37 protein-coding genes (1 of these 37 cut by a window edge) are annotated in these 44,948 nt (G+C 58.5%); 31 read left to right on the top strand and 6 right to left on the bottom strand.

The window, feature by feature from the left end; genetic code table 11:
- The first annotated feature begins 109 nt into the window (after window positions 1-109).
- Window positions 110-316 (top strand): phage minor head protein, encoded by a 207-nt coding sequence (locus tag N6L24_RS15585; protein ID WP_442872598.1) that lies wholly within the window; start codon window positions 110-112, stop codon window positions 314-316.
- A gap of 661 nt (window positions 317-977) precedes the next feature.
- Here the strand turns inward: N6L24_RS15585 and N6L24_RS11585 are convergent.
- Window positions 978-2,135, bottom strand: a complete 1,158-nt coding sequence (locus N6L24_RS11585) for a mandelate racemase/muconate lactonizing enzyme family protein (protein WP_271844837.1) — start codon at window positions 2,133-2,135, stop codon at window positions 978-980.
- Window positions 2,136-2,340: 205 nt separating this feature from the next.
- Here N6L24_RS11585 and N6L24_RS11580 point away from each other — a divergent pair, with 205 nt between their 5' ends.
- Window positions 2,341-3,792, top strand: a complete 1,452-nt coding sequence (locus N6L24_RS11580) for a sulfatase-like hydrolase/transferase (protein ID WP_271844836.1) — start codon at window positions 2,341-2,343, stop codon at window positions 3,790-3,792.
- On the opposite strand, the gene N6L24_RS11575 is transcribed toward N6L24_RS11580, so the two are convergent.
- Both N6L24_RS11575 and N6L24_RS11570 read right to left on the bottom strand, forming a co-directional pair.
- Window positions 3,789-4,709 (bottom strand): LysR family transcriptional regulator, encoded by a 921-nt coding sequence (locus tag N6L24_RS11575; protein WP_271844835.1) that lies wholly within the window; start codon window positions 4,707-4,709, stop codon window positions 3,789-3,791. The genes N6L24_RS11580 and N6L24_RS11575 overlap by 4 nt on opposite strands.
- Entirely contained in the window at window positions 4,706-5,632 is a 927-nt protein-coding gene (locus tag N6L24_RS11570; protein ID WP_271844834.1) for a LysR family transcriptional regulator, read from the bottom strand. The genes N6L24_RS11575 and N6L24_RS11570 overlap by 4 nt, the downstream gene beginning before the upstream one ends.
- Before the next feature lie 240 nt (window positions 5,633-5,872).
- On the opposite strand from N6L24_RS11570, the gene N6L24_RS11565 reads away from it, so the two are divergent.
- From N6L24_RS11565 to N6L24_RS11505, 13 genes are all read left to right on the top strand, one after another.
- Window positions 5,873-6,817, top strand: coding sequence for a tripartite tricarboxylate transporter substrate binding protein (locus N6L24_RS11565; protein WP_271844833.1), 945 nt, complete (start codon window positions 5,873-5,875; stop codon window positions 6,815-6,817).
- Between the two features lie 64 nt (window positions 6,818-6,881).
- Window positions 6,882-7,313: a tripartite tricarboxylate transporter TctB family protein gene (locus N6L24_RS11560; protein ID WP_271844832.1), complete on the top strand. Its 432-nt coding sequence runs from the start codon at window positions 6,882-6,884 to the stop codon at window positions 7,311-7,313.
- Window positions 7,314-7,326: 13 nt separating this feature from the next.
- Window positions 7,327-8,838 (top strand): tripartite tricarboxylate transporter permease, encoded by a 1,512-nt coding sequence (locus tag N6L24_RS11555; protein ID WP_271844831.1) that lies wholly within the window; start codon window positions 7,327-7,329, stop codon window positions 8,836-8,838.
- Window positions 8,839-9,047: 209 nt separating this feature from the next.
- The gene (locus tag N6L24_RS11550) at window positions 9,048-9,851 is read left to right on the top strand and encodes an HpcH/HpaI aldolase/citrate lyase family protein (RefSeq protein WP_271844830.1); all 804 of its coding nucleotides are present in this window, start codon (window positions 9,048-9,050) and stop codon (window positions 9,849-9,851) included.
- A 32-nt stretch (window positions 9,852-9,883) separates the two neighbouring features.
- Entirely contained in the window at window positions 9,884-11,344 is a 1,461-nt protein-coding gene (locus tag N6L24_RS11545) for a flavin-containing monooxygenase (RefSeq protein WP_271844829.1), read from the top strand.
- 9 nt (window positions 11,345-11,353) lie between these two features.
- A complete protein-coding gene (locus N6L24_RS11540; protein WP_271844828.1) occupies window positions 11,354-13,300 on the top strand; it encodes an acetoacetate--CoA ligase in 1,947 nt (648 codons plus the stop codon).
- Window positions 13,301-13,377: 77 nt separating this feature from the next.
- The gene (locus tag N6L24_RS11535; protein WP_271844827.1) at window positions 13,378-14,460 is read left to right on the top strand and encodes a thiolase family protein; all 1,083 of its coding nucleotides are present in this window, start codon (window positions 13,378-13,380) and stop codon (window positions 14,458-14,460) included.
- Window positions 14,457-14,879, top strand: coding sequence for a Zn-ribbon domain-containing OB-fold protein (locus tag N6L24_RS11530; RefSeq protein ID WP_271844826.1), 423 nt, complete (start codon window positions 14,457-14,459; stop codon window positions 14,877-14,879). Before N6L24_RS11535 ends, N6L24_RS11530 begins: the two co-directional genes overlap by 4 nt.
- On the top strand, window positions 14,876-15,328 hold the full coding sequence (locus tag N6L24_RS11525) for a MaoC family dehydratase (protein ID WP_271844825.1): 453 nt from the start codon (window positions 14,876-14,878) through the stop codon (window positions 15,326-15,328). Before N6L24_RS11530 ends, N6L24_RS11525 begins: the two co-directional genes overlap by 4 nt.
- A complete protein-coding gene (locus tag N6L24_RS11520; protein WP_271844824.1) occupies window positions 15,325-16,536 on the top strand; it encodes an MFS transporter in 1,212 nt (403 codons plus the stop codon). Before N6L24_RS11525 ends, N6L24_RS11520 begins: the two co-directional genes overlap by 4 nt.
- 37 nt (window positions 16,537-16,573) lie before the next feature.
- Window positions 16,574-17,998 carry an aldehyde dehydrogenase family protein gene (locus N6L24_RS11515; RefSeq protein WP_271844851.1) on the top strand — a complete coding sequence of 475 codons (1,425 nt, stop codon included), beginning with the start codon at window positions 16,574-16,576 and terminating at the stop codon, window positions 17,996-17,998.
- Window positions 17,999-18,016: 18 nt separating this feature from the next.
- Complete coding sequence (locus N6L24_RS11510) at window positions 18,017-19,192, top strand: acetyl-CoA C-acetyltransferase (protein WP_271844823.1); 1,176 nt, start codon at window positions 18,017-18,019, stop codon at window positions 19,190-19,192.
- 399 nt (window positions 19,193-19,591) lie between these two features.
- Window positions 19,592-21,034 carry a hypothetical protein gene (locus N6L24_RS11505; protein ID WP_271844822.1) on the top strand — a complete coding sequence of 481 codons (1,443 nt, stop codon included), beginning with the start codon at window positions 19,592-19,594 and terminating at the stop codon, window positions 21,032-21,034.
- A gap of 107 nt (window positions 21,035-21,141) precedes the next feature.
- On the opposite strand, the gene N6L24_RS11500 is transcribed toward N6L24_RS11505, so the two are convergent.
- A complete protein-coding gene (locus tag N6L24_RS11500; protein ID WP_271844821.1) occupies window positions 21,142-21,675 on the bottom strand; it encodes a winged helix DNA-binding protein in 534 nt (177 codons plus the stop codon).
- A gap of 239 nt (window positions 21,676-21,914) precedes the next feature.
- On the opposite strand from N6L24_RS11500, the gene N6L24_RS11495 reads away from it, so the two are divergent.
- The 6 genes from N6L24_RS11495 to N6L24_RS11470 are packed head-to-tail and all read left to right on the top strand — an operon-like array spanning window position 21,915 to window position 27,322.
- The gene (locus N6L24_RS11495) at window positions 21,915-22,886 is read left to right on the top strand and encodes a TRAP transporter substrate-binding protein (RefSeq protein ID WP_271844820.1); all 972 of its coding nucleotides are present in this window, start codon (window positions 21,915-21,917) and stop codon (window positions 22,884-22,886) included.
- Between the two features lie 57 nt (window positions 22,887-22,943).
- The gene (locus N6L24_RS11490) at window positions 22,944-23,492 is read left to right on the top strand and encodes a TRAP transporter small permease (protein ID WP_271844819.1); all 549 of its coding nucleotides are present in this window, start codon (window positions 22,944-22,946) and stop codon (window positions 23,490-23,492) included.
- Window positions 23,493-23,500: 8 nt separating this feature from the next.
- Window positions 23,501-24,796, top strand: coding sequence for a TRAP transporter large permease (locus tag N6L24_RS11485; protein ID WP_271844818.1), 1,296 nt, complete (start codon window positions 23,501-23,503; stop codon window positions 24,794-24,796).
- A gap of 4 nt (window positions 24,797-24,800) precedes the next feature.
- Window positions 24,801-25,544, top strand: coding sequence for a 5-oxoprolinase subunit B family protein (locus N6L24_RS11480; protein WP_271844817.1), 744 nt, complete (start codon window positions 24,801-24,803; stop codon window positions 25,542-25,544).
- Window positions 25,541-26,551, top strand: coding sequence for a biotin-dependent carboxyltransferase family protein (locus N6L24_RS11475; protein ID WP_271844816.1), 1,011 nt, complete (start codon window positions 25,541-25,543; stop codon window positions 26,549-26,551). Before N6L24_RS11480 ends, N6L24_RS11475 begins: the two co-directional genes overlap by 4 nt.
- Before the next feature lie 12 nt (window positions 26,552-26,563).
- Window positions 26,564-27,322, top strand: coding sequence for a LamB/YcsF family protein (locus tag N6L24_RS11470; protein ID WP_271844815.1), 759 nt, complete (start codon window positions 26,564-26,566; stop codon window positions 27,320-27,322).
- Window positions 27,323-27,334: 12 nt separating this feature from the next.
- Here N6L24_RS11470 and N6L24_RS11465 read toward each other — a convergent pair whose 3' ends face one another.
- Entirely contained in the window at window positions 27,335-28,354 is a 1,020-nt protein-coding gene (locus N6L24_RS11465) for a LacI family DNA-binding transcriptional regulator (RefSeq protein WP_271844814.1), read from the bottom strand.
- A 105-nt stretch (window positions 28,355-28,459) separates the two neighbouring features.
- Here N6L24_RS11465 and N6L24_RS11460 point away from each other — a divergent pair, with 105 nt between their 5' ends.
- The 4 genes from N6L24_RS11460 to N6L24_RS11445 all read left to right on the top strand — a co-directional run bounded on the left by N6L24_RS11460 (window position 28,460) and on the right by N6L24_RS11445 (window position 34,437).
- Complete coding sequence (locus N6L24_RS11460; RefSeq protein ID WP_271844813.1) at window positions 28,460-30,775, top strand: DUF1989 domain-containing protein; 2,316 nt, start codon at window positions 28,460-28,462, stop codon at window positions 30,773-30,775.
- Between the two features lie 27 nt (window positions 30,776-30,802).
- A complete protein-coding gene (locus N6L24_RS11455) occupies window positions 30,803-31,768 on the top strand; it encodes an ABC transporter substrate-binding protein (protein WP_271844812.1) in 966 nt (321 codons plus the stop codon).
- Window positions 31,769-31,872: 104 nt separating this feature from the next.
- Window positions 31,873-32,922, top strand: a complete 1,050-nt coding sequence (locus N6L24_RS11450; RefSeq protein WP_271844811.1) for a quaternary amine ABC transporter ATP-binding protein — start codon at window positions 31,873-31,875, stop codon at window positions 32,920-32,922.
- 9 nt (window positions 32,923-32,931) lie between these two features.
- On the top strand, window positions 32,932-34,437 hold the full coding sequence (locus N6L24_RS11445) for an ABC transporter permease (protein WP_271844810.1): 1,506 nt from the start codon (window positions 32,932-32,934) through the stop codon (window positions 34,435-34,437).
- Window positions 34,438-34,513: 76 nt separating this feature from the next.
- On the opposite strand, the gene N6L24_RS11440 is transcribed toward N6L24_RS11445, so the two are convergent.
- The gene (locus N6L24_RS11440; RefSeq protein WP_271844809.1) at window positions 34,514-35,287 is read right to left on the bottom strand and encodes a FadR/GntR family transcriptional regulator; all 774 of its coding nucleotides are present in this window, start codon (window positions 35,285-35,287) and stop codon (window positions 34,514-34,516) included.
- A gap of 375 nt (window positions 35,288-35,662) precedes the next feature.
- Between N6L24_RS11440 and N6L24_RS11435 the strand changes: the two genes are divergently transcribed.
- The 6 genes from N6L24_RS11435 to N6L24_RS11410 all read left to right on the top strand — a co-directional run.
- Complete coding sequence (locus tag N6L24_RS11435) at window positions 35,663-36,817, top strand: alpha-hydroxy acid oxidase (RefSeq protein WP_271844808.1); 1,155 nt, start codon at window positions 35,663-35,665, stop codon at window positions 36,815-36,817.
- The gene (dld, locus tag N6L24_RS11430; RefSeq protein ID WP_271844807.1) at window positions 36,814-38,496 is read left to right on the top strand and encodes a D-lactate dehydrogenase; all 1,683 of its coding nucleotides are present in this window, start codon (window positions 36,814-36,816) and stop codon (window positions 38,494-38,496) included. Before N6L24_RS11435 ends, dld begins: the two co-directional genes overlap by 4 nt.
- Before the next feature lie 616 nt (window positions 38,497-39,112).
- On the top strand, window positions 39,113-40,207 hold the full coding sequence (locus tag N6L24_RS11425; protein WP_271844806.1) for a TRAP transporter substrate-binding protein: 1,095 nt from the start codon (window positions 39,113-39,115) through the stop codon (window positions 40,205-40,207).
- A 76-nt stretch (window positions 40,208-40,283) separates the two neighbouring features.
- The gene (locus tag N6L24_RS11420) at window positions 40,284-41,297 is read left to right on the top strand and encodes a TRAP transporter small permease subunit (RefSeq protein WP_271844805.1); all 1,014 of its coding nucleotides are present in this window, start codon (window positions 40,284-40,286) and stop codon (window positions 41,295-41,297) included.
- Between the two features lie 12 nt (window positions 41,298-41,309).
- The gene (locus N6L24_RS11415; RefSeq protein ID WP_271844804.1) at window positions 41,310-43,961 is read left to right on the top strand and encodes a TRAP transporter large permease subunit; all 2,652 of its coding nucleotides are present in this window, start codon (window positions 41,310-41,312) and stop codon (window positions 43,959-43,961) included.
- Between the two features lie 171 nt (window positions 43,962-44,132).
- A protein-coding gene (locus N6L24_RS11410; RefSeq protein WP_271844803.1) for a glutathionylspermidine synthase family protein crosses the window boundary here: on the top strand, window positions 44,133-44,948 show its 5' portion. The gene runs 354 nt beyond the window's last position; 816 of the gene's 1,170 nt are visible here — the first part of the coding sequence; it begins with the start codon at window positions 44,133-44,135; its stop codon lies beyond the right edge, outside the window.

The raw sequence follows: 44,948 nt of genomic DNA, 5'->3' as shown, positions 1-44,948 counted from the left end.
AAATGGCTCTGGACTTACAACAACGAAAGACCAAACATGGGCATCGGCGGGATGACCCCGATACAGAAACTGACAGCAGCTTAAATTCTACTGATACGCCCCTCTAAAAATGGGGGGATTACCTGGGCACCGCCGTTTTTCTGGAGTCCTTGGTATCGCATCGAGGATGTATGGGCGCACACGACGCGATAGCCGCGTCAGACCCAGTCATGCGGAAAACGACGGCCGCGTTTTCGAATGGAATGACCCACCCGCCACGGGTCACCCGGGTGACGACTATGGATGCAGGTGCACCGCTGAACCATACAGCCCTTGAGAGTCTATCTCAGCAGTACGAGCAGAAAACTTACATAAGTTAGCATTCCAAAGAGGACGAATACGCTCAAATTACACAAGATCGTGGTGGCGTATATTGCAAGCGGCCATCGTCCGTTACGCAGGCGGAAAGAGTTTAGGGCCATTATGACCATGACGATAAATATGGCTGCAATACTATTTCGAAAGATGTCAGGCATCAATTGGGATAGCATATTGAAAAAAAATGGTAAAACCGCATTGATTGAAAGATTAACTGCTCCTTCGAGCAAGATATTATGTATTTTTGGTGGCATCATTCGGAGGTCCGGTTTCCCGTGAAATCGTGGATGATCAAACTATTGCGTGCCTAACTGTTTGGTTAACAACTTAGGCGTCAGTCTCTATGTGGCTGCCAAATGGGTGCCAAATTGTGTGGGCTTGAACGGATTAACGTGCCACAGAAGGAACGCATCTGCGAGTGCTAAGTAAATGGAAATACTGCAAAAACGGATCAGGTTGGAACGTATTGGTCAAGGTTGCACAGAAATCTTGAAAATCCTCCTGACGGTGGTTCAGTGCCGTCTCCGGGCACCATTTTACAAGCGTCCCGCACCCCCCTTTGTTATCGCCGCGCAAGCCCTTAGTTTCAGGCGTTTTGCGCGCGCGGCTGAGGTTATGCGCTAGGCGTGATTTACCAAAATTTCGCTGCGTGACATCAGGCTATCGGCGGCACCGGCGGTGTCGGGCGTAAAGCCGAGGCCAGCGGCATCAGGCAGATGGAACCGCCCGTCTACAAGCCCGAGGCCTGCAGGGGTGAAATGCGTCATCAGGGGGTTTTCGGAACTGTCCACTTCCAGCCGTCCGCTGCCTCCTGCGGCGGCAAGCAGATGGGCTGACGCCATCAGGCCAACGCCGCCCCCCAGATAATGCGGAAAATAGCTGCGATCCTGCGCGAGCACCTGTTTGGCCAGCGCCAAACAGGCTGACATTCCCCCCCATTTGCAGACATCCGGCTGAAACACACTAAGGGCCCCTGACGCCAGGAAATTGTCAAACTCGGGCTGCGTGCGCATGTTTTCACCGGCGGCGATATCCAATGTGCAGGCCTGCGCGAGCGCAACCCAATCTGCCACGGGGGTATCGGCGGGCATCGGCTCTTCCAAAAAGAGCGGCGAGAGCCGCCCCAATCTTGCGGCCTGTTTTATCGCTGTTGGCAGATCCCAGGCCTGGTTGGCGTCAAACATGATGCGTTCGTCCGCCCCAAGGCCCGCCGCCGCGGCCTCTGCCTGACCCAGGCTGTCGTCTGCGCCAAAGCCGACGCGCTGTTTGAAATGATCATAGCCAAGGGCGCGCATGCGCGCGATCTGCCCTTCGTAGGCATCCGGTGAAATGCCGCTGGCATAGGCCAGAACCGAGGTCTTTTCTGCCCCCATAAACCGCGCAAGGCTTTGGTTTGACCGGCGCGATGCCAAATCGTGAATGGCGATATCAAGCCCCGCCGCGATCTGCACCACAGGACCGATTTCACCGGCCTGCAGAGCAATGCGGTGGAGCCGCTGTGCAATGCGCCTAAAGGGCGATTGCGTGAGATCACTGCTGAGGCCTGCTAGGGCGGCCGGCAGCACATTCTGCGCCAGGCGCACCCGATGCAGATCGCCGTCAGGCGGAAAGTTGCACCAGATTTCGCCCCATCCAAAGGCCCCTTCGGTATCTTCGAGCCGCACCAAAATGCAGGGGCGGCTGGTCACATCGCCCATTGTGCTGGGAATGGCGCGCGACAGCTGGTGCCGGAAATGGAAAACCTCAACTCGGGCAAGCAATGGGGGGGTCACGGACATACCTCTATCTGGCTTTTGACCAGCCTATGCAGCCCGCTGCCGCCCGGCTAGCGCGCGCTGCGTTCAATGCCATGCTGAAACGGGTATATGTCGCTGGAAAGGGGATATATCGGATTCTGAATACCGGCAGACAATCAAATGCGTTGATAGCCGAGGGCATTCCATCAGGATGGTGGGACAGTTTTTGCGAAGACCGGGGTTTTGTATGCAACCACAGAACACAATTTTTCTACTGTCGGATCAACATTCCCCGACGGCATTGGGTTGCTACGGAAACTCCGTTGTTCAGACACCAAACCTTGATCGGCTGGCCGCGCGGGGCACCCGGTTCTCTGCGGCCTATTGCAACTCGCCGATCTGCGTGCCGGCGCGCGCAGCCATTGCCACCGGCCGCTACGTGCATCAGACCGGCTATTGGGACAACAGCCGCGGGTATGAAGGGTCGGTTCCGTCTTGGGGGCACCGATTGGCACGCGAAGGGTATAGTGTTGAATCTGTGGGAAAATTGCATTTTCGCTCTGAGGCGGACCCGACCGGGTTTGATCGCCAGGTTGTCCCGATGCACATTGCTGAAGGCGGCGGGGCGCTGCTGGGCTTGCTGCGCGACGATACCGCGGAGCTCAAGAAATACCGCGAATATCACCTTGAGGCGGGGCCAGGTGAATCAAGCTATACCAAATATGACCGCCGGATCACCGAAGAGGCGATCAAGTGGATCCATGAGAAGGCCGCCAACCCGAGCGAGAAACCCTGGGTGGGTATGTTGTCTTTGGTATGTCCGCATCCGCCCCTGCAATGCCCAGAAGAGTTCTATGCGCTCTATCCGCCTGAAGACCTGGACTTGCCATATCTTTCGACGCCGGGCGACTGGCCAGAGCACCCGGCCTTTCAGACCCATCGCACTTTCCAAGGCTGCGCTGAGCCGTTTTCCGAAGATGTCGTGCGCCGCTCCATGGCGGCCTATTATGGGCTCACAAGTTTCCTGGACCATAACATCGGCTTAATCCTGAAAGCGCTTGAGGAAACCGGGCTGCTTGAGGACACGCGGATCATCTATTCCAGTGACCATGGCGAGGCGGATGGCAAACATGGCCTCTGGGGCAAATACAATATGTACGACCACTCCGTGGGTGTGCCGCTGATCATGGCGGGGCCGGACATTCCGGCGGGCCGGGTCGAACCGACGCCTGTGACCCATGTGGATCTCTATCAGACCATCCTGAGTTCGGTGGATGCGCCGCTTTATGAAGACGAAGCTGCGATGCCCGGACGCTCCCTCTTTGATGTGATAGATGCGCCTGACCCGGATCGCGTGGCGTTTTCAGAATATCACGCGGCGGCGGCCAACTCTGCGATCTATATGATCCGCAAGGGGCGCTATAAATTTGTCTATTATGTCGGTCTGCCCAATCAGCTTTTTGATCTGGTGGCCGATCCAGAGGAACGTGTCGATCTGGCGGATGATCCGGACTATCAGGGGATCTGCGCCGCCTATGAGGCGATCCTGCGGGACATGCTGGACCCCGAGGCCATTGATACAATTGCCCGCACGGATCAGCAGGCCAGAATTTTGGTCAATGGCGGACGGCAGGCCATTCGCAACAAAGGGGCCTTTGGCGCGACACCGCCGCCGGGTGAGAAAGCCAGCTATCGCTAGTTTGGCGTTTCGGGCGGGGCCCAGGGCGAGGCAGGATCAGCGATGATCTGCTGCAACTCTTCCAGAAGGGCCGCGCAGACCGGATGGGGCGTTTCGTTTTTGCGCAGCGTGACGCCTGAATAGCGCAACATCTCAATCTCAGGGCAGCTGATCGAAGCCAGCTTTTCTGTCAAATTGCTTTGAAAATCCGCCGTTGAGGCCATGATGGCGAGGTCACTTTGCGCGACGATCTGCAAGGCGCAGGAAAAATCATTCACACTGACATGCGGCTTGGGGGCCACGATGCCATGGGCGTCAAACATCTGGTTGAAATGGTTTCGGATCAACGTGCCCTCTGGCAGCACCCAGCGCAATTCGGCCAGATCCGCGGTCTGGCAAATGCGCCCATCATCCCAGGGGTGCCCGCGTCGCACCAAAACCGCCAGATCAAGTTGCATCAGGCGTTTGGGCGTCAGGGTTTCAGAATAGACATCTGCCAATGTCGTTGGGCCGAGAACCATATCCAGTTCGCCCCGGGCCAGTTGCCCATGCAGGTGATAGGGCATGCCTGCGATCACGCTGATATTGGTGTTGGGAAACTGGGCATGCAGCTTGACCAAGGCTTTTGACAAGGGGCCGTGCAGCCAGACATAGCCAGCCCCGATCTGGATTTCGTCTTGGCCGGATGTCTCGATATGCCGCAGCGCGCTGCGCAGGTTGGCGTCGATCGACTGCGCGTAATGCAGGAGGATTTTGCCAAAGGCGTTGGGCTCCACCCCTCGGGGGTGACGTTCAAAAAGCGGTGCCCCCAATTCGTCTTCCAGCCGGCTGATAAACCGGGACAGCGCAGGCTGGTTCATATCCAGTTCCTTGGCCGCCGCCGAGATATTGCCGCGCTCCACAACTTTCAGAAACAGGCTCAGGTGGTTGAGGTTCATGCCGCTCCCCCAGTTTTGGCGTCGTATTCATGGTCCAGACAGGTCGCGCGCAATTCCTTTAAGAACAGGTTGCACAGTGGCGTCAGCATGGCCTTTCGCAGGGTGAGGCAGCCCATCTGGACCGTAAAGTTCAAATCCGCGCAGCGGACTCTGCGCAAATGGGCGTGCGTGTCCTCGGTGGACGGCGGCATTGCCCCAAATGACAGCAAGCGGCTTTCGGAGACCACATCCAGAACCATGCCGGGATTGTCGACTTCGATCCGGGGCGTGGGGCTGACCCCGGTCTTGGCCGCAAAGACAGTGTCAAATTTTCGGCGCGCATAAGTGTGGCGCGGCAGCGCCCATTCCATTGCGGCCAATTCGCTGAGGGGCTTTTCGCCGCCGTGCACCGCCGGGTGGTCTGCGGCGGCAAAAACGGTGAATTCTGTTTCCCACATCGGCTCAACATCCAAAAGCCCCGCATAGTCTGATTTGATTTCAATAGGCCCAAGCGCAAAGTCAATTTGCCCCTTGAGCAGTTTGTTCAGCAGCGTTTCAGCCGGGGCCGACGTGACAGAGATACGCGCAGCGGGGTGTGTGGCGGACACCCGCGCAATTGCGGTGGGCACCAGGCGATGCAGCCAGGAGGGCGTTGCGCCGATGCGGGCGGTTCCCTTGGTGGCCCCCAGGGCATCGGTCAGGCTGCGCAGGGCACTTTTATAGTTGGCATCGATGGACTGCGCAGCCTCCAGCAGTTTTTGACCGTTGGCATTGGGCGTCACGCCTTTGGAATGGCGGTCAAAGAGTTTTGTGCCCACTTCGGTTTCGAGCGCACGTAAATGCCGCGACAGCACTGGCTGCGCCATACCCAAAGCCTGTGCCGCACTGGAAATACTGCCCAATTCGGCAATTTTCATAAACAGACGCAGGTTTCGAATGTCCATATCCAGAGGCCTCGGTTCCGTGTAAAGTTCAATAAATTCAGCGTGGTATAACACAAATATCGGGGCGCTGTCGCGCGGGTAATGAGGAGTATATCACTTTCTATATAGCTGTAGACAGCAATGCTGGTAGATCGCGCAGGTTTAATGACCGATCCTCTGTCAGGAAGTCGGCGCGCGGCGATGCATAAGATGACGCAATGGATGCTGACGGAAACGACGACCATTCTCTGGGAGGAAAACATGAGCCTTTTTGGAACTCTTAAGACAACTCTGGCAGCGGCAGCGGCGCTTGGCGTGATGACTGCAACAGCCATTGCCGGGGATTACCCGGATCGCCCCATTACGCTGGTGGTGCCAACTGCACCCGGTGGTGGTGTTGACACACAGGCCCGCGCTCTGGCACCGGTCATGGAAGAAGTGCTGGGCCAGCCTGTGCAGGTGGTGAACCGCAAAGGCGCGGGCGGCACCGTCGGTTTGCAAAGCCTTGTGCTGCCAGCTGATCCGGACGGTTATACAATTGCGGCCTCTGCCTCGGTTTCGATGATCGAGAACCCCATTCTGCAAGGCCTGCCTTATGGGCCCGAAGATCTGACCATCCTCGGCACAACAGGCCAATTCCAAGGGGCGCTGGTGGCTTCGTCAAATGCCCCCTACAAGACCTGGGATGAATTCCTGGCCCATGCCAAGGCCAACCCGGGCAGCCGCTGGTATGCGCTGGGTCAAGTGACCGTCGCGATCATGAATACCATCGCAGCGGCAGAGGGCCTTGATATCTCGATCATTCCGGGACAGGGCGGGGCCACCATGGCACCCACGCTGATTGCCGGGGACGCAGATGTTTCGATCAGCGGCGGTATCCACACCCCCTTTGTTGAAAGCGGTGAACTGGTCGTGTTGCTGAACCTGCTGGGCGAAGGGGATCTGATGGCGACGCCAGGTCTGCCTTCCTCACAGGAACTTTACGGTGTTTCGCTGGAAAACAACCTTGTGTTGTCGGGTCCGGCGGGCCTGCCTGCTGACGTGGTTGCCAAGCTTGAAGAGGCGATCATGAAAGCTGCTGCAAGCGATCGGCACAAAGAGGTCATGGACACGATCCAATACCCCATCGTCTATCGCAGCGCCGAGGAAGCGACCAAGAAATTGGTGGCCCAAGCGGAAGGCGCACGCAACCTGCTTGCGAACTAACCAAGCCTGAGGCGCAGGTATCATTCATCTGCGCCTCTCATTCTTGCCAACCCCGGAGACCCCGATGCACCGCGACGAACAAATATTCTTTATTCTCCTCGCGATCGCTTCCGTGATTTTCTATTTTGTCATCATTCCTTGGCAAATTGACGATCCGGACTGGGCGACAGTATCGCCGCGTTTGATCCCGCAGGCCTGTGCCATTCTGATCTTTGTGCTGTCGATCTACAAACTAGCGACGACCTTTCGCTTTCGACGCGCTGAGGTTCTGGTAAGCGCCGACAGCTATCGCACCTTGGCCATGGTGGTGGCGGTGCCAGCGATTGCGGCTCTGGCCATGCAATGGGTTGGCTTCTGGATCCCCGCCGGGATCATGGTCGCGGTTTCCTTGCTGCTCTCGGGGCAGCGTAACCCTTTGATCGTTATCGGCTTTGCGTTGGGTCTAACAGGGGCCACTTGGTTCCTGCTCGATCTCGCTGGGCTTTACGTCAAATAATCGGGCGATACCCATGGATATCTTAAACAGCGTCCTCTCGCAGTCTTTAACCCTGTCGAATGTGTTCTTTGTGGCCGCCGGTATCTTTCTTGGGTACGTGGTGGGCGCCATCCCGGGCCTTGGCAAGGTGACAGCCGCCGCGATTGCCATCCCGTTGACCTATGCCATGAACCCAGTCAGTGCGATTGGCTTTCTGGTTGGCATCGCCAAGGGCTCCACAGCAGGCAACGCCGTGTCTGCCATTTTGATCAACACCCCGGGCGAGCCGTCCTCCGTGCCAACAGCGATGGATGGCTATCCGTTGTCCAAACGCGGGCAGGGTATGAAAGCCATGAAAGTGGCCTTGCTGGCCTCGACCTTTGGTGACTTCTGCTCAACCTGGCTGCTGATCTTTCTCACCGCCCCCCTGGCCTCGATTGCGGTGCAGATCGGTAAGGTTGAACTGACCGCGATTTTGATTTTTGCGATGACCTTCATCGCTGCGCTTTCCGGAAAATCGCTGTCCAAAGGCCTGATCTCAGGCATGATCGGGATCACGCTGGCCTCGGTCGGGCTTGAGGTTGAAACCGGGACGCCGCGGATGACCTTTGGCTCCCTACTTGTGTATGACGGGCTGCCGTTGATTGCGATTGCGATTGGCATTGTTGCGGTGGCTGAGATGGTGCTGCAACTGGAGGAGAAGAAAAACAGCGACGGAACAGCGCCGACCCTGACCTTTGAAAAGGGCGAGCAAAGCAATCTGACCCGCTCAGACATCAAGACGATCGCCCCAACGGTCGCGCGCGGCACATTGATCGGCGCAGGTATCGGCTTGCTACCCGGATTGGGTGCCGCCATTGCCTCCTTTGCCTCTTACGGGGCAACGCGCAAATTGTCCAAGGACCCTGACAGCTTTGGGCGCGGCAACATCCAAGGCGTTGCTGCGGCAGAAAGTGCTGATAACGCGGTCATTCCCGCCAGTTTGATTACGCTTTTTGCGCTGGGCATTCCCGGCAGTGTGATTGCCGCGATCCTGGCCGCTGGCTTCACCATGCATGGGATTATTCCCGGCCCGCTGATGATGCGCGAGAATCCTGATTTCATGCTTGGTCTCTTCGGCTCCATGCTGCTCGCGTCAGTATTGATGCTGGTCATCGGCTGGGTCGGCATGCGCTTCTTCGCCCGGGTGATTTCCATCCCCTTCACTTACCTCTTTTCCGGCGTCATCTTCTTTAGCGTCGTCGGGGCCTATCTGCAGGGTGGTGGTGTGTTCGGTGTCTTCGTCATGGTGGCCTTTGGCATCATTGGCTATTTTCTCAAGCGCTTCGACTTTTCGTTCGTGACCTTCATCATTGGGTTCATCATCGGTCCGCAGCTTGAGTTGGCAGTGCGCCAATCGATCATCATCACCCGCGGCCGCAGCATCTGGGAGTACCCGCTGGCGTTACTGTTTGGGGTCGTCACAATTGTCGTTCTGATCAGCATGGCCATGTCGACATACAAGCGTGTTTCGAAGGGGGGGGATTCCAGCGAAACACCGACATAGGCAGGTGCGATACACCCTGCGAACAAAATTGTGTTGCTCCCGGAAAAAGGTCGCTGAACTTGGTTTGGCGGCCTTTTTTCTTTGGCTTCTCTGGCTATAGCAGAATTCACATATCTACCAGCAAACCGGCCTATGACTTTTCGGTTTTGACCACGATAGCCTTGGGGAAATTGAACCGGCCCCGTGCGAAAGAAATCGTGGAACATCATATGTCAGCCCCAGAAAACCGATTTAAGAAACGTCTCAATTCAGGACAAATTCAATTCGGCTGTTGGCTGGGAATGGCAGAGCCCTATGTGGCGGAAATGGCGGCGCTCTGTGGGTTTGATGTGCTGGTCATCGATGGCGAACATGCCCCCGTTGATATGAAATCGATGCTTGGCCAACTTAAGGCCTTGGAAGGCAGCCCCTCGCAACCCTTGCTGCGGCTTCCGGTGGATCAGACCCATCTGGTGAAACAGGCGCTGGATTTTGGGGCCCAGAATTTGCTGATCCCGATGATTGAATCAAAAGAACAGGCCGAGGCCATGGCCAAAGCCATGCGCTATCCACCGCATGGGATCCGGGGCGTCGGGGCAGGGATGGCGCGCGCCTCAAAGTTTTCGATGATCGCTGACTATCAGCAGACCGCCGACGATCAGGTCTGCGTGATGCTTCAGGTCGAAAGCCGCGCCGGACTGGATGCGCTGGATGACATTTTGGCGGTTGAGGGCATTGATGGGGTGTTCATTGGGCCCGGGGACCTGTCGGCCAACCTTGGCTATGCAGAGACCCCAAAGCATCCGGAATTCAAGGCCATTGTCAAAGACGCGCTGACCCGGATCAAGGCCGCCGGTCGCGCGGCAGGCATCATCGAAACCGATGATGACTACATTCAGCAATACATAGACTTGGGTGTCGATTTCATCGCAACCGACGTTGATGTCGCCCTTTACATGAATGCCATGCGTAAGGCCGCGCGCCGCTACAGCGGACCTGACGCGGCCGAAACCGGCGATATTTCCGGATACTAAGCCGCCGCTGCCCACCGAAAGAGGAGAGATCGATGAGTTCGACAAGCGTTGCAATTATTGGCGCGGGCCCCGGTGGGCTTGCTGCGGCCCGCTGGCTGAAACAGCATGGGTTTGACCCGGTGCTTTTTGAAAGCCATTCGGGTTTGGGGGGGCAGTGGAACAACACAAACCCTAACAGCGGTGTCTGGCCCGACATGCGCACCAACACCTTTAGCGGCGCAACACGGTTTTCAGATCTGGCCTACCCTGAGGGGACCCCCCTGTTTCCCCACAACAAACAGGTGCTGACCTATCTGACGACTTTTGCCGAGAGGTTCGGCCTGACAGAGGCCATTCGCTTCTCCACCGAGGTGGTGGAACTGAAATCTTCCGCTGGCGGCTATACATTGGTCACGCGCTCGGGCGGCGTGCAAGAAACGCATGAATTTGCCCGCGTCGTTGTGGCCACGGGGCGGTTTAACGCGCCGGTCATCCCGCCGGTGCCCGGACAAGAGCAGTTTTCCGGCGACATGGGGATTGTGCATACGTTCAACTACGACGACCCAGATCTTTATCGTGGCAAACGTGTTGTTGTGGCGGGCGGGTCAATTTCGGCACTGGAAATCGCCTCGGACCTCGCGATGCTGGGGGCAAAAACCGTCTACCTCGCGCAACGTCGGCAACGCTATGTTGTGCCAAAGATGGTGGCAGGTACGCCATTTGAATATTTCTCGCATACCTATCAGGCCGCGCTGGCCGCTGAGACCGCCAGCCCCGAAGCCCAAAAAGAAGCGCAACAAGAATTTGTTCTGAAACTGGCCGGGAACCCGGCGCATTACGGCGCGCCGGCACCGCACCCAGACGTGACCAAAGCCGGTTTCACCGCTTCGCCCCATTACCTCAACCTTGTGGCCGAGGGACGCATTCATCCGGTGGGATGGTTTCAGGATATTGAGGGCACTCATGTTCGGTTCGAGGACGGCGCAGAGGCCGATGTGGATGCGCTGATCTTTGGCACCGGGTTTGATCTGAACCTGCCGTTCCTCTCCGATGAGATCGCCGCAACCTTAAAACAGGATGCGCTGGGCATGGATCTGCATGAATTCACCTTCCATCCGGATCTGCCCGGCTTGGGGTTCATCGGGCTTTGGTGTCAGCTGGGGTCCTATTTCTGCCCGATTGAGCAGCAGGCGCGGTATCTGGCCTATGCGTGGTCCGGCGCCATTGAGCCACCGACCGCCGAAACCCTAAAACAGGGCGTCGCGCGGGGGCTGCAGGAACAGCACCGCACAGCGACATTGAAACAAAACGCCATGGCAGTGCGCTTTGCACGCTTGAACGGCAGTGATCCGGCCAGCCAGCTGGATTCCGATCTGGTCGACATGGTTTCGCCGTCAGCCACCACGGGGCTTTTGTTCCGCCTCGCAGGTCCTGACGCTCTCCCAGATGGGCTGGAGCAATTACAAAACCAAATGTCCACCTATGCCTCTGCCCTTTTGGGCCCCTCGACATAGGAGTGCCCAATGTCAAATTCCTCTTCTGAAATCCTGTGGAAACCTTCCGCCGCCACCGCAACCAAATCGGCGCTGTCAAAATTCGCCTCTCAGAACGGTTTTGCGCTGACGGATTACGACAGCCTGCACCGCTGGTCGGTCAGCGACCTGGGCGGGTTCTGGGCTGCGGTCTGGGATTATTGCGATGTCTACGGCGATCAGGGCGCGACCCGTTTTGTGCGGGATGAAGCCAAACCCATGACCGGATCGCGGTTTTTCCCCGAGGCGACGCTGAACCTGGCGGAAAACCTGTTGATGCGCGGTGGTGACACCAGCATTGCGGTCTGCGAGGCCAGCGAAACCGGGGCGTACCGCGAAATCACCCGCGGCGAGCTGCGCGCCCAGGTTGCCCGCGTGGCCAACGGCCTGCGCAAGGCTGGCATCAAGCCCGGCGATCGCGTGGCTGGTGTGCAAGGCAACAACGTGAATGCCTTGGTGGCGACGCTTGCGACCTTGGCGGTGGGCGGGGTCTGGACGTCTTGTTCGCCAGATTTCGGCGTTGCGGCCATTGTGGACCGGATTGGGCAGGTTCAGCCCAAACTGCTCTTTGCGGATGTGTCTTATGACTATGGCGGCAAAACCCACGATATTTCAGATCGGATCATCGAGATCAGCGCGCAGGTCCCGAGCATCACCAAAGTGATCACCAACCACCGGCTCGACCTCAAGGGGGCGGTGCTGCAATCCGAGTTTGGCGAAGACAGGCCGCTGAAGTTTGAAACCGTCGGCTTTCATCATCCGGCCTATGTGCTTTACACCTCGGGCACGACCGGCGCGCCCAAAGCCATTGTGCATCGGGTGGGCGGCGTGTTGCTGCAGCACCTCAAAGAACATGTGCTCCACGGTGATGTCGGCCCCAATGACCGCGTCACCTGGTATACCAACACAGCCTGGATGATGTACCACTGGCTGATTTCGGCCTTGGGCACCGGCGCGGCGATTGTGCTTTATGACGGCGCACCGATCCTGAAGGGCGCCGACGGTCTTGACTGCACCCCGCTTTGGGATCTGGCCGAACGGGCGGGTGTCACCCATTTTGGCACAAGTCCCAAATATCTGGCGACCCTCGCCGCCGAAGGGTATGCGCCCGGCGCGCGACATGACCTCAGCGCACTGCGCGGCCTTTATGTCTGCGGGGCCCCATGTCTGCCGCATCAATTCTCTTGGGTCTATGAACATATCAAACAGGATATGATGTTTGCTTCGATCTCAGGGGGCACGGAAGTTCTCGGCTCATTTCTTATCGGATCGCCGCTGCACCCGGTGCGCCGGGGGGAGCTGACGGTTCCCGCCCTTGGTCACGCGGTGTCCGTGCTGGATGAACGCGGAGCCCCGGTGATCGGACAACGCGGAGAATTGGTCTGCACCGAACCTTTCCCCTCCATGCCGCTGACCTTCTGGGGCGAGGGCGGCGATCAGCGCTATCACGACACCTATTTCGCAGACCGGCCTGAAATCTGGACCCACGGAGATGTGGCAGAGATGACGGCCACGGGCGGCGGCGTTGTGCATGGGCGGTCTGACAACACGCTGAAACCGGGGGGCGTGCGCATCGGCATTTCGGAAATCTACGCGGTTTGCGAACAATATGAAGAGTTTGATGACTATCTGGTTTTTGGTGCCAATCATGACGGCGACGAAGAGGTGGTTCTGGCGCTGGCGTTGTCTGAGGGGACGGAGCTGACAGATACGCTGGTCAAACGGCTGCGGCAGAAAATACGCAGCGAAGCCTCCCCCCGGCATGTGCCTGCGCGGGTGCATGTGGTGAAACAGATCCCCTACACCATCAATGGCAAACGGGTCGAAGGCGCGGCGCGCACCATGATCAATGGCGGGCAGGTCAAGAACCTCGGCTCGATCGCGAACCCGGATTGCCTGTCTGAATATGCAAGCCTGTCACGGGACACAGCCCTATGAGACATTTGACCCCCCGAGCCGCGATCAGCGGAATTGGTGAATTAAAACCTCAGCGGCGCACAGAGAATGTCGCCACTATGGATATGTTGATGCGGGTCTCGGCCGAGGCGATTGCCGATGCCGGGCTGACCGCAGATCAGGTGGACGGATTGCTGGTCGGTCCGCAGGTCGGCGAGACACCACAGCACGTCCCCGCCGCGGTGTCCGAATATTTTGGCATGATGCCCACAATGTCCAATGTGGTGGATCTGGGCGGAGCGTCGGGCCATGGCATGATTTGGCGCGCGGCGGCGGCGATTGCCGCCGGGCAATGTGAGACCGTGTTGTGTGTCATTGGCAATCACCGCAACCCGATCCCGCCGCGCGCGGCAAACCGCAACCCCGCGCGCGAATTTGACACACCTTTTGGTGCATCCGGTGCCAACACCTCCTACGCCTTGTTGATGCAAGCGCATATGGCCGCCTATGGCTGCACACCGGAGGACTATGCCCAGATTGCGGCGGGGGCGCGGGCCAACGCGCAGCTCAATCCGATGGCGATCTTCTATGGAAAACCGGCCTCGGTGGAGGATGTGTTGGCCTCGCCTCTGGTGGCCTCTCCGTTGCATCTGCTTGAAATTGTCATGCCCGTGGCCGGGGCGGATGCGGTGATCGTGACTACGGCCGAGAAGGCCAAGCAAGGCCCGCATCGTCCGGTGCATTTGCTTGGCGCGGGTGAAAAGATCACCCATCGCGCGGTTAGTCAGGCGCCAAATCTCACCTCCGGCCCGCTGAAACCGTCCATCGCACGGGCGCTGGATCAGTCAGGATTGGGTATTCAGGATGTCGATTTCCTCAGCCTCTATGACTGTTACACCATCATGGTCGCGGCCACGATCGAAGACGCGGGCCTGTGCCAGCCCGGTCAATTCGGCGCATGGCTGCGGGACAATGGCGGCATGGGGCATACGGCTGCCAAGCCGATCAATACCCATGGCGGCCAGCTTGGCTTTGGACAACCCGATTTGGCCGGTGGGATGACCCATGTGGTCGAGGCGGTGCGGCAAATCCGGGGCACAACCGGCGCGCGGCAAATGAAAAAATGTGACACCGCATTGGTCACGGGCAATGGGGCCACGATGAGCGAAGCGGTGGCCCTGATCCTTGGAGGTGCCGCATGACCGATCTGTCTGAGCTGAAGGTTCCCGGTCCAATATTTGAGCCACTGAATACACCGTTTTGGGACAGCGCTGCCGAGGGCGTTCTGAAAATTCAACACTGCCAAAGCTGCCAATCGCATGTTTTCTACCCGCGTCCAATTTGCCCGCATTGCTGGGCGGACGCCCTGGAATGGGTTGCGGTTTCGGGGCAGGGGCAGCTCAAGAGTTATTCGGAAATTCACAAGCCGGGTCACCCGGGTTGGGCCTCCATCGCGCCCTATGTCGTCGGGCTGGTGCGCTTGCGGGAAGGCCCGACATTGCTGAGCCATATTCTGACCGATGGCCAGGCTCCGCGTGTCGGGGCACCGGTCGATTTTGCGCCCACGCGCATCGGTGAAAACACGCTCCCCTGTTTTAGACTTGCAAAGGACATGACATGACAAATTCACAAAATGGTTGGACAAACGTGGTGAACGGGATGCCCAGCGTCGGGCAAGCCGCCGAGCGCAGCCGCACAACGACGCTGGCGGATATTCAGGCCTTTACCGAAATGACGGGCGACCGGAACCCGGTGCATTACGACGAGGAACTGGCCAAGAAAACCGCCTTTGGCAAGCTGATCGTGCAAGGCGGAGTCACCACCGGCATTCTCAATGCCTGCGTGGCTGAGGATTTGCCGGGACCGGGGACTGTGTTTCTCAACACCAACCTGAATTTCAGAAAGGCGGTTGGCGTTGGCGAAAAGATCACCGGCCGGGTGGAAATCGCTGAAATGCGTGCAGACAAGCCGATCTGTACGCTGAAAGTCTCGGTCACAGATGGGGCGGGCGATATCTGCGTGGAAGGCACGGCAACCACCTACACGATGCCGCTTAACGGATTGAAATGACCGCGCGATTGAAAACCAAATGGCACGCCCTGATCTGGACGGGGCTTGCCGTGATCTTGTCGCTGACCACTTGGTTTTCGGCCACTGCTGTGATTCCAAACCTCTCGGCCGATTGGGGGCTGAGCGCCGCGCAATCAAGCTGGCTGACCAATGCGGTGCAGGCCGGGTTTGTCATAGGTGCCTTGACGGCCAGCCTGCTAGCCTTGGTTGATGTCGTGCCTCTGACGCGGTTGATGGCGGCGGCGGCCCTGACGGCGGCCTTGGCAAATGCGGTGCTATTGCTTTCGCCTTCCTTTGCTTGGGTTGTGCTGGCCCGGTTCCTGACGGGGGTCGCACTGTCGAGTGTGTATCCGCCGGCGATGAAATTCATTGCAACCTGGTTCAAGACAGGGCGTGGATTGGCAATGGGGGCCATGGTGGGCGCGCTGTCGTTGGGATCGGCCTTACCGCATCTGGTGCGCGGGCTGGGCGGCAGCGTCGATTGGCAACCTGTCGTCTTGGTGACAAGCCTGTGCAGCCTGTTGGCCGCTGTGATCTTTGGCACGATCTTACATGACGGCCCACATGGGTTTGCCAAAACCCGCGTTGACCCGCGACAGGTCGGAGCCATCCTGCGCGACCGCCCGGTCATGCTCGCCAATCTGGGGTACTTTGGCCATATGTGGGAGCTTTACGCCATGTGGGGCTGGTTCCTGACGTTTGCCACCGCTGGTTTTGCCAGCGAAATTTCTGCCGCGCATCTGTCGATATTGACCTTTGCCGTGATCGCCCTTGGCGCGCCGGGTAGTTTTTTGGCCGGAATGGCGGCTGACCGCATTGGGCGCTGCAACGTGACGGCGGTCTTGATGGCGGTCTCTGGGGCTTCGGCGCTGGCCATTGGGTTCAGTTTTGATGCGCCGCTGTGGGTCTTTGCCATGGTCGCCATGCTCTGGGGCGCAACGGTGGTGTCTGACAGCGCGCAGTTTTCAGCGGCGGTCACAGAGTTGGCGGATCAGACTTTGGTCGGCTCAGCGCTGGCGTTTCAAATGGGGGTGGGGTTTGCCATCACCATTCTGACGATCTGGCTTGTGCCGCAGATCGCAGAGTTTTTCGGCGGCTGGCAGTGGAGCCTTCTGGTTCTGGTGCCCGGCCCCTGTATCGGCGTGGCCGCGATGCTGGTGCTGAAACGGCACCCAGCTGCCATCAAAATCGCAAATGGAAAACGGTAAGCCGCGCTCATGCGCGCCCCTTTTCGGAGGAAGAGACATTAAGAACATCGGAAAATTTTACATCAATGGCCAATGGGTGCCGCCCACCGGCAGCGACGTGCACGCCCTGATCAATCCGGCCACTGAAGACAAGCTCTATGATATCCCGATGGCGGAAATCGCCGATGTGGAGGCCGCGGTGGCCGCCGCAAAAGCCGCTTTTGACGACTGGTCCATGACAACCCCCGCGCATCGCTTGGGGCTGCTGCGCAGGCTGTTGGTGCTTTACAACGACAATTACGATGAAATCGCGGAGCTGATGACCCGCGAAATGGGAACGACGCTGGCCTTCTCCAAATCTGCGCAGGCTTGGGTGGGCACCGCACATATCGAAGCCGCCATCGAAGCGCTGGAAAAGCTGGAATGGTCAGAAATGCGCGGCACAACCCAGATTGGCTATGAGCCGATTGGCGTTTGTGCTTTGATCACCCCTTGGAACTGGCCGATGAACCAATTGGTGGTCAAAGCCGTGCCCTGTCTGGCGGCCGGCTGCACCATGGTTGCCAAACCATCCGAATATTCGCCGCTGTCGTCGATCCGTTTTGCCGAGTTGGTGGAAGAGGCGGGTTTCCCGGCGGGCGTGTATAATCACATCACGGGGCATGGCCATATTGCTGGCGAAGCGCTGGCGGCCCACAAGGATGTGGATATGATCTCTATCACCGGATCCACCCGCGCCGGTGTTGCCGTGGCCAAAACCGCCGCCGACACGGTAAAACGTGTTGCGCAGGAGCTGGGGGGGAAATCCCCCAACATTATCTGCATGGATGCGGATCTGGAAAAGGCCGTCACCGAAGGGGTGGACGCCTGTTTTATCAATGTGGGTCAAGCCTGCCGATCGCCAACACGCATGTTGGTGCCAGCGGCCAAGATGGCACAGGCCAAGGCCATCGCCAAGGCTGCTGCCGAAGCGCATAGCGTGGGCGACCCGATGACGGATGTCTCGCTCGGCCCGGTGGTCAATGAAAAACAGTTCAACCATATCCAAAGCCTCATTCAGGCTGGCATTGATGAGGGGGCGACACTTGTGACCGGCGGCGTCGGGCGGCCCGATGGGCTGAACAAGGGGTACTATATCCGTCCCACAGTCTTTGCGGATGTGACCAACGACATGACCATCGCGCAGGAAGAGGTCTTTGGCCCGGTTCTTGCGATAATCGGTTATGACACCGAAGAGGAGGCAATCGCGATTGCCAATGATACGGTCTATGGTCTGTCCGGCTATATCCAGACCCCGGATCTGGAAAAAGCCCGCAACATGGCGCGCCGCCTGCGGGTTGGGTCGATTTGGATCAACAATGCCGACTGGGAGGCCACTGCGCCCTTTGGCGGGTTCAAGCAATCCGGCAACGGGCGTGAGCACGGCGAATGGGGCCTGCATGACTATTTGGAAATCAAAGCCATCGCAGGCTACACCGGATAAATCCTGAGAGGGATCAGCATGACCGAGGTTTTCATCGCCGCCGCAAAACGCTCTCCGATTGGCAAGCTTGGGGGCATGTTGGCCCCCCTGTCTGCCGCTGAAATCGGCGGTCAGGTTTTGTCGGATGTGGTGGCAGTGTCAGGGATCGACCCCGACGCGATTGACGATGTGTTGATCGGTCAGGTGCTGACGGGTGGGGCGGGGCAAAATCCGGCCCGTCAAGCGGTGCTCAACGCTGGGCTGCCGAACGCGCTGCCAGCCATGACCTTGAATATGGTCTGTGGCGCTGGGCAGCGCTCCATCCATTTGGCCGCGCAAGCGATCAAAGCCGGGGATGCGCAGGTGGTTTTGACCGGCGGGCAGGATTCGATGAGCCAAGCCCCGCATTTCTTTGCCGCCCGGCGTGGCACCAAGGCCGGGGATGTGGCGATCAAGGACATGATGATCACCGATGGGCTGTGGGACGCTTTTCACGACATTCATATGGGCAATACGGTTGAGCAACTGGCAGAACGCTATCAGGTCACACGCCATGCGCAGGATGCCTTTGCGCTTGAGTCTCAGGGCAAGGCCAGTCAAGCCATATCAAAAGGGCTCTTTGAGGCTGAGATCACGCCCATCCGGGGCAAAGACAAGCGCGAAGCCTTTCTGTATCAGCACGACGAACACCCGCAGCCGGACACCACGCTAGAACGTTTGGCGGCGATGCGGCCTGTTTTCCAAGAGGATGGCACCATCACGGCGGGCAATGCCTCTGGTCTCAATGATGGGGCGGCGGCGATCCTGGTCTGTAGCGAGGCGGCGCTGGCAGCGCACAAGCTGACGCCGTTGGCGCGGGTGGTGTCATATGCCGCCATCGCGCTTGCGCCGTTGGACATGGGGCTTGCCCCTGCCTTTGCGGCCCGAAAGGCGCTGAGCAAGGCGGGCTGGCACCATGAGGACCTTGACGTGATGGAAGTCAACGAGGCCTTTGCGGCGCAGGCCATTTCGGTGAACCGCGAGGTCGGTTGGGATGTCGCAAAGATCAACCCCAACGGCGGGGCCATCGCGCTGGGCCACCCTTTGGCGGCTTCGGGCAGCCGGATTGTGGTTTCCCTGGTGCATGAGATGCAGCGCAGATCTGCCAAACGTGGTTTGGCTACCCTCTGTATCGGTGGTGGCCAATCCGTCGCGCTTTGTCTTGAGCGCCCCTGACGCCACTTTCCCGATACTGACCGACTGCGCGCGGCGCAAAAAATGGTCGATGTCGCTGCAGCAGCAGCGTGACACAGGCCGCATGAATCACCTGTGCAGCGCGCTGAAAATCCCAGGTTGAATACCTCGCGAAGTCTCAAAACGATTTTTATGGGCGCAGCGAGCCGCCGTGACGGCCCCACCTGCCGGCGAAATGGTGCTCAATTTTCCTCAAGGAAAATAGCCATTTAGCACAGAGGATTAAATTTTTAGCACATTTAATAAACTTTTTTGTGGGTGATTTTGAAATAATCGTACATAATGTGAAAGATATTATCTATCTCTGGAGGAGAGGGTGTGATTATGATCCCCAAAAAAATGGCCCTGGCGGCTTTGTGTGCAAGCGTTTCTTGGACTGGCATGGCCATTGGACAAGCTGCACAGCAGGTTTCGCCAAGCGACAAGGTCGAAGAGGCGGTTGATATCGCGCTCAAGCGCCCAGGCACCTATCGGCTTCACAATGTCGAAGAAGCGCAAAAGCTGTTTGATGAACAGCAAGAAATCGGCGAAGGCAACAGCATTGGGGACGTTCCGGGCTATTTCCGCAACATGGTCTATGATGCCGAGCCGGCGATCCTGCCTGCGGGGACAGATACGGCCACTTTGCAAGCGGCGCTGGACGCGGCATCTACCGAAATCAATGGCGGTGTCGTGCGCCTTGAGGCCGGGGATTATGAGTTGGGCACCGTTCACCTGCGGTCCAACACGCGGCTGGAAATTGATCCCGGCGCAACCATCAAGATGCAGGACATCGCGCTCTTTGTTGCCGGTCGTGGCCTGACCGCGACCACAGCCGGGCGCGCCGAACAGGTGATCAACTTCGAAGTCACCTCCACGCATCCTACCGAGCAGTTCACCATCGATGCGAGCCACAAAAAGGCCAAAAGCCACAATGGCCCTTTCCTGATCGCATCCGCCAAGAACTTTGCCATTTCCAACGCCAAGGTTTTGGACAATTACACCATTCTCTCCCAGGTGTTCTTGATCGCAGACTCTGACACGGAAGTTGGCGCCAAAGAGATCGATGGCGAAATCGTTCGCAACATCAGCTTTGACCGCTGCCCGGAATTCGGCGTTGTTCAAAATATTGAAGGGCATAAGCAGCATACAGGCTATGGCACCGTCCAGGTCTTTTGCGGCGAGAACCTCTATCTGGCAGACATCACCGGCTATGGCGGTGTGACCCTGCGCCTTGAGCCTGGCTCGGGCCCAGATCACCTGAACAAGTCGGGCAAATATATCGGCGCTATGCGCGATATTAAGGTGGAAAATATCACCAATGTCGAAGGTTTCACCGCGCTGTATCTGAAGCCGCACTCAAAAGAGATCTACAATGTCGAGGCCAAAGACATCTATGGCATCGACTCCGGCTTTGCGCTGATGGTCGACTACGGCAACCAGAACCCGGATGATCCTTATTTTGGGCGTGGCCACTTCCACAACACCAAAGTGTCGGGCGAAATTTCCCTGAAGAAAACCAAAGACGGCGAAAACAGCCGCGTTGGTCGCATGGCGCTGTTCTATATTGCGGATGAAACCCGCGCCGGTCGCCATGAGTGGGAAATGTACACCCCCGACCCATCCGGTGGCCGCTGGAAAACATCTGACGTCGTTGTGCCGGTTCTGCTGGCCTCTGAAATGACGGCTGAAGATGTCGGCGATTGGCATCAGGGTCTTTATAAAATTGACCTGAGCGAAGCCAACATCTCGGGTGAAAACCTCATCCGCGACGAACTGATCCTCTATCGCGGCGATACCAAGAACTTCGACGGCACAGTGAATGTGAAGAAAATCAATCAGTGACTCTCCCCGTCTGACCCCACCTCCTACCCTTAGGGGTTAGACACACTAGAAGACGGCGTGCAGTTTCACGCCGTCTTTTTTTGTGCCCGCGCGCAGCGGGTCATGCGCTAAAGAGAGGCCGCCGCGCGGCTGGCCTGATCGTACTGCCCGGACAGGGCGCGCAGTTTGCGGGCAAGTTCGCGAAAATCTGCGCCATCGTGTTCCGCCAGATCAAAACCCTCCAGCAGACATTGTTTGCGCACTTCGCGATAGGCCTCGCAGAGCGCCTTGCCCTGTGTCGAGGTCTGATAAAACACCTCTTTGCCGCGCTTTTCTGATGTCACCAGATCCGCCTTCAACAGTTTGCGCAATGCATAGGTGACGGTGTGCGAATCCTCGATATTCAGCAGAAAACAGATGTCGGACAACCGTTTGTCGCGGTCGCGGTGGTTCACATTGTGCAGGATCAGCGTCTCCAGCGGGCTGAGATCCGGCTGACCTGCGGCGGCCATGCAGCGTGACACCCATCGGGTGAAGGCGTTTGACGCGATGATCAGGCCAAATTCGAATTCTGACATCTGCCAGCCTTCGCCCTCTGCCAAATGGCGGGAGGAGACAATGCGGCGTGGTTCCTGTGCGTGGTCGCTGGGGTGATCCGTCATATCAAGGCACTTTCCCTATATTTTATGGGTAATCTGTCGCCATTTTATGCAGATGAGTCGGGAATTCTCAAGCTGGCTTGGGCAAACCCCGATCATACGGGCAAGGAGTGGTCGCATGTTTCAGAAAAATTATCTTTTTGAACTGGCCTGTTAGGGCGGTTTTTAGAGTATTTCGGCATAACGTTGACAAATTACAAACGTTATGCAATCGTTGTGCATCACTGTTTAGGGAGGAAACAATGTTCAATCTGCACACGTTCGGGGGCGCAGCCCTCGCGTTGGCAAGTCTTGCGTTCACAGCGCAGGCCGAATCCTGGGATATGCCGACGCCATATCCGGATGCCACGTTCCACACGGCCAACATCTATCAATTTGCCGAAGACGTCGCCGCCGCCACGGATGGCGCACTTGAAATCAAAGTGCATTCCGCTGGCTCATTGTTCAAACATGCCGAAATCAGCAAGGCCGTGCGCAGCGGTCAGGTCCCCGCCGGGGAGTTTTTCCTCTCGCTACTGGCCAATGACAATCCAGCCTACGGTTTGGATTCCCTGCCATTTTTGGCAACAAGCTATGACGAAGCCGAACGCCTCTGGGCGGCGCAAAAACCCGTCATTGATGAGTTGCTGGATGGCCAGCGTCTGATGGCGCTTTATGCGGTGCCTTGGCCGCCGCAGGGCCTGTATACCACCAAGGAAATCAACACAGTAGAGGACCTCGCCGGGCTGAAGTTCCGCACCTATAGTGCAACTTTGGAAGAGTTCGCCGCCCTCGCAGGGGCCGCGCCAACACAGGTCGAGGTGCCCGATATTCCGCAGGCCTTCAGCACCGGCCGGGTTGAGGCGATGATCACCTCACCCTCGACAGGCGCGAATTCAAAGGCGTGGGATTTCCTGACTCACTACACCGACATTCAGGCCTGGATTCCCAAGAATATCGTTGTGGTCAACAAGCGCGCATTCCAGCGGCTGGACGAGGCAACCCAGGCCGCTGTTCTGCAGGCCGCAGCCGAGGCGGAAGCCCGCGGCTGGGAGATGAGCCGCGCAGAAACGGCGGAGAAAGTCGCCATTTTGCAGGAAAACGGCATCACCGTTGTCACCCCTTCCGAAGAGCTGATGACCGGGCTGCGCGATATCGGCGCGCAAATGCTGGAGAACTGGAAAGCTGAAGCCGGCGAAGCGGGCGCAGCCATTCTGGACGCCTACCAGCCGTAAAACATGCACCGGACGCACGGCGATGTGCGTCCGGTTTTCTGCAGAGGAGGGCAGGATATGCGTCGCAGTTTGGATATGATCTACAAGGGGGCAGGGGCGCTGGCGGCGCTGTTCATCCTGGCAATTGTGGTTTTGGTGTCTGCACAGGTTGTGTTGAACCTGGCTGACAAAATCGCGGCCGCGCTCACGGGGCGTGGACTTGGGCTGACTATCCCATCTTATTCCGATTTCACCGGATTTTTCCTTGCAGCGGCCAGCTTTCTGGCGCTGGCTTATACGCTGCGTGTTGGCGGCCATATTCGCGTGACGCTGATCACCGGGCGCTTGCCGGTGCGCTTGGCGCGTGCGGCTGAAATCGCCGTCACGGCCATTGCCCTGCTCATGAGTGGCTATGCCAGCTGGTACATGGCGCTGCTGGCTTATGAATCCTATGAGTTTGGCGATCAAAGCTCCGGCATGATTTCTGTGCCACTTTGGTTGCCGCAATTGCCTGTTGTGATTGGCCTGATGGTGCTGACCCTCGCGCTGCTCGATGAAATTGTCGCTCTGCTGCAGGGACGCGCGCCGTCTTGGGACGGCAAGGGCGAAAACCTGCTGAGCGAATAGGAAACACCATGTCGATTGCACTTTTATCCATCATTCTTCTGGCTCTGTTGTTTCTTTTTCTGGGGGCCGGGCTTTGGGTGTCATTCTCCCTCCTCGGGGTTGGCGTTGCGGCCATGGCGCTTTTGTCAGATGCGCCTATAGGCCTGGTCATGGCCACGACGATCTGGGGCCACAGCAATTCCTGGGCTTTGGCCGCGCTGCCGCTGTTTATCTGGATGGGCGAGATCCTGTTTCGCTCACGCCTGTCTGAAGACATGTTCACAGGGCTTGCGCCATGGGTGAACCGGCTGCCCGGGCAGCTTTTGCATGTGAATGTCTTTGCCTGCGGCATTTTCGCTGCGGTGTCCGGCTCTTCGGCGGCAACCGCTGCCACCATTGGCAAACTGTCGATCCCGGAACTCTCCAAACGCGGCTACCCTGAGAAGCTGATCCTTGGCACCCTGGCCGGATCTGCCACGCTGGGGCTCTTGATCCCGCCATCCATCATTCTGATCGTCTATGGGGTTGCGACCGAACAATCGATTGCACGGCTCTTTGTGGCGGGGGTTTTACCCGGTGTGCTGCTGGTGTCGCTTTTTGTTGGCTATGTGGTCATCTGGGCCTTTGTGAACCGCGCCAGCCTGCCGCGCGAAGACATGAAAGTCAGCTTCGTTGAAAAACTGCGCCGCTCGCGTCGTCTTTTGCCGGTGGTGCTGTTGATCCTTGGGGTTATCGGGTCGATCTATGCGGGCATTGCGTCACCCACCGATGCGGCGGCGCTGGGGGTCATTCTCGCGCTGATCTTGTCCTGGAGCTCTGGCACGCTAACGCGCAAAAGCTTTGTCGACGGGCTGATGAGCGCCACCGTGACCTCTTGTATGATTGCCTTCATCCTGGCGGGCGCGTCCTTTTTGACCGTGGCTATGGGCTTCACCGGCATCCCGCGCATTCTCGCTGAATGGATTGGTGCGCTCGGTCTGTCGACATTCACACTGCTGGCGGCGCTGACGGTGTTCTTTGTGATCATGGGCTGTTTTCTGGATGGCATCTCGGTTGTGGTTCTGACGGCATCGGTCATCATGCCCATGGTGCTGCAGGCCGGGATTGACCCACTGTGGTTTGGCATCTTTCTGGTGATCGTGGTGGAAATGTCGCAGATCACCCCGCCGGTGGGCTTTAACCTCTTTGTCATCCAATCCCTCACCGGGCGTGATATCTTGACCGTTGCGCGCGCCGCGCTGCCGTTCTTCTTTCTGATGATCTTGGCGCTGGTGGTGATCACCCTGTTCCCATCCATTGTGACCTATCTGCCGGAGCAGATGTAAGACCATGAGCCGAGCACAATCCGACTTTCCCCGCGTGATGCCTGCGGGCGTGACCGGGCTGCTGGTCAGCTTTGACAGCACGCTCAGCGAACCGGGCAATCGCGCTGCTTTGGCCTTTCGCGCTGCTGTGGTGGCAGAGGCGTGGGACGGGGTGGAAGAGGTGTCCTCTTCCTTGGTGTCCGTCTTGCTGCGCTTTGATCCTCTGCATATCTCACATGCGGAACTGAGTTCGCGGCTCACGCGGCTCTTGGCAACGCGCCGCTGGTATGAGGCAGCGCTTCCAGCGGGGCGACGTTTTTGGCGGGTGCCGACGGTATTTGGCACCAAAGCTGCGCCGCAACTTGAAGAGGCCGCCGCCGCCGCAGGGCTGAGCGTGGCGGAGGCGATCGCATCCTTGTCTCAGGCGCGGGTGCGGGTGGAAACCATCGGCTTCGCGCCGGGCCAGCCTTATCTGGGGGAGCTGCCGGAAGCTTGGGACATTCCGCGCCAAAGCCAGTTGACCGACCGTGTGCCCGAAGGCGCGCTGGTGGTCGCGATCCGGCAATTGGTGTTGTTTTCTGTCAGCACGCCCACCGGCTGGCGGCACGTTGGGCAGACTGCGATCAAACTCTTTCAGCCAGAGGCGGCGGACCCTTTTGTGCTGCGCGCCGGGGACGAGGTGCAATTTTTTCAAACCACGCCCGAGGCGCTGCAAAACATGCGCCGTGACCCGCTGGGCGGCGCAACATCAGAACGGATCAGGCCATGACAAGTTTGACCATTCACAGCGCCGGTCCCGCGATGAGCGTGCAGGATCTGGGGCGCAGCGGGCTTTTGGATGCCGGAATTTCGCGCGGCGGGGCCGCTGATCGTCTTGCGATCTTTGAGGGGGCGGCGCTGCTGCGCCAATCGCCAGAGCTGCCGGTCATCGAGATGATGGGCATGGGCGGCGCATTTTCCGTCAATACCGATTGCCGCATTGCCTTGACCGGGGCCCCGATGCGCGCCGTCGCTGATGGGCAGGAGCTGACCTGGAACGCCAGCCATCTGCTGAGCGCGGGCACCCGCCTCAGCATAGGGGGCTGTCGCATGGGCAGCTATGGCTATCTGCATCTGGGTGGCGGCGTGGATGGACCACGCGCGCTCGGCTCTGCCGCAACGCATCTGTCGGCGGGGATCGGCAAGGTTTTGGCCGCCGGTGACACGCTGCCGATTGGCCCCGATGGCGGGCAAGGCACGGGGGAGCTTTTGGCGCAGGACGATCGGTTTGAAGGCGGCACAATCCGCATTGTCGCCAGTTTTCAGACCGCGTTGTTTTCAGAACAAGAGCAGGCCCGTTTTGCGGCCACGCATTTTAAACGTGATGCACGTGCCAACCGCATGGGCGTGCGGCTTACTCCGCCCGAGGGCGGGTTTGCCCCGCCGGATGGGCGCAATGTGCTGTCAGAAGTGATCATGCCCGGCGATATCCAGATCACCGGCGATGGCACGCCTTTTGTCCTAATGTCGGAATGCCAGACCATTGGGGGGTATCCGCGTATTGGCACCGTGCTGCCCTGTGATCTGCCGCGCGTGGCGCAGACCCCGGCCGGGGGCAGCTTGCGCTTTGCCTTTGTGTCATTGGAGGAGGCCGTGGCGCTGGAGCGCGCCGAGGCAGCGCGGCGCAAGGACCTGCGCAGCCAACTGCGCCCCTTGATCCGAGACCCCCACCGGATGAGTAACCTGCTGTCCTATAACCTGATCAGCGGTATGATTGCCGGTGACGAATTTGAATGATCGGAGAGTGACATGAGCGCGACCATAGACCTGAATGCCGACATGGGAGAAAGCTATGGCTCCTGGACCAAGGGCAATGACGCGGCGCTTTTGGACATCGTGACCTCGGCCAATATCGCCTGCGGGTTTCATGCCGGCGATTGGGATGTGATGGCCCGCACGATGCAGTTGGCGGCAGAGCGGGGCGTCGGCATTGGGGCGCATCCCGGCTTTCCTGATCTGCATGGCTTTGGGCGTCAGCGGATGAGTTTTGGGCGCGAGTCGCTGCAGAACCTGGTGCGCTATCAGATCGGCGCAGCGCAGGCCATGGCACGCGCAGCCGGGACCGAGGTGCGGCACCTGAAACTGCATGGCGCGATGGCCAATATGGCGTCCGAAGATCAGGACATGGCGCGGGCATGTTATGAGGCGGCCCTTTCAGTTGCGCCCGATCTCATCATCATGGTGCTGGCCGGAACAGCGCAGCACCGCGCGGCGGAGACTCTGGGCTGCGCCATGGCCTGCGAGATTTTTGCAGATCGCGCCTATAATGACGATGCCACACTGGTGGATCGCGCCTTGCCGGGGGCCGTGATCCATGACGCCAAACAGGCCGGGCAGCGCACGGCCGATATGGTGAAGGCCGGGGCGATCATCGCCGAAAGCGGCACACAAATCGCGACGCGGATTGACACGATCTGCCTGCATGGCGACACGCCAGAAGCGGTGGACATCGCCCGGCAGGTGCGCGCGGCGCTTTTGGCTGGTGGCGTCGCACTGCAGCGCTTTTAGGTCTGCTTACACTCAGCTTGGCTCTTCCGCGCGGCGGGTGGAGCCGCGGGTGATGATCTCTGGCATCAGCTCTGCTGCGGTGATGTCCCTGTCTCCGCGCAGAAAGGCGCAGATTTCTTGGGCACTGCGCTGTCCCATCTCGACGATCGGCAGATGTATCGTGGTCAAGGGTGGGTTGGTGTGGGCGGAAAATTCCAGATCGTCAAACCCCATGAGCGACATCTCGTCAGGCACGCGCAGGCCGCGCCTTTGCAAATGAAAGAGCGCGCCAATGGCCAGAATGTCGGACATGCAAAAGATGGCGCTGGCCTCTAAGGGGTTTGGGGCCAACGCGCGCTCGGCCCCTTCCAGGTCCAGCGTTGTTTCAATAAATTCGAGGTTTGCGGTGCCACGCTGCGCCTTCAGCCCTTCGATTCGCGACAGCGTGCGGTCGTTGTTCGCGGTGGGGCCATGTAGAATCAGGATCTTTTGATGACCGAGATCGGCCAAGAATTGCAGCCCCATCTGCGCCGTCGCTGAATTGTCATAGCCTATGGTGGGCAATTGGGCGTCGGGTTCGTAATACGACGTGGCCACCAGCGGTATGTGGAACCGGTTAGCCTTTTCGATGAGCGCGTTATTGTGCGCCAAGCCCGACACAACCAGCCCTTCGATGCCCATATCAATCAGCTTCTGCGCCTTATGGGTTTCAAGGTCGGGGTCCGCATCGGTGACGGCCACAACCAAACTATAGCCTTCTTTGTCGAGCTCAGCCTCTAGGGAGCTGATAAATTTTGCGAAAATCGCATGGTCCAATGTCGGTATCAACGCCCCGATCGTATAGGTGCGGCCCGACTTCATGGCGCGGGCGATGGGGTTGGGGACATAGGACACTTGGGCGATGGCTGCCTCGATCAGCTTGCGAGTCTTTTCGGACACGTCATCAGGTCGATTGAGCGCGCGTGACACCGTGGCGTCTGACACGCCCGCGGCCCGTGCCACGTCCTTTATTGTTACGCCACTTCGCTGTGCAGTTTTTCTTCGAAACGTCATGAGACAGTCATGACAGGTTTGTCGGGAGAATAAAACTGTTGACATATGTAAACGTTTACACCTTCATAAATCACGAATGTAAACGTTTACATGGATGAAATTCGCATGGTGGCTTCACTCCTCAACACGTTTCAAAACGGGTTGGAACCACGCCGGGGCAGACGCTTTCCCGGGTTGTCTGCCCCGCATCCCGCCCAAAGCTGGCGGGTGGACCCGCGCAAAGCGGTCAAAGTTGACATCAAATCAGGGGACACGCTCAGCTTAGTGGGGTTGTCCAGCAGCATGCGGCCCCAGCTGTTGGCGGTGGGGGCGGACGGTCGGTCGGCCTTGGGTGACTTGGGCTTGCCTGCGGGCGGTACCTTGAATGCTCAAGCGTTTGACATGGGCCCGATGGTGGGCTGGGCGGCGGCCCAGGGCGGCACGGTGTCATCGCTTGATGTCTGTGACGTGACCTCAGAAGACGCGCTGTTGGTGCTGTCGGCCAAAGCGGCCTGTACGCTCTGGGTGATCAATCCGGCTGAGCGCGGCGCGCACGTTCTGGGCACTGGCACCGGGTGCTTTCAGCTCAACTTGAAACCGGCGTCTCCGGCAAATTTGCTTTTGCCGCCGCCGCTTGGAAAAATACGCGACGAATTCACCATCCCACGGGCCACGGCGCAGGCCTATGCGCTGCGCAAGGGGGAAGTGGTGCAAGTGATCGACGTTGCCGGGCAGCAGTGTTCCGATTTCATGGCGTTTCGCACTCGTGGTCTGGATGCGGGGCAGGAACAGTGTATCGACAGCACCGTGACGCGCACCATGGTGGGCCGCGCCTATCCGGGGCCGGGCTTGTTTGACAAGTTTTACGATTCCGAGATGCGCCCGCTGCTGAATGTGGTGCAGGACACGGTTGGGCGGCATGATACTTTTGCATTGGCCTGCACGGCCCGTGGCTATGAAGAGCGCGGCTTTCCCGGTCATGTGAATTGCTCTGACAATATCTCTGCCGCGCTTGCCCCCTATGGCGTTGCCCGTCGGTCGGCCTGGCCCGCAATCAACTTTTTCTTCAATTCTTGGATCGAGCGGTCTGACAATCACCTCTATTCGGAAGAGGCCTGGTCCCGCGCCGGCGACTATGTCGCGATGCAGGCCATGGACGATCTGACCTGCGTGTCCACAGCCTGCCCGGATGATGTTGATCCGATCAATGGGTGGAACCCAACTGACGTGCACGTGCGGATCTATGAGGCCGATGCCCCGATCCAACGTGCCATTGCCTATCGCGAAAAGGAAAACGCGCTTATGTCGATGAGCGAAAACTCGGCGTTTCACCCCCGTACGAGCAAGCTGACCAGCCAATTCGCGCCGGCGCGCGATCTGTGGATGCCGACCACCTATCCCAGTATCGGGACGCTGGGTGAATATTGGGCGTGTCGCAATACCGTGACCCTGCAGGACATGAGCAGCCTGCGCAAATATGACGTGATTGGCCCCGATGCAGAGATCCTGTTGCAAAAGGCGCTGACGCGGGATGTCGCCAAGCTGTCGCAATGGCGGGGCACCTATACGTTGATGTGTGATGCGCAAGGCGCGGTGATCGACGATGGCACGCTGTTTCGTCTTGCCCCCGAACTATTCCGCTGGTTCTGCGGCTCCGAAGAATCCGGGCGGCAGCTCAAGGATCTGTCCGAAGGTCTGGATGTGCGCATCCACGAAATGCGCGCCTCCCTGCCCAATCTTGCCTTGCAGGGGCCGCGTTCGCGCGATCTGCTGCGCAAAATCGTCTTTACTCAGCCGCATGTCCCGCAGCTTGATCAGGTCAAATGGTTCGGCGTCACCATTGCGCGGCTGCATGATCGCGACGGTATTCCTTTCATGCTGTCGCGCTCCGGCTACACAGGCGAGCTGGGCTATGAGCTTTTCTGTGCCAAATCCGATGCGGTGGCGCTCTGGGATGCGCTGATGGAGGCGGGGGCGGAATTTGGCATTCAGCCCATGGGCGGCCATGCACTGGAAACCATTCGTATTGAAGCTGGGCTCGCGGCGGCTGGCGCAGAATTCACACCGGACGTTGACGCCTATGAGGCCGGTCTGGGCTTTGCCGTTGATCTAAAAAAGGCTGATTTTGTCGGGAAAGCCGCGTTGGAACGCAACGCAGCCGCACCGCGGCGCGTCTTAAAAGGCATGATTTTTGACGCAAATGACGTGCCCGCCCATGGCGCCCATGTCTATGCAGGAGAGCGCCCGGTGGGTGTGGTCACATCGGCCACCCGCTCTCCAACGCTGGAGAAGCCCATTGCCATAGTGCGCCTTGCGGTGGAGTACGCCGACACCGGCACAACGCTCGAAGTTGGTCAGATGGACGGACACATAAAGCGTCTGTCTGGCACGGTCACTGACATTCCCTTTATCGATCCGCGCCGCGAAAGAGCGCGGGCATAAGCAACGACAACCAACAGGAGAGAATAAATGAAACTGATGAAATCAACGGTCTTAAGCGCCGCCATCGTATGCGCGGCGGCGGGTGTTCAGGCGCAGGAAAAAGTCATGATTGGTGAACCCAGCTGGGCAGGGGCCAAAATCATGGCCAATCTGATCGGCCAGGTGATCGAGTCCCGCCTTGGTGGCGAGGTCGGCTATGCCCCCGGTGCCAACGCGGTCATCTTCGAAGCGATGAATGGCGGGCGCGGCGACATTGACGTGCACCCGGATGTCTGGCTGCCGAACCAATCCTCATTCACTGACAAATTTGTGGACGGTGCGGGCACCGTGGCGCTGTCCGAAGGGTCCTACAAAGGGCAGGCTGGCTTCTGCGTGCCAAACTATATGGTCGAAAAGCACAACATCAAATCGGTCTTTGACCTTGCGACCCCAGAAGGCCAGGCGCTGTTTGACGGCGACAATGACGGCATGGGTGAAATCTGGGTTGGCGCGTCGGGCTGGGCCTCCACCAACATTCACCGCGTGAAAGTCCGCGATTATGGCATCCAATCCTTCCTGGAGCCGTCGACCGAAGATGAGGCCGTATTTTACGCCCGCCTCAAAGACGCGATCGCCGAAGAGCAGGGCGTCGTGTTCTATTGCTATAAGCCGCACTATGTCCACGCGCTTTATCCGGTGACGCTTCTGGATGAGCCAGAATATGACGCGGACCAATACAATATCGTGACCGCAGATTCTGATGCGGATTGGTTTGAAAAATCCAAAATCACCACCGGTGATGAGGTGAAAACCGTGCGCGTGGCCCATTCCAAATCCTTGGAAACGCGCAATCCAGCTGCCGCCTCATTCCTTTCGGCGATTGACATGAGTTCGGATGCGCTCTCGCAGCTGACCTATGAGGTCGTTGTACAAGGTGAGGCCATCGAAGACGTCGTGGCGACTTGGATCGAAAACAATGGCGAGACCGTCGATGGTTGGCTCGGTCTGAACTAAGGGCGCTCCCCAAGGCCGCCAAGCTGTGGCGGTATCTTGCAAGAGGCTGGCGGCACCGCCGCCAGTCCTTTGTCATTCACTCACCTTCCATTGAGGGAACCATTATGTCCGATGAGACATTCATTGACGCCCAAGGGGTCTGGAAAATCTTCGGTGATCGTGCCGACGAAGCGCTAAAAGCGATCCATGACGAGGGGCTTGGTAAGACCGAGGTCCTTGAACGCTTCGGCTGCGTGGTCGGTGTGGCCGACGCGAATTTTCAGGTGCAAAAGGGCGAATTGTTTTGCGTTATGGGTCTGTCCGGTTCGGGTAAATCCACGCTTGTGCGCCATGTAAACCGCCTGCTGGAGCCCACGGCTGGCCGCATTTCAATCGGCGGCGAAGATGTCATGGGGCTGAATGCAGAAGAGTTGCGCCGCCTGCGCAACCGCCGCGTCGCCATGGTCTTTCAAAACTTCGGCCTTATGCCGCACCGCACGGTCCGCGACAATGTGGCGATGCCGCTGGAAATTCGCGGCACCGGGAAGGGGCGGCGCTGGGAAGAGGCGGATCGCGTGCTTGACCTGGTGGAGTTGACGGGCTGGGAAGATAAATATGCCCATGAGCTGTCCGGCGGGATGCAGCAGCGGGTCGGCCTGGCGCGCGCCATCGCGTCCGACCCCGAGATCCTGCTGATGGACGAGCCGTTCTCTGCGCTTGACCCGTTGATCCGCAAACAGCTGCAGGATCAATTCATGACGCTGAGCCACAAGCTGAACAAGACCACCTTGTTCATCACCCACGATCTGGACGAAGCGATCCGCATCGGCAATCGCATCGCGATCATGAAAGATGGCCGCATTGTTCAGATTGGCACACCTGAAGACATCATTCTTAACCCAATTGACGATTACGTATCAGATTTCGTGGCAGGGATTTCCAAGCTCAACATGATTTTCGCCCATGCGGTCATGAAGCCGGTTGACGAATTCAAAGCCAAACACGGCGAGGTCCCAGAGGATGCGGTTGAGGCCCATCCGGGCATGGATCTGAACGACCTCATGGGGCTTTGCGTGGACGGTCACGGCATCGTGGCTGTGACGGATCAGGGTAAGACCGTTGGTGTCATCAACCGCGCGGGACTGATCCGCGCCATTCAAGACAGCCAAGGTTAAGGAGGCGTCATGAACGAAATCAAACCTGAAACGGCCGAGAAAATGAATGCGTTGATCGACGCTTTCGCAGGCCGGAGCAAAGCCTATTATCGCGAAACTTTTGGCCAGATGATGAAGGCCCCGGGCTATCGTTTCACCTTTAACAAAGCCGCAGCGCTCTTGGGGCCGATCTGGTTTGGGGCGCGGGGCCTGTGGTCATGGTTCCTGACCGGGCTGTTACTGGAAACCCTGGCATACATCCAGATCGGCCGAGGGCTTTGGGGTGACCTTGGGCGCGAGGCGCGGCTGCGCGCTGAAAGCATCTCGGAAACGCTGGCCTTGCGCTATGAGCAGATCGCCGCTGCCGAGAAATCGGGTGCCTCTTCGCTGGATGCGCTCAAACGGGCCGCCGCCTCTTTGGAAGGGGCGCTGGTGGATGCCGAAAGGGCGGCAGAGCAGGCCGCGGCTGGCGGGATTGTGTTCGTCGCGATTGGTCTGATCTTGCTTGCGGTGATCAAGTTCGGCGAAGGCGCTCTGGCCAACTGGGCGCTGGAAGGGCAGTTTGCCAAGTGGCGGTCAGATCGCTCGGTCACATCGGGCTGGTCGGAAAAACGCATGGGCGTGGCCGCCGCCTTGATGGCGATGGTGGTGGTTCTGTCGACGGTGAAATTTGCCCGCCCCGGCTCTTTTGATATCCTCAACAGCTTCCCAACCAACCGCAATTGGCGGCTGAACGTCGGCGATGGCGTGCAGGCGGTCTTTGACTGGACCAAGACCAGCGGCCGCGGGTTCTTTGACAGCCTGACCTTTGGCATGCGCAGCCTGCTGGATGCAATCGAAGTTGTCTTGGTGCAGACCCCATGGCCGGTGGTGGCCCTGGTGATCATCATGCTGGCCTATCTCTCTGCGGGCGCGCGCGTCGCCATCTTTACGGGGGCTGCGCTGGCCTACCTCGGGCTGCTGGATTTCTGGGAGAAAGCCATGACGACCGTGGCGCTATTGGGGGCAGCGGCGCTTATCTCGATCACCTTGGGCATTCCGCTGGGTATCTATTGTGCCCGTCGGCCACGGGTGTTCAATGTGGTCCGGCCGATCCTGGATTTCATGCAGTCCATGCCGTCCTTTGTCTATCTGATCCCGGTGGTGGCCTTTATCGGGTCGGGCAAACCCGCAGGCGTTGTTGCCACCATGATCTTTGGCTCTCCGCCGGTGATCCGCTTTACTGTTCTCGGTCTGCGGCAGGTGCCCGAAACAGTGCGCGAGGCCGCTTTGGCCTTTGGCGCAACACCGCGCTATCTACTGTGGCGCGTGGATTTGCCGCTTGCGGCCAAAACCATTATGGCGGGCGTCAATCAGACGATCTTGCTGTCCCTGGCAATGGTTGTGGTCGCCTCTCTGATCGGGGCCAAGGGGCTGGGCGAAGACGTCCTGGAAGCGCTGCAATACGCGGCGGCAGGGCAGGGGATTTTGGCCGGTCTTGCCATTCTATTCTGTGCGTTGATCCTCGACCGGATTGTTGCCGGAAAAAGCAACTGATCCCAAGCGCTCCTATGCAAACAGAAGCCGGCGGCCCGGTTGGGCCGCCCGTTTTTTTTGACGGATATGATCTGGGTCAGACCGAAAGCTTGCGGCGCTTGGCGGCGCGGGCTTCGCGCAGCGCCTGCTCCTGACCTTTGCGAAAGCTGCGCTCGACAAAATCCATATGGGTTTTGGCCGCAGTTTCGGCGGCGGTGCCGTCGCCTTTGATGATCGCTTCGGCAATGGCTTTGTGCTGCGCGAGCAAGGCCCGCCCGGTGCCATCCATCGTGCGCAGGAATTCGCGGTTATAGAACACCCCCTGGCGCGTCAGATCATAGATCGAGGCCATCATGTGAATCAGTGTGGTGTTCTGGCTGGCGTCCACAATCGCGGTGTGCAGGCGAATGTCGGCCTCTTGCGAGGCGTCGATGTCGTCGTTTTCCCAGGCGGTCTGCATGTCAGCAATGATTTCAGTGAGCCGCGCTTTGTCAGATTGCGTCGCCCGCTCTGCGGCGAGCCGCGCGGCAAAGCCTTCCTGTTCGCGGCGGTATTCAAGATAGTCGAAAAATGCGCTGCCGTGGCGCGCATAAAGCGCCAAAAGGGCGGGGGACATGGCGCGCCCGGTCAGCGTGGCCACAAAGGTGCCCTCGCCATGGCGCACGTTGACAAGCCCGCGGCTCTCCAAGGTTTGCAACGCTTCGCGCAGCTTGGGACGCGACACGCCCATGGCCTCTGCCAGCTCCCGTTCTGAGGGCAGTTTGCGTCCTTCTTTCAGGATGCCATCCACAATCATCGACTCGATCTGATCGACGACCGCATCGGCAATTGATTCGTGGCCAATCTGTTCGAATGGGCTTGTATCGCTCATCTTTTCGGGTCTCTGCGGCTGGTGGGTTGTCAGGTTATTTTACCTCATCATCGCAGAACGACAAGTAAGTTCGCGGCAGGCGGCGCAAGTTAGGCCCCTGAAACCGCGCCATAATTACCGTGTACATGCGACGCAGACCTATATTTCGTTAGCGCGAACCGTGATTTTGGCCGCTTTGACGCTGGGCGGTGGTAAATTATTTTGTTGACTGGAATGCATGGTAAATAATATTAACCAGTAAGTCGCCGGGCCAAATATACCCGGCAAGGGGAGGCATTTATGAGACAGACACACGACTCTCGGGCGGTTGCAATCGCCGCTTATCTGCCTTTCGCGCAAACACCCTTTACAGCTGCGTCTTAACCGGAGAGTGGAATGCGGCTGACAGATTGCCATAACTTCCAGGATTTTCGAAAGCTGGCGCAGCGTCGTTTGCCGGGCCCAATTTTCAATTATATTGATGGGGCGGCAGATGATGAGGTGACGTATCGCAAGAATACCACCGCCTTTGAGCAATGCGACCTGTTGCCGTCGGTTCTCAGCGGCGTGGCCGACGTGGATATGTCCGTCACGGTCATGGGGCAGCGGCTTGAAATGCCGATCTATTGTTCGCCAACGGCGCTACAGCGCCTGTTTCATCATGAGGGCGAACGGGCGGTCGGCGCGGCGGCGGCAAAATACGGCACGATGTTTGGCGTCTCCTCGCTGGGCACTGTCAGCCTCGAAGAGATGCGCCGCAAACACAAGACGCCGCAGGTTTACCAGTTCTACTTTCATAAAGACCGCGCCCTGAACAAGGCGATGATGGCCCGCGCCAAAGAGGCGGGGGTGGATGTGATGATGCTGACCGTTGACAGCATCACGGGCGGCAATCGTGAACGCGACCTGCGCACCGGCTTTAGCATCCCGTTCAAGTTGACCTTGGGCGGCATGGTGCAATTCGCGATCAAGCCGATGTGGGGCATCAACTATCTGACACATGAAAAATTCTCATTGCCGCAGCTGGAAGATCATATCGAGATGGACGGCGGCGCGAGCTCGATCGGGGGGTATTTCTCTGAAATGCTCGACCCGTCGATGGATTGGGATGATGTCGCTGCGATGGTGCAGGAATGGGATGGTCAATTCTGCCTGAAAGGTGTGATGACCGCCGAAGATGCGCGCCGCGCGGTGGATATCGGTTGCACGGGCATTGTGCTGTCCAATCATGGCGGGCGGCAGCTGGATGGGTCGCGCACGCCATTTGATCAGCTGAAGGAAATCGTCGATGCGGTCGGCGACAAGATTGATGTGCTGATGGACAGCGGCATACAACGCGGCACCCACGTGCTGAAAGCGATTGCGCTGGGGGCCAAGGCCGTGGGTGGCGGGCGCTTTTACCTCTATCCGCTGGCCGCCGCAGGGCAGGCCGGCGTGGAACGGGCGCTGGGCCTCATGCGGGCCGAGATTGAGCGCGACATGAAATTGATGGGCGTCTCTTCGCTGCGCGAGCTGAGCCGCAATAGTGTGCGGTTCCAGGGGGCGTTATGACAGAGCAATCGCTGATCACCGAGCTCAAGCGCATTTGCGGCAAGCGCCATGTCCTCACGGGCGCGCGCGCCACCAAACCGTTTCGCACCGGCTTTCGCTCGGGTGAGGGGGAGGCGCTGGCGGTGGTCCAGCCCGGCACATTGCTGGAGCAATGGCGCGTCCTCAAGGCCTGTGTGGCCGCAGACAAAATCGTGATCATGCAGGCGGCCAACACCGGCCTGACCGAAGGGTCGACCCCCAAAGGGCGCTATGACCGCGATGTCGTGCTGATCAACACGCGGCGGATGAACCAGCTGCAGTTGATCAATGACGGCACGCAGGTCATCAGCTTTCCGGGCACCACGCTATTTGCATTGGAAAAAGCGCTTGCGCCGATTGGGCGTCAGCCGCATTCGGTGATTGGCAGTTCTTGCATTGGGGCCTCTGTTGTTGGCGGCGTCTGCAACAATTCAGGGGGCGCGCTGGTGGAACGTGGTCCGGCCTATACCGAACTTGCGCTCTATGCGCGGATCACCGCGGCGGGAGACCTAGAACTCGTCAACCATCTGGGCATTGCCCTGGGCGAGACACCCGAAGAGATCCTGACAACGCTGGAAACCGGCGGCTTTGACGCGGCGGCGATTGACAGCGGCAATCGCAAGGCGTCGGACACCGATTATGCGCGCCGTGTGCGCCAGGTGGATGCCCCAACGCCGGCGCGGTTTAACGCCGACAAATCCCGCCTTTACGAAGCCGCGGGCTGCGCCGGGAAACTGGCGGTGTTTGCTGTGCGGCTGGACACCTATGCCAAACATCAGGACGAACGTACCTTTTATGTCGGCACCAATGATACCGCCGCCTTGACCGAGTTGCGCCGCCGTATCCTGGAAGGGTTTGAAACCCTGCCGATCAGCGCCGAATACATGCATGAAGAGGTGTTTGACATCTCTGACGTCTACGGCAAGGACACGATGGTGATGATCGACAAGCTTGGGACCGATCGTTTGCCGATGTTCTTTGCCCTCAAGGGGGCGATTGATGCGCGGCTGGCAAAGCTGCCGGGCTTGGGCAATTTCACCGATCGCTTCATGCAGGGGCTGGCGCGGCTCTGGCCAAATATCCTGCCCAAACGCATGCGCGGGTTTCGTCGCAAATATGCCCATCATCTGATCCTGAAAATGCGCGATGGCGGCATTGCCGAGGCGCAGGCCCTGCTGACGCAACTACAGGCGGAGAAGACGGTGGATTTCTTTGAATGCACCGCGCGTGAGGCCAAGCTGGCGGGGCTGCATCGCTTTGCAGCCGCCGGGGCGGCCGTGCGCTATATGGCGATGCATGAAAAAGAGGTCGAGGGCATCATCGCGCTTGATATCGCGCTGCGCCGAAATGACCGCGACTGGTTTGAAACCCTGCCGCCTGAAATCTCGGCACAGCTGCTGCACCGGCTCTATTATGGGCACTTCATGTGCCATGTTTTGCACCAGGATTATGTGGTGAAAAAAGGCGCTGATCTGGCCGCGTTAAAGGCGGAAATGCTGAAGATTCTTGATGATCGCGGCGCGGAATACCCCGCAGAACACAATGTTGGGCATCTTTATGCTGCAAAATCTGACCTCGCAGCGTTTTACAAATCCGTTGACCCAACAAACAGTCTGAACCCCGGAATCGGGAAAATGTCACGCAGGAAAAACTATGCATAACGCGATGATCTTGCTGAGAAATACGGAAGGAGATGTGACCTAAACCAATCGGTGTCGTTCTGAGACTGGAAAGATTGGCATTGTATACAGTTGTACTCAATTGAGCGCTACCAACAACTTTAAGGTGTGTGAGAAATTGAACTACATCTTGCCTGATCCTTCCATTGGCGCATAGAAATTCTGCATCGGACCTGAATTGAGATGTGGAAAACGCCGAACGTCGCGAGGGGTGACATAGCCGTTGACCAAGCTCGACACAGCGTCTGAAAAGCGCGCCAGGTCTGCTTGTATTTGGTGAGCTATTTGCCAAGACTTTGTTTTGGCAAATGAAATATAAACCAGTGATGCGGAAGAGGAGCCGCGCAAACCGCTCAGTTTTATCAGGTCGTCACATCAATGGAATGTGATTGGAAGGTTATTTGGTTTTGAGCAAGCATGAAAATGCGATGGGAAAAGGTGAAATCAAAGAAGGAAAAACATTCTTCTTTTATTCTCGTCATTTCGCCTTAAGAATGAACTCACGGTGTGGAGCCCAAGCGGTCAAACACCACATGGGGACGAGAAAATAGGGGGGGACACCCCCATAAATGATCGACCAATATTAGGGAGCTATTGAATGGATCGTCGTAAGTTTTTGAAATCTGCAGGTGTCGCAACAGCGGGGGCGGGTGCCGCCACTCTGGCAACCCCAGCGTTGGCGCAAAGTGTACGGGACATGGTGATTGTATCCACCTGGCCACGTGACTTCCCAGGTCTTGGCCTGTCCGCACAACGTTTTGCTGAGCGCGTGACCGCACTGTCGGATGGCCGCATCAAAACCCAATACTTCGCAGCAGGCGAACGTGTGGGTGCATTTGACGTCTTTGACGAAGTTGCCAGCGGCAACTCTCAGGCCTATATCGGCGCAGATTACTACTGGACCGGCAAGCACGCTGCGTTCGGTTATTTCACCACCGTGCCTTTCGGCATGACAGCCCCAGAATGGAACGCATGGATCCGCTTCGGCGGCGGCCAAGAGCTGTGGGATGAGCTGTCAGGCGAATTTGGTCTGAAGAAATTCGCAGTGGGCGGCACCGGCGCACAGGCGGGTGGCTGGTTCAACAAGGAAATCAACTCGCCAGATGATCTGCAAGGTCTGAAAATGCGTATCCCGGGTCTGGGCGGCAACGTCATGTCCAAACTGGGCGTTTCCACCGTGTCTCTGCCAGGTGGCCAGATCTATGAAAACCTCGTCTCCGGCGCGATCGACGCGACCGAGTGGGTTGGCCCGTTCAACGATTACTTCATGAAGTTCTATGAAGCCGCGAAATACTACTATGTTGGCGGCATGCACGAGCCAGGTGGCGGTCTTGCCCTTGGTCTGAACAAAGACTGGTGGGAAAGCCTGAGCTCTTGGGAGCAGGCCATCATCGAAGCGGCTGCGCATGAAGAGAACTCTGCCCAGGTTGAAGAAGCCATCGCGAAAAACGGTGAATATCTGAACCGTCTGGTCAACGACCACGGTGTGCAGGTGCGCGCCTATAGCGATGACGTCTGGGATGCCTTTGGCGACGCGGCGCTTGAAGTGTTCGAAGAAACCCGTGCGCATTCTGCGCTGGCGGCGAAAATCGACGATCACTTCCAGAAATCGCTGCGTGAAATCGGCGGGTTCCGTGCGAAGTCCGAGATTGAATTCTCGCTTCAGCGTAACCGCGTTCTGGGTATCGGCTAAGCTCTGAAAATCGAAAAAAAATATGCAAAGCTGGCGGTTATCGCCAGCTTTCATTGTATCTATGAGAGGGGCTAGGATGACTACCCAATCACTGCAGGACAATGCAGCCTCGGGCATGGGAGCGCCCGACATCGCGCCACAACCTGCAAATTTCGTGCGCAGTGTCGGTTGGATCTCGCTGTTTCTCCTGATGGCGTTGCTGCTGAACAACGTGCTTGTCTTTGCGGCAGGCTTTCCAGATTTCTTTTCGATCTTCTCGGGCGCGCCAAAATCCGCCCTGTCGATCGCAATATTCGGCGCGGCGGTGGTCGCGGCCATCGCTTTGGTGTTGACCACCCAATCGCGCAGCCTGCGCGATGATGCCCTGCGCATTGCCCGGTTCAACGCCTATCTGATCCGCGGTTTCTTTTTCGCGGTCTTGTTTGTCGGGCTGGTCGATGTCGCCATCGCCTTTATGCGCGTTGAGAACTTGCTGATTAACTTCATGTCGATTGACACGGCCCGCGCGTTTGGGCGCGCCAGTTTCGTGGGCATGAATGTGCATATCCCGCTTGTGGTTTTGGGGTTTGTCGTGGCGCTGTTCTCGCGCACCATCGGCTTTACATGGCTGGCACTGATGATTGTGGTGGCCGAGCTGCTGATCGTGATCACGCGGTTCCTGTTCTCTTATGAACAGGCGCTGATGGGGGATCTGGTGCGCTACTGGTATGCGGCGCTGTTCCTCTTTGCCTCGGCACATACGCTGTTTGAAAACGGCCATGTGCGTGTGGATGTGCTCTATGCGGGCCTGAATGGCCGGCGCAAAGGCGCGGTCAACGGCATCGGCACCATCCTTCTGGGCATGACCACCATGTGGACCATCATCCTGATCGGCTTTGGCCACAGCCGCGCGATCATCAACAGCCCGTTGCTGAATTTTGAGATTTCGCAGACCGGCTCCGCGGGCATGTACATCAAATACCATATGGCGGCCTATCTGGGCATCTTTGCCATCACCATGCTCATTCAATTTGTCAGCTACCTCTTTGAGGCCTACGCAGACTACCGCGGCGAACCGGGTGCACGTGAAATTGCACCGGCTGCACACTAAAGGGACTGACAGATGGAACTGTTTTTTCTCGCACTGCTTTTGATTATCATGGCAGGGGCGCTTGGCTCCGGGTATCCGGTCGCCTTCGCGCTACCGGGCGCGGCGATTATCACCATTGTACTGGCCGCCGGCAGCGGCGCGATATTTGCCGGCGACATGGACGCCTATTTTCATTCCGGGGGGCTGTCGCAATGGTTGACCGCCGGGGTGACAAACCTCAGGGGCATATACTGGGAGGTTGAGAGGGATACGCTCATAGCCATCCCGCTCTTCATCTTCATGGGCATCATGTTGCAGCGCTCCAAGATCGCCGAAGACCTGCTGGTTGCCATGGCGCAGCTGTTCGGGCCTGTGCCCGGCGGTCTGGGTATCTCTGTTGTCTTTGTGGGCGCGCTTTTGGCGGCCACGACGGGTATTCTGGGCGCAACCGTGGTGGCGATGGGGATGATTTCCCTGCCGGCCATGCTGCGCAACAACTACTCCAAATCGCTGGCCACCGGCACCATTGCTGCCTCCGGCACATTGGGGCAGATCATCCCGCCATCGATCGTTCTGATCATTCTGGCGGACCAGTTGGCCAGTGCCACCGATCAGGCTTCCTCTGCCCGTAAGGCGCTTCACAAGGCCAATACCGGCGAGCTGTCGATGCCTTCGGCCTTTGATGTGACCTCAACCAGCGCCGGCGAAATGTTCCTTGGGGCTTTTGTGCCGGGCATTCTGCTGGTTGGCATCTATATGGCCTACATCCTGATCCGGGCGTTGATCAAACCAGACTCGGCCCCAACCGTGCCGTTTGATGCCAAGATCACCGGCAAATACATCCTTAAACTGCTGCTGACACTGGTCTCGCCTCTGGCACTGATCTTCCTGGTGCTGGGCTCCATCATCGGCGGTATCGCCACGGTGAACCAGGCCGGTGCCATCGGCGCCGCAGGGGCGATCATCATGGCGGGCTATCGCCTGAAGGAAGGGGACCGTAACACGTTCTATCCGGCCATCCTCGCCCTGGCGGCCATCGCGCTCGCGACCTATGCGCTTTTGAACTACGAGATGAACATCAAGAGCATCTCCTCGGCCGAAGAGCAGACCGGCATCAACATCGGTATTGTCGCGACGACCATGCTGATCATCTCGCTGATCTGGAGCGGCTGGCGCACCTATCGCATCGACAACACCCTGTCAGAAGTGATGATGGAAACCGCCAAGACCACCTCGCTTGTGTTCGTGATCCTGCTGGGCGCGGCGATGCTGACAGCAGCCTTCCGGGCCTTTGGCGGCGAAGAGCTGGTGCGGCATTTCCTTGAAGGGTTGCCAGGTGGCTTCTGGATGAAATTCACCATCGTCATGCTGGTGATCTTTGTGCTGGGCTTCTTCCTGGACTACATCGAAATCGCCGTTGTGGTTGTGCCGATTGTGGCTCCGATCCTGCTGGCGGATCCGAGCGCCAACATTACCGCCGTGTGGCTGGGTGTGATGATCGGGATGAACATCCAGACGTCGTTCTTGACCCCGCCCTTTGGCTTTGCGCTGTTCTATCTGCGCGGTGTGGCCCCGGCGATCGTCAAGACCATCGACATGTATAAGGGCGTCATTCCCTTTATCGGGTTGCAGGTCTTGGCACTGGCTGTCGTCGGGCTGTATCCGCCACTGGTGAACTACCTGCCAAACCGCGTGTCTCTGCTCTCTGAAACCGCGCCGCCCCCACGGAACCCCAAGCTGCAATATTGCCTTGAGAATTACGTGGCGGATGTCTTTGCCAATGACGGCGCAGCCGTCCGGGAAGCCATCGCAAAGGGTCGCGGGCTGGACGTGAGCTATCTGCCAAACGATCTGTCCTCTGATCTGACACGCACCTTTGGCGAAGCGGATCAGGCCTTCGAGCTGATGGAGGCCATCGGCACCACCGAGGCCGATGCAATTGAAGCCGGGGAAGACTATCGCCCCAGCCACACAATTGTGCGCGCATTGCAACGCGATATCCGCGTGCTTGAGGCGGAGCGCGACGAGGCGCAGGTGGCGTTGGATCGGGCGCGGGGGGATGAGACAATCATCACGTCCTCCGAAGCCAAGATCGCCAAGGCCGAGGCTGAAATCGCTGAGCTGACTGCCAAGATCCCGGCAGATTGGGCTGATGTGCAGGCGGCTTACGCCAAGTTCATCAAGGCGGAACAGGACGCGCGCAACAGCTATCGTCGCTTTGCCGATAACAACACAGACACGCTGTCTAATGCGCTGGGTGTGATCCGCGATGGCGAGGCTTACGCCGCTTTGGCAGAGCCGCTGGAAACGCTGAAATCGGAGGTGGCTGCGGCCAACAACGAAGACGCGATGGAGCTGATCAAAGAGGCGGAGTCCACCGTTGGGGCCGTCAATGGCACCAGCGAAATCAGAAGCCTGCTGTCCAAAGCGCGCCGCGCGCTGCGGGGCTCTGGTGCTGACCCGGTCGAGGCAATGGCCCTGATCGAAGAAGCGCAGCAGACCCACGCCGCAGATGTTGATTGGCGGTTGCGTGCAGCGGCAGAGCTGACCACGCCGCTGACCGACGTGCAGGCCGCGCTGGCCAATACCATCGGTCTGCGCAGTCAGGACAAGCTGACCCGCGAACAAGCGCTGTTCCTTGCCAGCTGTAGCTCGGATCATCGCGACATTGGTCTGAACTTCTGATCGGTTCAAAAAACAAAAGAAAACGGCGGCCTTCGGGTCGCCGTTTTTGTTTTCCATACCGCGATCTGCCCATGTCCCCGGCGGTGGCGCAGGGGTGGTCGAGCCCGGCAAACTAGGCTAGGGAAGGCGCATAAGGCACGCGCGTGATCTGCGCGCCATTTGGGGGAAATCATGCAAAAAATCTCGCTGCCAGAGCGGCCCGATTGGCGCGGCACGGCCAAGGGGCTTGGCTTTACCTTTGCGGACATGCATGGCGAGCCCTATTGGGATGAAACCTCTGCCTATCAGTTCAGCCTGCGCCAGATCGAGGATGATATCGAAGATCCGGCCACAGAGCTGCACAGCCTCTGCCGCGAGCTGATCCCTGATATTTTGGCCAGCGAAGAGATGATGGACCGCCTCGTTATTCCGGCAGCGCATCGCGATTACATCGCCGCCAGTTGGCGTGACGGCGCGCCGGAAATTTATGGGCGATTTGATCTGGTTTATGATGGCAATGGCCCAGCCAAGATGCTGGAATATAACGCAGATACGCCCACGTCACTTTACGAGAGCGCGTCTTTTCAATGGTCCTGGCTGGAAGAGCAGATCGCCGCTGGCGTGCTGACACCCAAGGATGATCAGTTCAACGGCATCCACGAGGCGTTGGTGGCGCGGTTTGCCGCGCTGTTCCCCAAGGGGACGGACCTGCATTTTACGGCCATTGCCGGTCAGCCCGAAGATTACGCCACTGTCGAATCCATGGGCTGGGCCGCGCGCGAGGCGGGGCTGGGCGCGCATTACACTGACCTTGAAAAAATCGCGCTCAGCGAAGAGCGGCAGTTTTTGGATGACGAAGACCGGGTGATCGCCACGCTGTTCAAGCTTTATCCTTGGGAAGATCTCTTGCGCGATGACTATGCCGCGCATCTGGCGGCCGCAGGTTGCCTCATGCTGGAGCCCGCGTGGAAAGCGCTCTTGTCCAACAAGGGTATTCTGCCGCTGCTT

The organism is Cognatishimia sp. SS12 (genome assembly GCF_028369055.1).
Lineage (GTDB): Bacteria > Pseudomonadota > Alphaproteobacteria > Rhodobacterales > Rhodobacteraceae > Cognatishimia.
The sequence above is the reverse complement of the archived record's forward strand: the minus strand, read 5'-3'. Positions and strand labels throughout refer to the sequence as shown.

Excerpts from the sequence above, each read along its gene's own strand:
- N6L24_RS15585 (WP_442872598.1), top strand. The coding sequence starts at position 110 with ATGGGGGGATTACCTGGGCACCGCCGTTTTTCTGGAGTCCTTGGTATC.
- N6L24_RS11585 (WP_271844837.1), bottom strand. The coding sequence starts at position 2,135 with ATGTCCGTGACCCCCCCATTGCTTGCCCGAGTTGAGGTTTTCCATTTC.
- N6L24_RS11580 (WP_271844836.1), top strand. The coding sequence starts at position 2,341 with ATGCAACCACAGAACACAATTTTTCTACTGTCGGATCAACATTCCCCG.
- N6L24_RS11575 (WP_271844835.1), bottom strand. The coding sequence starts at position 4,709 with ATGAACCTCAACCACCTGAGCCTGTTTCTGAAAGTTGTGGAGCGCGGC.
- N6L24_RS11570 (WP_271844834.1), bottom strand. The coding sequence starts at position 5,632 with ATGGACATTCGAAACCTGCGTCTGTTTATGAAAATTGCCGAATTGGGC.
- N6L24_RS11565 (WP_271844833.1), top strand. The coding sequence starts at position 5,873 with ATGAGCCTTTTTGGAACTCTTAAGACAACTCTGGCAGCGGCAGCGGCG.
- N6L24_RS11560 (WP_271844832.1), top strand. The coding sequence starts at position 6,882 with ATGCACCGCGACGAACAAATATTCTTTATTCTCCTCGCGATCGCTTCC.
- N6L24_RS11555 (WP_271844831.1), top strand. The coding sequence starts at position 7,327 with ATGGATATCTTAAACAGCGTCCTCTCGCAGTCTTTAACCCTGTCGAAT.
- N6L24_RS11550 (WP_271844830.1), top strand. The coding sequence starts at position 9,048 with ATGTCAGCCCCAGAAAACCGATTTAAGAAACGTCTCAATTCAGGACAA.
- N6L24_RS11545 (WP_271844829.1), top strand. The coding sequence starts at position 9,884 with ATGAGTTCGACAAGCGTTGCAATTATTGGCGCGGGCCCCGGTGGGCTT.
- N6L24_RS11540 (WP_271844828.1), top strand. The coding sequence starts at position 11,354 with ATGTCAAATTCCTCTTCTGAAATCCTGTGGAAACCTTCCGCCGCCACC.
- N6L24_RS11535 (WP_271844827.1), top strand. The coding sequence starts at position 13,378 with ATGGATATGTTGATGCGGGTCTCGGCCGAGGCGATTGCCGATGCCGGG.
- N6L24_RS11530 (WP_271844826.1), top strand. The coding sequence starts at position 14,457 with ATGACCGATCTGTCTGAGCTGAAGGTTCCCGGTCCAATATTTGAGCCA.
- N6L24_RS11525 (WP_271844825.1), top strand. The coding sequence starts at position 14,876 with ATGACAAATTCACAAAATGGTTGGACAAACGTGGTGAACGGGATGCCC.
- N6L24_RS11520 (WP_271844824.1), top strand. The coding sequence starts at position 15,325 with ATGACCGCGCGATTGAAAACCAAATGGCACGCCCTGATCTGGACGGGG.
- N6L24_RS11510 (WP_271844823.1), top strand. The coding sequence starts at position 18,017 with ATGACCGAGGTTTTCATCGCCGCCGCAAAACGCTCTCCGATTGGCAAG.
- N6L24_RS11505 (WP_271844822.1), top strand. The coding sequence starts at position 19,592 with ATGGCCATTGGACAAGCTGCACAGCAGGTTTCGCCAAGCGACAAGGTC.
- N6L24_RS11500 (WP_271844821.1), bottom strand. The coding sequence starts at position 21,675 with ATGACGGATCACCCCAGCGACCACGCACAGGAACCACGCCGCATTGTC.
- N6L24_RS11495 (WP_271844820.1), top strand. The coding sequence starts at position 21,915 with ATGTTCAATCTGCACACGTTCGGGGGCGCAGCCCTCGCGTTGGCAAGT.
- N6L24_RS11490 (WP_271844819.1), top strand. The coding sequence starts at position 22,944 with ATGCGTCGCAGTTTGGATATGATCTACAAGGGGGCAGGGGCGCTGGCG.
- N6L24_RS11485 (WP_271844818.1), top strand. The coding sequence starts at position 23,501 with ATGTCGATTGCACTTTTATCCATCATTCTTCTGGCTCTGTTGTTTCTT.
- N6L24_RS11480 (WP_271844817.1), top strand. The coding sequence starts at position 24,801 with ATGAGCCGAGCACAATCCGACTTTCCCCGCGTGATGCCTGCGGGCGTG.
- N6L24_RS11475 (WP_271844816.1), top strand. The coding sequence starts at position 25,541 with ATGACAAGTTTGACCATTCACAGCGCCGGTCCCGCGATGAGCGTGCAG.
- N6L24_RS11470 (WP_271844815.1), top strand. The coding sequence starts at position 26,564 with ATGAGCGCGACCATAGACCTGAATGCCGACATGGGAGAAAGCTATGGC.
- N6L24_RS11465 (WP_271844814.1), bottom strand. The coding sequence starts at position 28,354 with ATGACGTTTCGAAGAAAAACTGCACAGCGAAGTGGCGTAACAATAAAG.
- N6L24_RS11460 (WP_271844813.1), top strand. The coding sequence starts at position 28,460 with ATGGTGGCTTCACTCCTCAACACGTTTCAAAACGGGTTGGAACCACGC.
- N6L24_RS11455 (WP_271844812.1), top strand. The coding sequence starts at position 30,803 with ATGAAACTGATGAAATCAACGGTCTTAAGCGCCGCCATCGTATGCGCG.
- N6L24_RS11450 (WP_271844811.1), top strand. The coding sequence starts at position 31,873 with ATGTCCGATGAGACATTCATTGACGCCCAAGGGGTCTGGAAAATCTTC.
- N6L24_RS11445 (WP_271844810.1), top strand. The coding sequence starts at position 32,932 with ATGAACGAAATCAAACCTGAAACGGCCGAGAAAATGAATGCGTTGATC.
- N6L24_RS11440 (WP_271844809.1), bottom strand. The coding sequence starts at position 35,287 with ATGAGCGATACAAGCCCATTCGAACAGATTGGCCACGAATCAATTGCC.
- N6L24_RS11435 (WP_271844808.1), top strand. The coding sequence starts at position 35,663 with ATGCGGCTGACAGATTGCCATAACTTCCAGGATTTTCGAAAGCTGGCG.
- dld (WP_271844807.1), top strand. The coding sequence starts at position 36,814 with ATGACAGAGCAATCGCTGATCACCGAGCTCAAGCGCATTTGCGGCAAG.
- N6L24_RS11425 (WP_271844806.1), top strand. The coding sequence starts at position 39,113 with ATGGATCGTCGTAAGTTTTTGAAATCTGCAGGTGTCGCAACAGCGGGG.
- N6L24_RS11420 (WP_271844805.1), top strand. The coding sequence starts at position 40,284 with ATGACTACCCAATCACTGCAGGACAATGCAGCCTCGGGCATGGGAGCG.
- N6L24_RS11415 (WP_271844804.1), top strand. The coding sequence starts at position 41,310 with ATGGAACTGTTTTTTCTCGCACTGCTTTTGATTATCATGGCAGGGGCG.